At 69.0% G+C, this 53,888-nt stretch carries 53 protein-coding genes and 1 pseudogene (1 of these 54 running past the window's edge); 23 read left to right on the top strand and 31 right to left on the bottom strand.

Annotated features, from left to right (window positions below):
• Positions 1–80: 80 nt before the first annotated feature.
• The 3 genes from QRN67_RS08515 to QRN67_RS08525 form a co-directional block, all read right to left on the bottom strand.
• On the bottom strand, positions 81–2,261 hold the full coding sequence (locus QRN67_RS08515) for a CHAT domain-containing protein (protein ID WP_285411465.1): 2,181 nt from the start codon (positions 2,259–2,261) through the stop codon (positions 81–83).
• Between the two features lie 156 nt (positions 2,262–2,417).
• Positions 2,418–4,613, bottom strand: a complete 2,196-nt coding sequence (gene katE / locus QRN67_RS08520; RefSeq protein WP_234382127.1) for a catalase HPII — start codon at positions 4,611–4,613, stop codon at positions 2,418–2,420.
• A 35-nt stretch (positions 4,614–4,648) separates the two neighbouring features.
• The gene (locus QRN67_RS08525; protein WP_172839840.1) at positions 4,649–4,798 is read right to left on the bottom strand and encodes a hypothetical protein; all 150 of its coding nucleotides are present in this window, start codon (positions 4,796–4,798) and stop codon (positions 4,649–4,651) included.
• A gap of 281 nt (positions 4,799–5,079) precedes the next feature.
• Between QRN67_RS08525 and QRN67_RS08530 the strand changes: the two genes are divergently transcribed.
• Entirely contained in the window at positions 5,080–5,898 is an 819-nt protein-coding gene (locus QRN67_RS08530) for a transglutaminase-like domain-containing protein (protein WP_285411466.1), read from the top strand.
• A gap of 43 nt (positions 5,899–5,941) precedes the next feature.
• Here QRN67_RS08530 and ligD read toward each other — a convergent pair whose 3' ends face one another.
• The 3 genes from ligD to QRN67_RS08545 form a co-directional block, all read right to left on the bottom strand.
• Positions 5,942–8,458, bottom strand: a complete 2,517-nt coding sequence (gene ligD / locus QRN67_RS08535) for a DNA ligase D (protein ID WP_285411467.1) — start codon at positions 8,456–8,458, stop codon at positions 5,942–5,944.
• A gap of 18 nt (positions 8,459–8,476) precedes the next feature.
• A complete protein-coding gene (ku, locus tag QRN67_RS08540; protein WP_285411468.1) occupies positions 8,477–9,460 on the bottom strand; it encodes a non-homologous end joining protein Ku in 984 nt (327 codons plus the stop codon).
• A gap of 75 nt (positions 9,461–9,535) precedes the next feature.
• Complete coding sequence (locus QRN67_RS08545) at positions 9,536–10,546, bottom strand: succinylglutamate desuccinylase/aspartoacylase family protein (protein WP_285411469.1); 1,011 nt, start codon at positions 10,544–10,546, stop codon at positions 9,536–9,538.
• Positions 10,547–10,708: 162 nt separating this feature from the next.
• Here QRN67_RS08545 and QRN67_RS08550 point away from each other — a divergent pair, with 162 nt between their 5' ends.
• On the top strand, positions 10,709–10,969 hold the full coding sequence (locus QRN67_RS08550) for a hypothetical protein (protein WP_081267844.1): 261 nt from the start codon (positions 10,709–10,711) through the stop codon (positions 10,967–10,969).
• Here QRN67_RS08550 and rpe read toward each other — a convergent pair.
• Entirely contained in the window at positions 10,959–11,654 is a 696-nt protein-coding gene (rpe, locus tag QRN67_RS08555) for a ribulose-phosphate 3-epimerase (RefSeq protein ID WP_285411470.1), read from the bottom strand. The genes QRN67_RS08550 and rpe overlap by 11 nt on opposite strands.
• 59 nt (positions 11,655–11,713) lie before the next feature.
• Here rpe and apaG point away from each other — a divergent pair, with 59 nt between their 5' ends.
• From apaG to thiL, 5 genes are all read left to right on the top strand, one after another.
• Positions 11,714–12,109: a Co2+/Mg2+ efflux facilitator ApaG/CorD gene (gene apaG, locus QRN67_RS08560; protein ID WP_081267842.1), complete on the top strand. Its 396-nt coding sequence runs from the start codon at positions 11,714–11,716 to the stop codon at positions 12,107–12,109.
• Between the two features lie 40 nt (positions 12,110–12,149).
• The gene (gene tlpB / locus QRN67_RS08565; protein ID WP_285411471.1) at positions 12,150–14,123 is read left to right on the top strand and encodes a transporter-like protein TlpB; all 1,974 of its coding nucleotides are present in this window, start codon (positions 12,150–12,152) and stop codon (positions 14,121–14,123) included.
• The gene (locus QRN67_RS08570) at positions 14,120–15,391 is read left to right on the top strand and encodes a cation:proton antiporter (RefSeq protein ID WP_081267840.1); all 1,272 of its coding nucleotides are present in this window, start codon (positions 14,120–14,122) and stop codon (positions 15,389–15,391) included. Before tlpB ends, QRN67_RS08570 begins: the two co-directional genes overlap by 4 nt.
• A gap of 95 nt (positions 15,392–15,486) precedes the next feature.
• A complete protein-coding gene (locus QRN67_RS08575) occupies positions 15,487–16,611 on the top strand; it encodes a YbdK family carboxylate-amine ligase (RefSeq protein ID WP_159053750.1) in 1,125 nt (374 codons plus the stop codon).
• 33 nt (positions 16,612–16,644) lie between these two features.
• Entirely contained in the window at positions 16,645–17,601 is a 957-nt protein-coding gene (gene thiL, locus QRN67_RS08580; protein WP_285411472.1) for a thiamine-phosphate kinase, read from the top strand.
• Here the strand turns inward: thiL and QRN67_RS08585 are convergent.
• Positions 17,598–19,043, bottom strand: coding sequence for an MFS transporter (locus QRN67_RS08585; protein ID WP_285411473.1), 1,446 nt, complete (start codon positions 19,041–19,043; stop codon positions 17,598–17,600). The two genes, thiL and QRN67_RS08585, sit on opposite strands and share 4 nt — an antisense overlap.
• A 143-nt stretch (positions 19,044–19,186) precedes the next feature.
• On the opposite strand from QRN67_RS08585, the gene QRN67_RS08590 reads away from it, so the two are divergent.
• Genes QRN67_RS08590 through QRN67_RS08605 form a run of 4 tightly spaced genes read left to right on the top strand, consistent with a single transcriptional unit; the run spans position 19,187 to position 21,194 of the window.
• On the top strand, positions 19,187–19,777 hold the full coding sequence (locus QRN67_RS08590; protein ID WP_493204372.1) for a phosphatidylglycerophosphatase A family protein: 591 nt from the start codon (positions 19,187–19,189) through the stop codon (positions 19,775–19,777).
• A gap of 14 nt (positions 19,778–19,791) precedes the next feature.
• Entirely contained in the window at positions 19,792–20,343 is a 552-nt protein-coding gene (locus tag QRN67_RS08595) for a CinA family protein (protein ID WP_285411474.1), read from the top strand.
• Between the two features lie 39 nt (positions 20,344–20,382).
• Complete coding sequence (locus tag QRN67_RS08600) at positions 20,383–20,877, top strand: nuclear transport factor 2 family protein (protein WP_081267835.1); 495 nt, start codon at positions 20,383–20,385, stop codon at positions 20,875–20,877.
• Complete coding sequence (locus QRN67_RS08605) at positions 20,874–21,194, top strand: GNAT family N-acetyltransferase (protein WP_081267834.1); 321 nt, start codon at positions 20,874–20,876, stop codon at positions 21,192–21,194. Before QRN67_RS08600 ends, QRN67_RS08605 begins: the two co-directional genes overlap by 4 nt.
• Positions 21,195–21,298: 104 nt before the next feature.
• On the opposite strand, the gene QRN67_RS08610 is transcribed toward QRN67_RS08605, so the two are convergent.
• Both QRN67_RS08610 and QRN67_RS08615 read right to left on the bottom strand, forming a co-directional pair.
• Entirely contained in the window at positions 21,299–22,480 is a 1,182-nt protein-coding gene (locus QRN67_RS08610) for an MFS transporter (RefSeq protein WP_285411642.1), read from the bottom strand.
• Between the two features lie 372 nt (positions 22,481–22,852).
• Entirely contained in the window at positions 22,853–23,635 is a 783-nt protein-coding gene (locus tag QRN67_RS08615) for a UPF0149 family protein (RefSeq protein WP_081267833.1), read from the bottom strand.
• Positions 23,636–23,691: 56 nt separating this feature from the next.
• On the opposite strand from QRN67_RS08615, the gene QRN67_RS08620 reads away from it, so the two are divergent.
• A complete protein-coding gene (locus QRN67_RS08620) occupies positions 23,692–25,389 on the top strand; it encodes an FMN-binding glutamate synthase family protein (RefSeq protein ID WP_285411475.1) in 1,698 nt (565 codons plus the stop codon).
• On the top strand, positions 25,386–26,303 hold the full coding sequence (locus QRN67_RS08625; protein ID WP_285411476.1) for a BUD32 family EKC/KEOPS complex subunit: 918 nt from the start codon (positions 25,386–25,388) through the stop codon (positions 26,301–26,303). Before QRN67_RS08620 ends, QRN67_RS08625 begins: the two co-directional genes overlap by 4 nt.
• On the opposite strand, the gene QRN67_RS08630 is transcribed toward QRN67_RS08625, so the two are convergent.
• The 5 genes from QRN67_RS08630 to QRN67_RS08650 form a co-directional block, all read right to left on the bottom strand.
• Positions 26,300–26,569, bottom strand: coding sequence for a hypothetical protein (locus QRN67_RS08630; protein ID WP_285411477.1), 270 nt, complete (start codon positions 26,567–26,569; stop codon positions 26,300–26,302). The two genes, QRN67_RS08625 and QRN67_RS08630, sit on opposite strands and share 4 nt — an antisense overlap.
• Entirely contained in the window at positions 26,566–26,805 is a 240-nt protein-coding gene (locus QRN67_RS08635) for a hypothetical protein (protein ID WP_285411478.1), read from the bottom strand. The genes QRN67_RS08630 and QRN67_RS08635 overlap by 4 nt, the downstream gene beginning before the upstream one ends.
• A gap of 62 nt (positions 26,806–26,867) precedes the next feature.
• On the bottom strand, positions 26,868–27,113 hold the full coding sequence (locus QRN67_RS08640) for a hypothetical protein (RefSeq protein ID WP_285411479.1): 246 nt from the start codon (positions 27,111–27,113) through the stop codon (positions 26,868–26,870).
• Entirely contained in the window at positions 27,110–27,331 is a 222-nt protein-coding gene (locus tag QRN67_RS08645; RefSeq protein WP_285411480.1) for a hypothetical protein, read from the bottom strand. The genes QRN67_RS08640 and QRN67_RS08645 overlap by 4 nt, the downstream gene beginning before the upstream one ends.
• Before the next feature lie 128 nt (positions 27,332–27,459).
• The gene (locus tag QRN67_RS08650; RefSeq protein WP_285411481.1) at positions 27,460–27,888 is read right to left on the bottom strand and encodes a PIN domain-containing protein; all 429 of its coding nucleotides are present in this window, start codon (positions 27,886–27,888) and stop codon (positions 27,460–27,462) included.
• Between the two features lie 117 nt (positions 27,889–28,005).
• On the opposite strand from QRN67_RS08650, the gene QRN67_RS08655 reads away from it, so the two are divergent.
• Positions 28,006–28,470 carry a surface-adhesin E family protein gene (locus QRN67_RS08655; protein WP_285411482.1) on the top strand — a complete coding sequence of 155 codons (465 nt, stop codon included), beginning with the start codon at positions 28,006–28,008 and terminating at the stop codon, positions 28,468–28,470.
• Here the strand turns inward: QRN67_RS08655 and QRN67_RS08660 are convergent.
• Positions 28,456–29,685, bottom strand: a complete 1,230-nt coding sequence (locus QRN67_RS08660; RefSeq protein ID WP_285411483.1) for a THUMP domain-containing class I SAM-dependent RNA methyltransferase — start codon at positions 29,683–29,685, stop codon at positions 28,456–28,458. The genes QRN67_RS08655 and QRN67_RS08660 overlap by 15 nt on opposite strands.
• 82 nt (positions 29,686–29,767) lie before the next feature.
• Between QRN67_RS08660 and QRN67_RS08665 the strand changes: the two genes are divergently transcribed.
• From QRN67_RS08665 to QRN67_RS08680, 4 genes are all read left to right on the top strand, one after another.
• The gene (locus tag QRN67_RS08665) at positions 29,768–31,567 is read left to right on the top strand and encodes an ATP-binding response regulator (RefSeq protein ID WP_285411484.1); all 1,800 of its coding nucleotides are present in this window, start codon (positions 29,768–29,770) and stop codon (positions 31,565–31,567) included.
• Positions 31,568–31,680: 113 nt separating this feature from the next.
• Positions 31,681–32,274 carry a cytochrome b gene (locus QRN67_RS08670; RefSeq protein ID WP_285411485.1) on the top strand — a complete coding sequence of 198 codons (594 nt, stop codon included), beginning with the start codon at positions 31,681–31,683 and terminating at the stop codon, positions 32,272–32,274.
• Positions 32,271–32,852 (top strand): YceI family protein, encoded by a 582-nt coding sequence (locus QRN67_RS08675; RefSeq protein WP_285411486.1) that lies wholly within the window; start codon positions 32,271–32,273, stop codon positions 32,850–32,852. Before QRN67_RS08670 ends, QRN67_RS08675 begins: the two co-directional genes overlap by 4 nt.
• Before the next feature lie 43 nt (positions 32,853–32,895).
• Positions 32,896–33,552, top strand: coding sequence for a YceI family protein (locus QRN67_RS08680; RefSeq protein WP_199851862.1), 657 nt, complete (start codon positions 32,896–32,898; stop codon positions 33,550–33,552).
• 39 nt (positions 33,553–33,591) lie between these two features.
• Here QRN67_RS08680 and QRN67_RS08685 read toward each other — a convergent pair whose 3' ends face one another.
• Positions 33,592–33,849, bottom strand: coding sequence for a hypothetical protein (locus QRN67_RS08685; protein WP_081267820.1), 258 nt, complete (start codon positions 33,847–33,849; stop codon positions 33,592–33,594).
• A gap of 145 nt (positions 33,850–33,994) precedes the next feature.
• On the opposite strand from QRN67_RS08685, the gene QRN67_RS08690 reads away from it, so the two are divergent.
• Positions 33,995–34,639: a LysE family translocator gene (locus tag QRN67_RS08690; RefSeq protein WP_285411487.1), complete on the top strand. Its 645-nt coding sequence runs from the start codon at positions 33,995–33,997 to the stop codon at positions 34,637–34,639.
• Positions 34,640–34,667: 28 nt separating this feature from the next.
• On the opposite strand, the gene QRN67_RS08695 is transcribed toward QRN67_RS08690, so the two are convergent.
• The 7 genes from QRN67_RS08695 to argS form a co-directional block, all read right to left on the bottom strand.
• Positions 34,668–36,269: a phospholipase D family protein gene (locus QRN67_RS08695; RefSeq protein ID WP_285411488.1), complete on the bottom strand. Its 1,602-nt coding sequence runs from the start codon at positions 36,267–36,269 to the stop codon at positions 34,668–34,670.
• 10 nt (positions 36,270–36,279) lie between these two features.
• Positions 36,280–37,887: an RNA polymerase factor sigma-54 gene (locus tag QRN67_RS08700; RefSeq protein WP_106935947.1), complete on the bottom strand. Its 1,608-nt coding sequence runs from the start codon at positions 37,885–37,887 to the stop codon at positions 36,280–36,282.
• A gap of 20 nt (positions 37,888–37,907) precedes the next feature.
• The gene (lptB, locus tag QRN67_RS08705) at positions 37,908–38,702 is read right to left on the bottom strand and encodes an LPS export ABC transporter ATP-binding protein (RefSeq protein WP_285411489.1); all 795 of its coding nucleotides are present in this window, start codon (positions 38,700–38,702) and stop codon (positions 37,908–37,910) included.
• Positions 38,699–39,400 (bottom strand): lipopolysaccharide transport periplasmic protein LptA, encoded by a 702-nt coding sequence (gene lptA, locus QRN67_RS08710; protein ID WP_285411490.1) that lies wholly within the window; start codon positions 39,398–39,400, stop codon positions 38,699–38,701. Before lptA ends, lptB begins: the two co-directional genes overlap by 4 nt.
• A gap of 124 nt (positions 39,401–39,524) precedes the next feature.
• A complete protein-coding gene (locus QRN67_RS08715; protein WP_285411491.1) occupies positions 39,525–40,172 on the bottom strand; it encodes a thiol:disulfide interchange protein DsbA/DsbL in 648 nt (215 codons plus the stop codon).
• A 149-nt stretch (positions 40,173–40,321) separates the two neighbouring features.
• Positions 40,322–41,086: an SPOR domain-containing protein gene (locus QRN67_RS08720; RefSeq protein WP_285411492.1), complete on the bottom strand. Its 765-nt coding sequence runs from the start codon at positions 41,084–41,086 to the stop codon at positions 40,322–40,324.
• A gap of 11 nt (positions 41,087–41,097) precedes the next feature.
• Positions 41,098–42,783 carry an arginine--tRNA ligase gene (gene argS, locus QRN67_RS08725; RefSeq protein WP_285411493.1) on the bottom strand — a complete coding sequence of 562 codons (1,686 nt, stop codon included), beginning with the start codon at positions 42,781–42,783 and terminating at the stop codon, positions 41,098–41,100.
• 130 nt (positions 42,784–42,913) lie between these two features.
• On the opposite strand from argS, the gene QRN67_RS08730 reads away from it, so the two are divergent.
• Positions 42,914–43,246: a hypothetical protein gene (locus tag QRN67_RS08730; RefSeq protein WP_106935952.1), complete on the top strand. Its 333-nt coding sequence runs from the start codon at positions 42,914–42,916 to the stop codon at positions 43,244–43,246.
• Between the two features lie 57 nt (positions 43,247–43,303).
• On the opposite strand, the gene QRN67_RS08735 is transcribed toward QRN67_RS08730, so the two are convergent.
• The 5 genes from QRN67_RS08735 to QRN67_RS08755 form a co-directional block, all read right to left on the bottom strand.
• Complete coding sequence (locus QRN67_RS08735) at positions 43,304–43,756, bottom strand: DUF2214 family protein (protein ID WP_106935953.1); 453 nt, start codon at positions 43,754–43,756, stop codon at positions 43,304–43,306.
• A gap of 201 nt (positions 43,757–43,957) precedes the next feature.
• Positions 43,958–44,884: a LysR family transcriptional regulator gene (locus QRN67_RS08740; RefSeq protein WP_081270063.1), complete on the bottom strand. Its 927-nt coding sequence runs from the start codon at positions 44,882–44,884 to the stop codon at positions 43,958–43,960.
• 43 nt (positions 44,885–44,927) lie between these two features.
• Positions 44,928–45,908 (bottom strand): Bug family tripartite tricarboxylate transporter substrate binding protein, encoded by a 981-nt coding sequence (locus QRN67_RS08745; protein WP_285411494.1) that lies wholly within the window; start codon positions 45,906–45,908, stop codon positions 44,928–44,930.
• A gap of 4 nt (positions 45,909–45,912) precedes the next feature.
• Positions 45,913–47,103, bottom strand: coding sequence for a CaiB/BaiF CoA transferase family protein (locus tag QRN67_RS08750; protein WP_106935955.1), 1,191 nt, complete (start codon positions 47,101–47,103; stop codon positions 45,913–45,915).
• The gene (locus tag QRN67_RS08755) at positions 47,096–48,034 is read right to left on the bottom strand and encodes a hydroxymethylglutaryl-CoA lyase (protein WP_285411495.1); all 939 of its coding nucleotides are present in this window, start codon (positions 48,032–48,034) and stop codon (positions 47,096–47,098) included. Before QRN67_RS08755 ends, QRN67_RS08750 begins: the two co-directional genes overlap by 8 nt.
• A gap of 116 nt (positions 48,035–48,150) precedes the next feature.
• Here QRN67_RS08755 and QRN67_RS08760 point away from each other — a divergent pair, with 116 nt between their 5' ends.
• Entirely contained in the window at positions 48,151–48,891 is a 741-nt protein-coding gene (locus QRN67_RS08760) for an IclR family transcriptional regulator (RefSeq protein ID WP_285411496.1), read from the top strand.
• Between the two features lie 24 nt (positions 48,892–48,915).
• On the opposite strand, the pseudogene hisC reads toward QRN67_RS08760, so the two are convergent.
• A pseudogene (gene hisC / locus QRN67_RS08765) lies at positions 48,916–49,893 on the bottom strand (histidinol-phosphate transaminase); the annotation flags it as partial.
• A gap of 204 nt (positions 49,894–50,097) precedes the next feature.
• On the opposite strand from hisC, the gene QRN67_RS08770 reads away from it, so the two are divergent.
• Both QRN67_RS08770 and QRN67_RS08775 read left to right on the top strand, forming a co-directional pair.
• Entirely contained in the window at positions 50,098–52,272 is a 2,175-nt protein-coding gene (locus tag QRN67_RS08770; RefSeq protein ID WP_285411498.1) for a malate synthase G, read from the top strand.
• 127 nt (positions 52,273–52,399) lie between these two features.
• Complete coding sequence (locus QRN67_RS08775; protein WP_503010885.1) at positions 52,400–53,710, top strand: MFS transporter; 1,311 nt, start codon at positions 52,400–52,402, stop codon at positions 53,708–53,710.
• Here the strand turns inward: QRN67_RS08775 and QRN67_RS08780 are convergent.
• Positions 53,689–53,888 carry the 3' portion of a hypothetical protein gene (locus QRN67_RS08780; RefSeq protein WP_106935961.1) on the bottom strand. The gene runs 16 nt beyond the window's last position, so the window shows 200 of its 216 coding nt (coding positions 17–216); its start codon lies beyond the right edge, outside the window — the gene reads right to left on this strand; the stop codon is at positions 53,689–53,691. The two genes, QRN67_RS08775 and QRN67_RS08780, sit on opposite strands and share 22 nt — an antisense overlap.

The raw sequence follows: 53,888 nt of genomic DNA on the forward strand, positions 1-53,888 counted from the left end.
CCGGGGGACATTCGCGGAGCAAGGCACCCCGTCGGCGTGAGCGCGCCCCGAACAAAGAACATCGAACAAGAACCAAGGCTTCATGTCGCCCCCCCCACCGTAAGACGCCAGTTGCCGATCAGGTTGAACGGTGCCCAGAAGAAGGGATGGGACATCTTGGGGTCCTTCAGCACGGCGAGCTGCCCCGCCTGCATCGCCTTCTGGATGTCGCGGCCCCTGGCCAGCTCGCCATAGAGCGTGCTCATGAGCACCGCCGTGGCGTCGTCGGACACCGGCCACAGGGACGCGATCAGGCTCGAGCTGCCGGCCGAGAGAAACGACCGCGTGAAGCCCAGCACCTCGTCGCCCTGCGCGATGCGCCCCAACCCCGACTCGCAGGCCGACAGCGTGACCAGCGCGGTGCCGTCCATCGGCAGGCCGAGGATCTCGTGCGCCTCCAGGAAATTCTGCTTGCCGCCCTCGTTGGCCAGCAGGATGCGCGAATACAGCGGATCGACCGCGTCGGCCTCCGCATGCGCGGCCACATGCATCAGCGGCGAGCGCGAGGCCACGTCGCGGAACTGCGTCTTGGTGGCGGCGGCGCCCATGTACACCGTGTTGCGCGGGAAAAGCTGCGCGAGCTGCTTCACCTCCGTTTCGGCGCCGGGCAGGTCGTACTTGTCCTCGATGCGCGGATTGCCGAAGGCGGTGAGCGACGCGTTCACGCGCGGGGTGCGCTGCGCGAGCTGCACCGCGATGCTGATCGAAGGCGCCACGGCCACGGGGTGCGTCTCGATGATGTAGCGCCCGTCCAGCCGCAGCGCCTGGAACGGCAGGTAGTGCAGCGGCCCGTGCGGCACCACGATCAGCCTCTGCCCCGGCGCCAGGCCCAGCGGCCCGAGCAGCGCGGCGCCCAGCTTGTCGGCGTTGGTGATGGCAGTGCGGCGGCCGCGCACGATGGAGTTGCGGAAGGTCTCGACCAGCTCGTTGAGTTCGTCGCGCTTCACCGCCACGGTCTTCTCGGTGATGCTGTTCGCGCTCACCACCCACACCACCAGCCGGTCGGGCAGCGAGTGGAACTGCACCACGCGCTCGTCGGGCGCCAGCGTGGCCTGCAGCGCCGGCAGGTCGATGGTGTTGGCGGCCTGCTCGTTGATCTTCGCGCGGCCGCGCACCGCGTCGAGCAGCGCGCGCGAACGGCTGTGCTCGCTCACCTCGAAGGCCTGGCGCGCATCGCCCGCGTCGCTGTACACGGCCACGCCGCGCTCGAACACCGTCTGCAGGTCCGAGAACAGGCCCATCTTGAATTCTTCGCTGCGGAACTTCGCGCGCACCTTGTCGACGTCGCCGAGCGCACGGCCCACGGCCTCGGCCGCCGCCTGCTTCTGGCCCAGCGCGAGTTCGCTGCGCGCCACGCCGTCCCAGGCCCAGAGGCGGTAGTACTCCGTGTCGGCGCCCACCTGGCGCGCGGTGAGCGCACGGTAGGCATCGCGCGCCTCGGCCGGCTTGTTCTCGGCCAGCAGCAGGCGCGCGCGGGTGCGGTCGAGCTGCGCGGTGAGCGGCGCGTCCTTGGGCGGGGCCATGGTGCCGATCAGCTCGCGCGCCCGCGCGGTGTCGCCCGCTTCGATCAGCGCATTGACCAGCGAGGCCTGCACCAGCGGCGCATAGCGCGGCGAGCTGTTGGCCAGCGCCTCGTCATAGCTGAGCACCGCGCCGGAGAAGTCGCCGCGGCGCGTGCGCACGTCGCCGATCACCTTCTGCACCGGGCCCACCACCAGCTTGGGGTCGCGCGCCTGATGGCGCAGCGCCTCGCGCGCGAATTCCTCGGCCTTCTCCAGCTGGCCGGAGTAGCTGTAGACGATGGCCAGGTCGCGGTTGGCCATGGCCATCAGGTTGGGGTCGTTGGTGGCGTTGGCCAGGTGCAGCGCCTTGCTGGCGGCACGCACGCTCTGGCGGAACTCTCCCGCCTCAGCCAGTGCCACGGCCTGGCTGCAGTACTGGTAGCCGGAGAGCTTGACGCTGTCCTGCCCGTAGAGCACCGCGCCTTCGCTGGTCAGGGCCAGCAGGGTGTCGGTGTCGGCGAGCCGGGCCTGCTCCATGCGGTCGGCGGCGGCCTCGGCACCGGTCGGCGCCTGCGCGCGTTGCTGCTGTTGCTGCTGCTGAGCCGCCGCCGGGGAACCGATGCCGGAGGCGAGAAGAACGCCCGCAAGACCCAGCGCCACCGCCAGGCCCGCGCGGCCACATGCGGGACGCTCCCATCCCCAACTGGAAAACCAAGCCATTGGACCCCCGCGTCGGGCCCATGCACCCGCTGCAAGCGGGCGGCCGGCGCCTCGGAAGTGGGCGCCGTTCAGGCCTCGGGGCGGAGTCTAGGAGCGGCTACCCGCCGCGCCTATTCGCAATACGGTCTAGCGCAAACGAACTAGGACTGCCGCGCTTCAGGCGGGCACGGCGTCGATGTTCGCCCGGTCCCAGTGCCGGTGCTTCGCGATGGCGGCGATGAAGTCGCTCGCCACTTGCGTCGCGGCAGTCGTGTCGCCCATGTTGGTGACGGGCGTCGCCGCCACCACCACGCCGGCCGGTGCGTCGGCCGGCGGCACGTCCGCGCCGATGCCCAGCGAGGACAGCAGCCGCACGCCCTCGCCCACGGTGCAGATCGCCTTGCAGTGCTTGTAGGCCTCGAGCACGAAGTGCACCGCATCGCCGATGCCGCTCATGGCCGCGGCGCTCTCGCTGCCCGCTGGCACCAGCACGGCGTCGAACATCACCGACGGCGTGTTGGCGAAGGTCATGTCGACATCGATCTGCCGCTTCGACGCGCTGGCGACGGTGCCCAGCTTCGGGCCCACCGTCTTGCATTGCGCGCCGGCCTGCTCGAGCGCGTCGCGGATCGGCTTGAGCGAAGCCGAGTCGACACCGTCCGCCACCAGGATCGCGATCTTGCGCGTGCGGATGGAGCCGTCGCCGGTGTCGGCCATGCTGAGCGCGCGCGACTCCTCGATGGGCAGCGTCATGCGGTGTTCGCGAAAGCCCGCGCGGCCAGCCGCCGCCTTGGCGTCGGGCTCGCCGATGCCCAGCGGCTCGGCCACGCGGCGCGCGAGCTTCTCGTCCACGTGCGCGAGGTTGTCGACCACCCGCTGGCGGATGGCCGGCACCTCCAGCTTCGACAGCTCGAAGCGGAAGGCCGCGATGATGTGTTCCTTCTCGGCCGCGCTCTGGCTGTTGAAGAACAGGCGCGCCTGCGTGAAGTGATCGTCGAAGGAGGCGCTGCGGCGGCGCACCTTCGGCGGATCGATTTCTTCGGGGAACGACTGGAAGCCGTGGCTGCCGCCGTCCACGCGGAACTCGGCGCCGCTGCCCAGCGTGTTGGGCTCGTAGGCCACCTGGCCGCGCGAAATGGTCTGGCGGTGCATGCCGTCGCGCTGCATGTTGTGGAACGGGCACACGGCCTTGTTGATGGGCAGTTCGTGGAAGTTGGCGCCGCCCAGGCGCGAGATCTGCGTGTCGGTGTACGAGAACAGGCGCCCCTGCAGCAGCGGATCGTTGCTGAAGTCGATGCCCGGCACCACGTGGCCCGGGTGGAAGGCCACCTGCTCGGTCTCGGCGAAGAAGTTGTCGGGGTTGCGGTTGAGCACCAGCCGGCCGATCTTCTGCACCGGCACCATCTCTTCGGGAATGAGCTTGGTAGGGTCGAGCAGGTCGAAGCCCAGCGAGTGTTCCTTGTCCTGCGGAATCATCTGCACGCCGAGTTCCCATTCTGGGAAGTCGCCGTTCTCGATGGCTTCCCACAGGTCGCGGCGGTGGAAGTCGGCGTCCTTGCCGGCGATCTTCTGTGCCTCGTCCCACACCAGGCCATGGATGCCGAGCTTGGGCTTCCAGTGGAACTTCACGAAGTGGCTCTCGCCGCGGCTGTTGATGAAGCGGAAGGTGTGGACACCGAAGCCTTCCATCATGCGCAGGCTGCGCGGAATGGCGCGGTCGCTCATGGCCCACATCAGCATGTGGGTGCTCTCGGGCATGAGGGAGGCGAAGTCCCAGAAGGTGTCGTGCGCGCTCGCGGCCTGCGGCATCTCGTGGTGCGGCTCGGGCTTGACGGCGTGGATGAGGTCGGGGAACTTCATCGCGTCCTGGATGAAGAACACCGGGATGTTGTTGCCCACCAGGTCGTAGTTGCCTTCGCGGGTGTAGAACTTGACGGCGAAGCCGCGCACGTCGCGCACCGTGTCGGCGGATCCGCGCGAGCCGGCCACGGTCGAGAAGCGCACGAAAACGGGCGTCTTCTGGTCGGGGTCCTGCAGGAAGTCGGCGCAGGTGAACTGCGACATCGACTTGTACACCTGGAAGTAGCCGTGCGCGGCGGAACCGCGCGCATGCACCACGCGCTCGGGAATGCGCTCGTGGTCGAAGTGCGTGATCTTCTCGCGCAGGATGAAATCTTCGAGCAGCGTGGGCCCGCGCACACCCGCCTTGAGCGAGTTGTGGTTGTCGGGAATCTGCAGGCCCTGGTTGGTGGTCAGGGTCGGCGGATGCTCGACCGTGAAGCCTTCGAGCTGCTGCTGCTTGGCGCTGCTGCCGTCGCTCGCCTTGGCGGCGCTCGCGCGGCGGCCCGCAGCGGCCTTGTTCTGTGGCGTCATCGGGGATTTGCTGGAATCTTTCATGGGTAGGGCGCTCAGCCCATTTCGTTGTTGTCCAGGAACATGTCGAGCACGTTCACCAGCGCGATCAGGCAAATGCAACCGGCCACCGCGGCGACGGCCCACACAAGAATCTCGTCTCCCCACGCACCGGTGAGCGAGTCGAACAGCGTTGAAAACTCCATGATTCCCTCCGAGGAACTAGTACAGCCATACAGACAATGCAGGTTGCTCGCAAGGTTATGTTTGGTGAGCGAAGTAACCCGTAGTGGCCCCCCGCCCCCCTCTGTGGGAGAACAAGCGCGCAGGCGGTAGGAGCGCGCCGACAGCGCATGGCGGCGGCCTACGCCGGGTCGCGCGTCCTGGATGCGTGGCTGTGCCGCCCCCGTCGCATAGCATGTGGAACACGTGGCACTCATCGTGCTTGTCATCAGTGCCCGGGCCATTCCAGGGAAGAAAGAACTTCATGCAGATCAGGATCGGTTTCGACATCGAGCTCGGCGTCACCGCCCCCACGGCATTGATCTACATGCTGCAGGTGCATCCGTCGCGCGCCGGCGACTTGCAGGACGGCGAGCACATCACCATCAGCCCGCCACTGGTGACGGACCACTACACGGACAGCTTCGGCAACCAGTGCGCGCGAGTGCACGTGCCCCCGGGCGTGAGCAGCGTGCGGCTGCGCAACCACGCGACGGTGTATGACACCGGCTGGCCCGATGCCGTCGACTTCGGCGCGGTGGAGCACGCGACGGCCGACCTCCCCGTGGATACGCTGCCCTTCGTGCTGCCCAGCCGCTACTGCGAGGTCGACAGCGAGCTGCTGGCTTTCGCATGGGCCAACTTCTCGAGCGTGACGCCCGGCTGGGCGCGCGTGCAGGCGATCTGCGACTTCGTGCACCGGCACCTGCGCTTCGACTACCAGAACGCGCGCGCCACCCGCACCGCGCTGGAGGGCTACCGCGAACGCACCGGCGTGTGCCGCGACTTCGCGCACCTGGCGATCACGCTGTGCCGCTGCATGAACATTCCCGCGCGCTACGTGACGGGCTACCTGGGCGACATCGGCATTCCGCCGGTGCGCTACCCGATGGACTTCAGCGCCTGGTTCGAGGTGTACCTGGGCAACCGCTGGCACACCTTCGACGCGCGGCACAACACGCCGCGCATCGGGCGCGTCGTGATCGCGCGCGGGCGCGACGCGGCGGACGTTCCGATCACGATGGTGTTCGGAGCGAACACGCTGCAGCGCTTCGAGGTGACGACGGAAGAAGTGCTGCAGTAGGTGTTCGTCTTGCGCCTCCCCCGGAAGGGGAGGGAGAAACACCTTAACTGCCGCTGTAGCCGAGCAGCTTCATCGCGGCGGCCAGGCCCTTGCGGCTGCGCTCCATCGCAGCCCACGGCTTGTTGCCGGTAGCGAAGCGTTCGGCCGCGTTGCCGACGTTCCACTGGTCGGCAGCCGTGAGCGTGGGCAGCTCGTCCCACGCCACCGGCACTGACACGCCCAGCCCCGGCCGCGAGCGCGCCGACCACGCGCTCACAGTGGTGGCGCCGAAGCCGTTGCGCAGGTAGTCGACGAACACCTTGCCCACCCGGTTGCGCGGCCCGCTCTTGGCCACGAAGCGCGACGGAATGGTCTCGGCCAGGTGCGCCACCACTGCCTGCGAGAAGCCCTTGACCATGTCCCAGTCGTACTGCCGGCGCAGCGGCACCACCACGTGCAGGCCCTTGCCGCCGCTGGTCTTGAGGAATGAAGGCAGGCCCAGTTCGTCCAGCAGGGTGCGCACCAGAATGGCCGCCTCCTGGATCTGCGGCCATGCGACGCCTTCGCCGGGGTCGAGGTCGAAGGTCATGCGGTCGGGCTTGCCGATGGCGCGCGAGGTGGCGTTCCAGGTGTGCAGCTCGATCACGTTCATCTGCGCCGCGCCCAGCAGCCCGGTCTTGGTGTCGATCTGCAGCAGCGGCTCGTGGCCGGGGTCGAGCGCGGGATCGAGCAGGCGCACGCCGGGGATCTCGCTGTTCTGCAGATGCTTCTGGAAGAACAGCTCGCCGCCCACGCCCTCGGGCGCGCGCACCAGCGACACGGGCCGTCCGCGCAGGTGCGGCAGCATCAGCGTGGCCACGCTGTCGTAGTAGGCCGCGAGCTGGCCCTTGGTGATGCCGCTGTGCTTGTCGATCACGCGGTCGGCGTGGGTGATCTTCTGGGCCATGGGGGTGATGTTTCCTTCCTCCGGTTGCTCGCGGCGGATATCGCGCGCGGGCTTGTCGGCGCGCAGGCCCTGGAACACGGCGTGCCGCACGCGGTCTTCGCGCGTCCACTCGCCGAACGAGACCTCGGCCACGAGCGTGGGCTTGACCCACTGTGCCTTGACGCCGCGCGGCTGCGGCGAGAACGGGCAGTCCTCGGTCGCCAGCTTGTCGAGCCGGGCCTTGACGTCGGCCAGGCGCTTCGCGTCGAAGCCGGTGCCGACGTTGCCGCAGTAGCGCAGCCGGCCGGTGGCCTCGTCGTGCACGCCCAGCAGCAAGGCGCCGAAGCCGGCACGCGAGCCCTTGGGCGCGGTGTAGCCGCCGATCACGAACTCCTGGCGCTGCTGGTTCTTGAGCTTGATCCAGTCGGGCGAACGGCGCGACACGTAAGGCGAGCCCTTGCGCTTGCCGACGATGCCCTCGAAGCCGATGCGCGCGGACGACGCGAGCAGGTCGCCCGGCGCCGCGTCGAAGGCCTCGCTCAGGCGCAACGGCGCGGGCGGTTTCTTGCCGACGAGCTTTGCAAGCCGCGCGCGGCGTTCCTCGACCGGCATGTCGCGCAGGTCCTCGCCGTCGAGAAACGGCGCGTCGAACAGCCAGTAGACGATGGCCGACGTCGCGCCGCTGTCGAAGGCGTTCTGCAGCGCCTGGAAGTCGGGCGCGCCGTTCTTGCCTTCCACCGTGATCTCGCCGTCGAGCCATGCCGCGCCGGTGGGCAGCTTCGCGAGCGCCGCGGCGAGCGCGGGCAGCTTGGCGGTCCAGTCGTGGCCGTTGCGGGTGAAGCAGCGGACCTTGCCCTTGTCGATGCGCGCGAGCAGGCGGTAACCGTCGAACTTGAGCTCGTAGAGCCAGTCGTCCCGCGATGCAGGCGGCGACGACGCAAGGGTGGCGAGCTGGGGCTGGAGGCTGGCGGGAAGCGCTGTCTTCTTCACTGCCTTCTTCACCGCCTTTTTCACCGCCTTCGCGCTTGCCTTCGCAGGCGCCCTGGCCGGTGCCTTCTTCGCCGGCTGCCCCACCTCGTCCACGCCGCGTCCGCTCAGCACGCTCGCCGGCTGCGCTTCGAGCACGTCGTAGTCGGCGAGCGGGCGGGCCTCGGCGTCGCGTTCCTTGATGAGCAGCCAGGGCTCGTGCGACTCATCGCCCTTGCCGTGCATGCGCACCAGCGTCCAGTGGCCGTGCAGCTTCTCGCCGCGCAGCTCGAACTTGAGCTTGCCGGCCGCGAGCGACTTGCGCGCGTCGCCCTCGGGCAGCCAGTCGCCGCGGTCCCAGACGATGACGCTGCCCGCGCCGTACTGCTTCGGCGGAATGGTGCCTTCGAATCCGGCGTAGGAGATCGGATGGTCCTCGACGTGCACCGCCATGCGCTTCACGCTCGGGTCGAGGCATGGCCCCTTCGGCACGGCCCAGCTCTTGAGCGTGCCGTCGAGTTCCAGCCTGAAGTCGTAGTGCAGGTGGCTCGCGTGGTGCTTCTGGATCACGAAGGACAGCACGCCCTTGCCCGCCTGGCCGCCGGCCTCGGGCTCGGGCGTGCGCGAGAAGTCGCGCTTGCCGTGGTAGCGCGCCAGTGCCTTGCGCGCCGCCGATGCCGTGGTGCCCATGGCCGCGTGCCTCGTCGATCAGGCCGCGCGGCGGTGGCGCGCCGGCGCCTTGCGCGCGGCCTTGGCGGCGGGCTTGCGCTTCTTCGCGGCGGCCTTGGGCGGCGGCGCGTCTTCTTCCTCGTCGCCTTCCTCATCGCCTTGTTCGCCGGCTGCCGCCTTGGCCGTCTTTGCGCCCTTGCCGCGCAGGCTGCGCTGCAGCAGTTCGGTCAGGTCGATGATCTTCGCGCCGCGTCCCTCGCTGGACTGCGATTCCTCGGGCTCCGGCTGCGTCACCGTCTTGGTCTGGCCGGCCTTCACCTTCTTGTCGACCAGCCGCAGGATCTCGTCCTTGAACTCGTCCTTGAATTCGCCGGGGTCCCAGTCGGTGCTCATGTCCTCGACCAGCTCCTTGGCCATCTTCAGTTCACGCTCGCTCAGGCCGGCTTTCTTCACGTCTTCGGAAGGCAGCGGCAGGTCGGCCCAGGGACGGATGTCGGCGCCCCAGCGCAGCAGGTTCAGCACGAGCCCGGGGCCCGAGGGCACCAGCACGGCCAGGTGCTGCTTGGTCTGGATGACGACGCGCGCCACGCCCACGCGGCCGCTGCGCTGCAGGGTCTCGCGCAGCAGCGCATAGACCTTGGCGCCGCGGTTGATCGGTGCCACGTAATAGGGCCGCTCGAGGTAGACGAAGGGAATGCCGTCGGCCGGCACGAAGGTCTCTATCTCGATGGTCTGCGTGGTCTTGGGGTAGGCGTCGGAAATTTCCTTGTCGCTGAGCACCACGTACTCGCCGTCCTCGTACTCGATGCCCTTGACGATCTGCTCGCGCGCGATTTCCTTGCCGGTCTTCTTGTTGATGCGCTTGTAGCCGACCGGGTCCATGGTGCGCTTGTCGAGCCAGTCGAAGTCGATGCCGTGGTCGGTGGTGGCCGAATACAGCGCGACCGGAATGTGGACGAGGCCGAAGCTGATCGCGCCCTTCCACAGGACGCGCGGCGCGGGGGCTTTTTTCGAGACGGGCATGGGCACACTCCTTCAGCATTGGAATGTGCGCCGCCCGCGTGCGCAGGCGATGTAGGAGCGCGGCCCCAGCCGCCGTCAGGCCGCGCCGGCCGCTCCGACCACAGGCCCCAGCTGTCGCTCGCTGGGGCGCGCGAAGTAGAACCACTCGGCGCCGGGCTGCGCGAGCGCGTTGGGGAACACGATGAAGCCGTCCTCGGGTGCGCTGAGCAGCGTACCGTCGTGGCGCATGCCGATGGGTTCGCCGCGGGCCACTTCGTCGAAGGTGGCCCAGTCGCGCACGAAGCTGTCGTCCTCGTGCAGGCGGTCGGTCACGCCGGCCAGCCGCAGCAGCCTGGGCGGCTGCGCCGGCCCGGCCGACAGCCCCTGCGGCAGCGCGGCCATGCCCAGCAGCGCGAGCGTGCGGCGGATGGCGCGCCAGGCCACCTCGGGCGCCTGCGGGTCCAGGTGCTGGCCGCATTCGAGCGTGACGCCGTAGCCGCCGCGGCTGCGGATGTATTCGTTGGTGCCGCGGCCGAAATCGAGCGCGGCTTCGTCGGCCGGCGTGCCGCCCGCGCGCTGCGCGAGACCGGCGGCGTAGATGTCGAGCCAGCCTTCCACCACGATCGGCGTGCCGATGTGCAGCGCGAGCTGGCCTTCCTCGAACGAGCGGGCAAAGGGCTCCAGCGTGCCGGTGTTGTCGCGCGGGCCGATCATGGCGAACGCCTCGCCCTCGCTCTGGAAGGAATGCAGGTCGAGCAACACCTCGTGGCGCGCGATGAGCGGGGCCAGCACGTTGGTCACGCGGGCTTCGTAGTCGGCCGGGGCCTCGGTGGGGCGGAACAGGCGGTTGAGGTTGCGCTCGCCTTCGCGCTGCAGGCGCCGGCGCGCGAGCGGATTGGCCACCGGCACCAGGGTGAGTTCGCCGCGCAGCAGCCGCAGCGTGCCGGCCTCGAATTCGGCCAGGATGCGCTCGATGCCCAGCGTGCCGGAGACTTCGTCGCCATGCACGCCGCCCAGCACGAGCAGGCGGGGCCCGGGATTCAGCGAGGCGAAGGAATGGATGCGCAGGCTGTCGGTGGCTGCGCCGTCGAATGGATCGGAGGACATCCGGCAATTATTGCGGAGCGCTTTCCCTGTGCGCAAAGGCGCTATTCATTCCATAGCACCCCGCCCCCGTGCTCGCCTACAGGGGGTGCCTTGCGTGTCCTACCGGGCCGGCGGCGGCATCGGCCCACGCTCGTACTTCATCGAAGCGAAGGAGCCCCCCACATGACCAAGAACAGCAAGGCCCAGCCGGCCGCGCCCCAAAAGAACGCGGACGGCGGCAAGACCAAGGTGGCGCAGGAGGGCGAATCGTCGCCGCGCCTGCCGCACGAGCGCGACCAGTCGTCCGACAGCCAGCAGACGCCGGACGGCCGCCCGACCGAAGTGGGCCGCCAGGCCCATGAAGACGTGGAACGCGGCCTGGTCGACACCGACCGCGGCCTGGAGGCCAACCGCGTCTACAAGGACGGGAAGCTCAAGCGCTGACCACGCCGGCCAGCTGCTTGCGCATGTCGCCGATGACGGCGCCGTAGTCCTTGGCGTTGAAGATGGCGCTGCCGGCCACGAAGGTGTCGGCGCCGGCGGAGGCCACGCGCGCGATGTTGTCGACCTTGATGCCACCGTCCACCTCGAGGCGGATGTCGCGGCCGCTCTGCTCGATGCGCTTGCGCGCCATCTCGATCTTGCGCAGCGCCGAGTCGATGAAGCTCTGGCCGCCGAAGCCGGGGTTCACGCTCATGATGAGGATCAGGTCGATGTCGTCGATGGCCCAATCGAGCGCTTCCAGGCCCAGCCCCGGGTTGAACACCAGCCCGGCCTTGCAGCCGGCCGCCTTGATGGCCTGGATGCTGCGGTGCACGTGCGGCGACGCATCGGGGTGGAAGCTGATGTAGTCGGCGCCAGCCTGCGCGAAGGAGGCGGCCAGCGCGTCGACCGGATGGATCATCAGGTGCACGTCGATCGGCACCGGGGTGCCGTCGGCGGTCTTGGCGTATGGCTTGAGCGCCTGGCAGATCATCGGGCCGAAGGTCAGGTTCGGCACGTAGTGGTTGTCCATCACGTCGAAATGGATCCAGTCGGCGCCGGCCGCGATCACGTCGGTCAGTTCTTTGCCGAGTTGCGCGAAGTCGGCGGACAGGATGGAGGGCGCGATGCGGAACGGGGTGCTCATACCCCTGATTCTCGCAGCCGGCGCAAGTCCGACCAAAGGCCTCCGTTACCATGCGCCCCATGTCACTCAGCCCCTTCAGCGTACAGGTCGAACCGCGCTTCCTGGCCGACCAGTCGTCCGCCAAGGACAACATCTACACCTTTTCCTATACGGTGACGGTCACGAACACCGGTTCGGTGGCCGCCCAGCTGATCGCGCGCCACTGGCTGATCAACGATGCCTCGGGCCATGCGCAGGAGGTCAAGGGCCTCGGCGTGATCGGCCAGCAGCCGCTTCTGGCGCCCGGCGAATCTTTCCGTTACACCAGCGGCTGCCGCCTGCAGGCGCCCAGCGGCACGATGCACGGCAGCTTTTTCGTGGTGACCGAGGAAGGCGAGCGCTTCGACGTTCCCATTCCCATGTTCGTGCTGGAAGCCGACATCGGCGGCGCACCCGTCTCCCGCGTATTGCACTAGGCACGGCGCGCCTCCTCTTTCCCCTCCCCGCCCCCCCGACATGGCTGCCGCATCGCGCGACTTGCAGGGGCTGCTTGCCGGCCTCGACCCTACGGCCGATGTGGCGCAGCGCCACATCTGGCTCATCAACATCTTCGACTGGCTGCGCGGCGACCGCGCCTCGCCCCAGGCGGCCATGGGCCGCGTCCAGCTGCTGCTCGACGCCATCGAGGCGCGGCCGGAGCTGCGCGAGCGGCTGCGCGCCTGGTGGCGTGCGTTCACGCAGTCGGTCGACCTGACCACGCTGCTGGCCGACTACGGCTTCGCGCCGCGCACCGCCTTCGCCAGCGAGCTGGGCGAACGGCTGCGCCGCAAGATCCTGCCCGGCACGCCGGAGACCACCGACGCGTCGGACCTGTTCCGCATGGTGCTGCCGGGCGTGTTCGACGCCGGCTGGATCGCGCTGCTCGACGAGACGCAGCTCGCGCGCATCGGCGCGCTGCTGGCCAACGTGGCCATCGACGACGACGGCGCCCCGCACTGGCGCCACACGGTGATGGACGCCGTGACCTACTGCGCCAGCCAGGTGGTGGCCACCGGCTTCTCCCCCGAGTTGCGGCTGCGCATGAGCCCCGAGCTCGTCGCGGCCCGCCCGTTCCACGCGCTGATGGCCGACCTCGACGGCCTGCGCGAGCAGATGTTCGCGCAGCCGCGCGACGAGGCCGCGCTGCAGGCGGCCTTCGTGGTCTTCCGCGACCGGCTCGACGCCTGCCGCACCGTGACCTCGTCGGTCTACACGCACCTGGAGGACAACGGCATCTCGGTGGGCCTGGTGTTCCGGCTGCGCCAGCTGCGCGAGCGCGTGCTGCGCATCCGCGAGCTGCTCGACTGCCTGATGTCGCCCAGCCCCGCGCCCAGCGTGGCGCGGCTGATCGGACGGCTGGTGCTGGCGGGCGGCGAGCGCAACAGCATCCGCGCGCTGATCGCGTCCAACTCGTCGATGCTGGCCGCCAAGGTGACCGAGCGCAGCGCCGAGACCGGCGAGCACTACATCACCCGCGACCGCGCCAGCTACGCGCAGATGGTGAAGAAGGCCGCGGGCGGCGGCGCGCTCACTTCCATCACGGTGCTGCTGAAGTTCGGCATCTATGCGCTGGGCCTTTCGGCCTTCTGGAGCGGGCTGGCAGCGGGCCTCATGTACGCGGCGAGCTTCGTCGCCATCCAGCTGCTGCACCTGACGCTGGCCACCAAGCAGCCCGCGATGACCGCGCCGGCGCTCGCGGCGCGGCTGCGCGACATCAAGTCGGACGACGCGGTGGCCCGGTTCGTGGACGAGGTGGCCAACCTGGTGCGCTCCCAGGTGGCGGCGGTGCTGGGCAACGTGCTGGTGGTGGTGCCCGCGATGGCGGCGGTGGCGCTGCTGATCCAGCTGGCAACCGGCCGGCCGCTGCTCGACGCGGCGCATGCGGCGGCCACGCTGAATTCGCTGTCGCTGGCCGGCCCGACCGCGCTTTATGCGGCATTCACCGGCATCCTGCTGTTTTCGGCCAGCATCATCGCCGGATGGACAGAAAACGCCTTTGTCCTGCACAGACTCGACTCCGCCATGCGTTACAACCCCCGCATCGGCGCATTTCTGGGTGCCGCACGGGCTCGCCGCTGGGCCGACTTCATGCGCACGCACATCTCAGGCTTCGCCTCCAACATCTCGCTGGGACTCATGCTCGGACTGCTGCCCGCGTTCGCGGGTTTCTTCGGGCTCGGCCTGGATGTGCGCCACGTGACACTGTCGGCCGGGCAGATCGCCGCGGCCGCGGCGTCCACCGGCCCCGCGGTGCTGCAGCAGCCCGCGCTGTGGTGGGCGGTGGCGGCCATTCCCGTGATCGGCGCGCTCAATGTGAGCGTGAGTTTCTATTTCGCTTTCCGGCTGGCGCTGCGCGCGCACAGCGTGAGCCTGAATGACCGCGCGCGCATCCGCCGCGCGATCTGGGCGCGCTGGCGCAGCCGGCCGGTGAGCTTCTTCCTACCTGCATGAACCTGACGAGCTTCCTCAACGACCTGCTGGGCTTCTGGTCCGAATGGGTGCGCCCCTCGGCCGGCCTTCCCACCGTGCTGTGGTCGCTGCTGCTGGCCGCGGCCGCGGCTTCCGGCCACCTGGTCCAGCGCTACCTGGGCCTGCCCAAGGTGATCGGCTATTCGCTGGTGGGCGCGGTGGTCGGCTTCGCCGGCTTCGAAGGCGCGATCTGGCCGCTGCGCGGCATCAGCCTCTTCCTGCTGGAGCTGGGCGCGGCCGTGGTGCTGTTCGAGGCCGGTGGCCGGCTGCCGCTGCGCTGGTTCCGGCACAACCCGATGGTGCTGGTGCAGAGCCTGCTCGAAGCCACGCTCACCTATTTCGGCGTGTACTGGATCCTGACGCTGCTGGGCCTGCCAGAGCCGGTGGCCAACCCGATCGCGCTGATGGCCATCGTGGCCTCGCCGGCGGTGCTCAGCCGCGTGATCATCGACACCCGCGCCGCCGGCCCGGTGACCGAACGCGCCATGACGCTGTCCACGCTCAACACCTTCTACGCGCTGGCGCTGGGCTATGCGCAGGCCGGGCTGATCGAGCGCGCGCCGCAAACGGTGCTGCAGCAGCTCTATCCGGTGGCCGTGGTGCTGGGCCTGTCGTTCGTGGTGGGCGGCATCATGGCGCTGGCGCTGCGCTCGGCGCTGCGGGTGATGAGCCCGACCAGCGAGAACACGTCGATCCTGCTGCTGGCGATCATCGCGGCGGGCGCTGCCCTCACCGCGCACATCGGCGGCTCGGCGCCGCTGGCGGCGCTGATCGGCGGCGTGCTGCTCAAGACGCTCAACCCCAAGCCCTGGGCCTGGCAGCGCCAGCTTGGCACGGCCGCCTCGCTGCTGACCATGCTGATGTTCGTGCTGGTGTCCATCGTCGCCGCGCAGGCCGACTGGACCCTGCCCGTGGCCAGCGTGGTGCTGGCAGTGATCGGCGTGCGCCTGCTGACCAAGATCGCAGGCGTGGCCATCGCCAACCCCGGAAGCGGCGCAAGCTGGAAGCAGGCCTTCTGGGTCGGCTGCGCGATGTCGCCGCTGTCGTCGATCGCGCTGCTCATCGCCTCCAATTTCGCCACCGCCTCGCCCCTGCTGGGCACCATGATCACGCAGGTGGCCCTGCCCTCGATCCTGCTGATGGAAGTGGTGGGCGCGGTGCTCGCCACAGTGGCCATCCATGCGGTCGGGGAGAGTTCGGTGCCCTGGGCGCCCCAGGCCTTCAGCACCACCGAGGACACGCAGCGATGAGCAGCATCAGCAACAACAGCAGCGCGGCCACCCCCGTGGATCCGGACAGCGACGACGTGCGCTCCGCCCCGCTGCCTGCGGACCCGGCGAGCCGCATGGTCAAGCTGGAGCCCTTCAACAAGTCGCAGGCGCTGTCGCTGGGCGTGGAGCTGGAACTTCAGCTCGTGAACACGCACGACTACGACCTCGCGCCGTACGCCGAGGACATGCTGCGGCTGATGGCGCAGACGCCGCTGCCCGGCAGCGTGGTGCCCGAGATGACCTCGAGCATGATCGAGATCTCGACCGACATCTGCCATTCGGCGCAGGACGTGATCACGCAGCTTTCGCCGATCCGCGAGGCGCTGATCCGCAATGCCGACAAGCTCAACATCGCTGTGGTGGGCGGCGGCACGCATGCCTTCCAGCAGTGGCACGAGCGGCGCATCTACGACAAGCCGCGCTTTCGCGAGCTGTCGGAGCTGTACGGCTACCTGAGCAAGCAGTTCACCATCTTCGGCCAACACGTGCACATCGGCTGCCCCGACGCCGACGCGGCGCTCCTGATGCTGCACCGCATGTCGCGCTACATCCCGCACTTCATCGCGCTGTCGGCGTCTTCGCCCTTCGTGCAGGGGCAGGACACGCAGTTCGACTCGGCGCGGCTGAACTCGGTGTTCGCGTTCCCGCTGTCGGGCCGCGCGCCCTTCACGCTGAGCTGGAAGGAGTTCGAGGCGTATTTCGAGCGCATGACCCGCACCGGCGTCGTGCGCAGCATGAAAGACTTCTACTGGGACATCCGCCCCAAGCCCGAGTTCGGCACCATCGAGATCCGCGTCTTCGACACGCCGCTCACCGTGGAGCGCGCCGCCGCGCTCGCGGGCTACGTGCAGTCATTGGCCGCTTGGTTCCTGCAGGAGCAGCCCTTCGAGCCGACCGAGGACGACTATCTCGTCTACACCTACAACCGCTTCCAGGCCTGCCGCTTCGGCCTGGACGCGGTCTACGTCGACCCCGCCAGCGGCCAGCACATGCCGCTGCGCGACCACATCCTGATGACGATGACGCAGCTCGAGTGGCACAGCGAGGCGCTCAACGCCACGCAGGCGCTGGGCGAACTGCGCACCAGCGTGGAGGCCAACCGCAACGACGCGCGGTGGCTGCGCGAGAAGCAGGGAAAAGAACGGCTGCTGGCGGAGGTGGTGCGGCAGGCGGCGCTGCGGTTCCGGGGCGAAGCCTGAGGCCGCCCGCGGCGCACCGCTTATGCTCGCCGCATGGGTGAATTCGACCTGATCACACGCTACTTCAAGCGCCCCGCCACGCGCTCACCACTGGGCGTGGGCGACGACTGCGCCTTGCTCGCGCCCGCGGCGGGCATGCAGCTCGCGGTGTCTTCCGACATGCTGGTCGAGGGCCGGCACTTTCTCTCGACCGTCGATCCGGCGCGGCTCGGCCACAAGGCGCTGGCGGTGAACCTCAGCGACCTTGCCGCCTGCGGCGCGAAGCCGCTGGCCTTCACGCTGGCGCTGGCGCTGCCCGGCGTCGACGAGCCCTGGCTCGAAGGCTTCTCGCGCGGCCTGTTCGCGCTGGCCGATGCGCACGGCTGCGAACTGGTGGGCGGCGACACCACGCGCGGCCCGCTCAACATCTGCATCACGGTGTTCGGCGAAGTGCCGGCCGGCGCGGCGCTGCTGCGCTCCGGCGCGCGCGCGGGCGACGACATCTGGGTCAGCGGCACGCTGGGCGATGCGCGCCTGGCGCTCGAGGTGTTCCGCGGCACGGTGTCGCTGCCGGCAGAGGCGTTCGAGTCGGCGCGTGCGCGCATGGAGCAGCCCACGCCGCGCGTGGCGCTGGGGCAGGCGCTGCGCGGCATCGCGTCCTCGGCGGTGGACGTGAGCGACGGGCTGATCGGCGACCTGGGCCACATCCTGGCTTCGAGCAAGGTGGGCGCGACGCTGGACGCCGATGCGGCCACCGGCCTGATCGCCGCCCAGGCGCCGGGCCTGGGCACCGCCGTCCTGCGCAGCTGCGCACTCTCGGGCGGCGACGACTACGAACTGGTCTTCACCGCGCCGCCCTCAGCACGCGCGGCGGTCGAGCAGGCCGGCCTCGACAGCGCGACGCCCGTGTCGCGCATCGGCCGCGTCGAGCCTGACGCGGGGCTGCGCATCGTCGATGCGGCCGGCGCGCCGGTGCCGCAGCGCTTCGGCTCCTTCGATCATTTCATCTAGCGCCTGGCGGCAACCGCGCGCCAGGCCAGCCATACGGCCAGCGCCGGGGCGAACGCGAAGCTCGCGAACAGCCAGGCCGCCGCCGAGCGCGCGCCTTCCACGCCGCCCGGGGTGGTGAGCCCCGCCGCATTCGCCACCAGGCCCGCCACCGCGGCGCCCACGGCCATGCCGTAGAGCTGCACCGTGGTGATCGAGGCCGAGGCCAGGCCTTCCTCGCCCTTGGGCGCGAGCGACATCACGCGCGTCAGCAGGTGCGGCCAGCCGATGCCCACGCCAAGCCCCACGGCCGCCAAAGCAAGCGCGACGACCAGCGTCTCCACGCCCGCGCCGAACACGCCCGGCGACGGCAGCAGCCACGCCAGCGCCGCCAGCCCCAGGGTGCAGATCACCGGCCCGGCGCGCAGCATGCGGTCGGCGCCGGCGCCGCTGCGGCCCGAGGACAGCAGCGAGCCCACGCTCCAGCCGCCGGCCATCGCCGCCGTGAGGTAGCCCGCCGCAAGCGGCGTGTGGCCGTGCAGCAGCTGCAGGAAGTACGGCACGAAGATCTCGGTGGTGGTGCCGATCAGCAGCAGCGCCACGCTCGCATAGATGGCGCCGAGCGGCGCGCGCATCGAGTAGGCGCCGCTCGGCAGCACCCGCACCGCGGCGCCGCGGTCGATGCGCGTGGCAACAAAGCCGACGGCCAGGCCCACCAGCACGCCGAAGGCCTGCCAGAGCAGGTCGGACACCAGGCCGCTGGCCGCGATCACCAGCACCGAGGTGGCGAGCAGCCCGATCTGCGGGCCCGGCACGCGCGGCATGGCGGCGGGCCGCGTGTGCGTCACGCCGGCCGAGGGCCGCAGCTGCACCAACACCAGCACCGCCTGCGCGGCCGCCACCGGCAGCAGGAACCAGAAGGCCCAGCGCCAGTGCCCGGCCTGCGCGAACAACCCGCCCACGGCCGGCCCGCACAACGTGGCGACGCCCCACATGCCCGACACCAGCGCCACCGCGCGCGGCCACAGCCGCTGCTCGAACACCAGTTGGATCAACCCGTAGCTCAGCGCCGCGAGCAGCCCGCCGCCGAGCCCCTGCACCGTGCGGCCCGCGAGCATCCACGGCATGGCCGGCGCCAGCGCGCAGCCGATGGAGCCGGCACTGAACACCGCCAGCGCCGCCAGGCATGCACCGCGCGGGCCGAGCACCGCCAGCAGCCGCACCGACAGCGTGGCGCCCAGGATCGAGCCGACCACGAAGAGCGTGGTGCTCCAGGCGTACCAGTCGAGCCCGCCGATCTCGCGCACCACCGAGGGCAGCACGGTGGTCACGATGTGGACGTTGATGGCATGCAGCGCGACACCACCGGTCAGCGCGAGCGCGCGCCAGCCGTTGCGTCCGCTGAAGAGTTCGCCCCAACCGGCAGTGGGGGGCGCGGGCCGCAGGGCCGCGGAAGAAGAAGACATGACAAGGATGCGGAGGACTGGAAGAAGCCTGGATGGTAGGCCGCACGCACCAATTAAACAAGCTATTACTTTGATAAATAAAACGGCTGCCGCACAAGCCGCCGGACAGGCCGTGCCGCAGATGCGCGACACTCCTGCCCCTGATGCAAGCTGCTTCTTCTTCCTCCTCCACCACTTCGCCCATCGACGCCTCCCCGTCCGGCGCCATGCCCCTGCCCTCCATGCGACGCGCCACGCTGCGCTTCATGCTCTCCCACCCCGCGCACTTCATCGCGCTGGGCTTCGGCTCGGGCCTGCCGCGCTTCGCGCCCGGCACCGTGGGAACGCTGTGGGCGTGGGCGGCCTTCGCGGTGATGCAGTTGTGGTTCACGCCCGCGACCATCGGCTGGATCATCCTGGCGTCGCTGCCGGTGGGCTGGTGGGCGTGCACCGTCACCGCGCGCGACATGAACGTGGCCGACCCCGGCGCCGTGGTGTGGGACGAGGTCGTCGCCTTCTGGATCGTGCTCTGGCTGGTGACGCCGGCCGGGCTGCTGGCGCAGGCCGTGGCCTTCGCGCTGTTCCGCTATTTCGACGCCGCCAAGCCCGGCCCGGTGGCCTGGGCCGATGCGCTGTTCAAGCAGCGCGACGCGGCACAGGTGCGCTGGTGGCACGCGGGCTTCGGCATCATCCTCGACGACTTGGTGGCGGCCTTCTGCACGCTGCTGGTCATTGCGCTGTGGCGCGCCTGGTGAACATGGTGAAAGCGATGGATTCTTCTTCGACCACGACGACGACGACAACAACCGCCGAGGCGACGACAACGCTCGCGGACCTCGACACGCCCGCGCTTGTCGCGGCCGTGGCCGGCCTGCTGCAGAAGAAGGGCTGGATGCTGGCCACCGCCGAGAGCTGCACGGGCGGGCTCATAGGCGCGGCCTGCACCGAGCTCGCGGGCTCCAGCGCATGGTTCGAGCGCGGCTTCATCACGTATTCGAACGAAGCCAAGACCGAGATCCTGGGCGTGGACGCGGCGCTGATCGCGGCCAACGGCGCGGTCAGCGAGCCCGTGGCGCGCGCCATGGCCGTGGGCGCCATCGCCCGCTCGGCACCTTCGCGCGTGGCGCTGGCGGTGACCGGCGTGGCGGGCCCGACCGGCGGCACGCCCGACAAGCCGGTGGGCACCGTGTGGTTCGGCTGGTCGGTCGACGGCCAGGTGCGCACCGAGCGCCGCCGCTTCGACGGCGACCGCGCCACGGTGCGCGCGGCCACGGTGCACTACGCGCTGCAGACGCTGGTCGAGCTGCTCTCGGCCCGATAGGACAAGACGCGACCGGACACACCAGGAGAGACAGAGCCCATGACCGCAGTGACCAACGCCCAGACCATCGAGCGCTTCTACAGCGCATTCGCCAAGCTCGACGCGCCGACCATGGAGGCCTGCTACGCGCCCGATGCCGAATTCGACGACGAGGCCTTCTCGCTGCGCGGGCGGCGCCAGGTCGGCGGCATGTGGCGCATGCTGGCGAGCGCCACGCAGGCCAAGGGCGCCGACGTGTGGCGCCTGACCTGGCGCGACGTGCAGGCCGACGAGCGCACCGGCGGCGCCCACTGGGACGCGCACTACCGCTTCAGCGCCACCGGGCGCATCGTCGACAACAGCGTCGACGCGCGCTTCACCTTCACGCCCGAAGGCCTGATCGCCACGCACCACGACAGCTTTGCGTTCTGGACCTGGTCGCGCCAGGCGCTCGGCGCGCCGGGCCTGCTGCTGGGCTGGACGCCGATGCTGCGCAAGAAGGTGCGCGCCACCGCCGCCGCCAATCTCGCAACCTACCTCGCACGCCAACCATGACCGACAACGCCACCGCCCTCGTCTTCACCAACAACGAAGCGCAGCACCGCTACGAGGCCGCGCTCGACGGCAAGCTCGCGGCCTATGCCGAATACAACCTGCTGACCGACGCCATCATGTTCACCCACACCGAAGTGCTGCCCGAGCATGAAGGCAAGGGCGTGGGCTCCGGCATCGCCAGGCACGTGCTCGACGAGGCCCGCGCCAAGGGGCTGCACGTGATTCCGGTGTGCCAGTTCATTGCGGGCTACATCCGCAAGCACCGCGAGTACGCCGACCTGGTGCGGCCGGACATCCAGCGCGCATTCAAGATCTGAACCGGGCTCGCCCCCAGGCGGCGCGCACTTCGTGTCGCTTCTCCAACCCCCTGCCGGGGGCGACACCTGCGCCCCGGCGAAGCCGGTTCCGCGGTGTTCACTGATCAGGCCGAGGATGTCTTGGGCGCCGGCAGCCACGCGAAGGCCGCGATGCCCAGCACCAGCAGCGTGGCGATGGTCGCCAGCACGGCCGTCAGCGGGTCGGCGCCGTGCGCGGACGCCACCGAGGCGGCGACGCCGGTGCCCCACTGCATGAGCGCCACGCCGAGGAACATCGCCATCGTGAACACGGCCATCGCGCGGCCGGTGAGCGCGGCGGGGTAGGCACCGCGCACGTCGGCGTACTGCCAGACGATGAAGCCCGAGAGCACGCCGATCAGCAACATGCCCGCGATGTCCAGCCAGGCCGAGTGCAGCACCGCGATGAGCGCGAAGAGCCCCGCATAGCCGAGCGCGCAGATCACGATCCAGCGCCGCCGTGCTGCGCCGTCGCGGTCGAGCCGCCCGAACAGTGGTGCGCCGACCAGCGAGATCACCGACACCGCCAGCGCGACGTTGCCGCTCTCCACCAGCGAATAGCCGTGCCGCCCCATCATGAGCGGGCCGAGCCACAACCCGCGCAGCGAGATGAAGGCCGCGTACGTGACCGCGCCCAGCACCACGATGCCGAGCGTGTGCGGCATCGCGAACAGCGCGCCGAACTGGCGGATGGCCTCTGGCACCGATTCCTTCACCTGCGGCACGGCCGAAGCGGGCTCGTGCACCCAGTGCCAGATGGCGAGCCAGGCCAGCGCGGCCGCCACGGCCAGCACCAGGAAGCCCGCGCGCCATGAATAGGCCTGCACCAGCCAGGCCAGCGGCGTGCCGGTCACCAGCATGCCCAGCCCGCCGATGGCCAGCACCATGCCCGACACGGTGGCGAAGCGCGCCGCCGGAAAGTGCCGCGCGATGAACACGGTGCACACCAGGAAGGCCGGCGCGCAGCCCACGCCGATCAGCGCCTGCCCGGCCACCAGCACCAGGTAGCTAGAAGCCGCCGCCGACAGCAGCGCGCCCGCGATGGCGATGGGAAAAGCCACCAGCACCGTGCGCCGCACGCCGTGCAGGTCGATGCCGATGCCCATGAACAGCTGCATCGCGCCGAACGCAAAATGAAAAGCCCCCGAGAAAATCCCGAGGGCCTGGGCCGACAGCCTGAAGTCGGTTTGCAGCGGACTCGCCATGATGGCGCCGACCGTGCGGAACGCCTGGCTCAGCGCGACCCCGGCACACAGCGCCAGGACCATGACCCATGCCGCGCGGGGGGTCAGGGGTTCTGCGGCGGAGCGCTGCGCGGGGACCGAGCTCATGTCCGGGAATTTTCAGGGAGTTCTTGTCCGGGGCGCATGCACAGGGCGCCGGGTACTCCCCTCCGCGAATGTCCCCCGCCTTCGGCTCCTCCTTTATTTCGCTGCGGGGAGCACCCGGCGCCCTGTGCACAACGAGCGCTGCCGTTGTGCCGTTCGATCAACGCGTGCTCTGTCCAACGATCACGCTGGCGGGGTACCTTACGCAGCGAAATAAAGGAGGAGGCCGAAGGCCGGGAGACATTCGCGGAGCAAGGTACCCCGTCGGCGTGATCGCGCCGCGAAGAACAACGCCCCTCGAAAACGCCCCGGTCACTCACCGTGGCACTTCTTGTATTTTTTTCCGCTGCCGCAGGGGCACGGGTCGTTGCGGCCCGGCGTGGCTTCCTTGCGGATCGTCTCGGCCTTCGGGCCCAGGCTCTTCCAGAGCTGGCGCAGGTCGTAGACGGCCCAGATGGCGGCGCCGAAATCGTCCAGGCGCTGCTGGCTCACGCTGGGCGGGCCGTCTTCGCTGTACATGGAAACCGTGGGCTTGGCGTTGTCGTCCTCGGTCAGCGCGACGATGTTGTCGAGCGCGTCGTTCAGCATTTGCGCGGCTTCCTTGTCGCGCGGCGCGGCCCAGTCTTCGGGCCAGTTCTCCACCGCGTACATGAAGCCGAGCGCCCACACCTGGGCGAACGACGGAATGGCTTCGCCGGCGACTTCGGCGCGCTCTTCCTCGGGCAGCGAGGCGATGGCGCCGCGGGTGTCGAGCACCTCGGGCTGCCAGCTGCGTTCGTCGTCGAGCGTCTCGACGGGGGCGTCGAGGCCTTCCTCGATCTCGATCCAGCGGCGCTTCCAGTTCCAGACGAACTCCATGTGCTTGGCCGACGAGAAGCTGTCGCCCAGCAGCACGGGCCAGTACTCGGAAGGCATGATGGGGCGGCGGGTGCAGATCAGCGCGGCCATGAAGCCCTCGCAGAACTCCCACTGGGGAATTTCCTCGTCGTGTTCGCGCATGGCGTCGAGCGCCTGGTCGAGCGCGTCGAAATCGTCGGGGCCGAGGGGTGCGGGAGTGGCCGAAGCGGCCGGTGTGGGGTCGGGAATGGTCGTCATGGCAAGGTGGAAACAGCCCTCTATGATGCAGCAGGCTCCGGCCGACACTAATTTCTATGCCCACGATCATTCCGTTTCCGGCGCGCTACAGCGCCTTCGCCCTGTGTGTGGCCGGTCTCGTGGCGTGCCTCGCCTTCGTGCTGGTTTCGCCGCATCTGTGGCTTGCCTGGGTCGGGGTGGCCATCTTTGCGGTACTTTCCGGTACCGGCGTACACGACCTGCGGCAGACGCGCCACGCCATCCTGCGCAACTACCCGGTCATCGGCCACCTGCGCTTCCTGCTGGAGTTCATCCGCCCCGAGATGCGGCAGTACTTCATCGAGAGCGACTCGGAGGCCGCGCCCTTCTCGCGCGCCCAGCGCTCGCTGGTCTACCAGCGCGCCAAGGGCGACCCCGACAACCGCCCCTTCGGCACCCAGCTCGACGTGACCGCCGCGGGCTACGAGTGGATCAACCACTCGATGCAGCCCACCAAGCTCGCGAACCACGATTTCCGCATCGTGATCGGCGGCACGCCGCAGCCGGCCGACGCCGATCCGGCGCAGGTCTGCACGCAGCCCTACAGCGCCAGCGTGTTCAACATATCGGCCATGAGCTTCGGCGCGCTGTCGGCCAACGCCATCCTCGCGCTCAACCAGGGCGCCAAGATGGGCGGCTTCGCGCACGACACCGGCGAAGGCTCCATCTCGCAGCACCACCGCGTGCACGGCGGCGACCTGATCTGGGAAATCGGCTCGGGCTACTTCGGCTGCCGCAACGACGACGGCACCTTCAGCGAAGAGCGCTTCACCGCCAACGCGCGCGACCCGCAGGTGAAGATGATCGAGATCAAGCTGAGCCAGGGCGCCAAGCCCGGGCACGGCGGGGTGCTGCCGGCGCCCAAGGTCACGCCCGAGATCGCGGCGGCGCGCGGCGTGCCGGTGGGCGTGGACTGCATTTCGCCCGCCTCGCACAGCGCGTTCTCCACGCCGACCGAAATGATGCATTTCGTCGCCCGGCTGCGCGAACTGTCGGGCGGCAAGCCGACCGGCTTCAAGTTCTGCCTGGGCCATCCGTGGGAGTGGTTCGGCATCGTCAAGGCGATGCAGGCCACCGGCATCACGCCCGACTTCATCGTGGTCGACGGCGCCGAGGGCGGCACCGGCGCGGCGCCGGTCGAGTTCAGCGACCACGTGGGCGCGCCGCTGCAGGAAGGCCTGCTGCTGGTGCACAACACGCTGGTGGGCGTCAACCTGCGCCACCGCATCAAGATCGGCTGCGCCGCCAAGGTGATCACCGCCTTCGACGTGGCCCGCATGATGGCGCTGGGCGCCGACTGGTGCAACGCGGCGCGCGGCTTCATGATGGCGCTGGGCTGCATCCAGGCGCAGAGCTGCCACACCGGCCACTGCCCCACCGGCGTGACCACGCAGGACCCGCTGCGCCAGCAGGCGCTGGTGGTGCCCACCAAGGCCGACCGCGTGCGCAACTTCCACCGCAGCACGCTGCATGCGCTGCAGGAACTGGTGCAGGCCGCGGGCCTCGACCATCCGCAGCAGATCACCGCGCACCACATCGTGCGCCGCATTTCCGACACCGAAGTGCGCCTGTTGAGCAACCTGGTGATGCAGGTGCAGCCGGGCGCCCTGCTCGGCCCGCTCGACGCGCAGCACAATGTTTTCCGCACCTACTGGCCGCTGGCCAGTGCAGAGAGTTTCCAGCCCGTGACGCAGGGCCCGCAAGGGCTGGTGTCGGGCTTCGCAATGGCCGCATGAATCCACTGAAACGAGGCGCGAACGCGCGCCTGCAATCGCGCAAGGGCGCAGCTTCGGCGCCCGCGCCCCTCGACGCGCTTGCGCGCACGCCGGCTCCTGGCGACTACGCGGAGTTCCTGCGCGTCACCCTGCCCCGGCAGGAAAAGAACGTGGCCAGCCACCGCTTCGGCAGCGAACGCGTGTGGCTCAAGAAGGCCGGCCCCCGTCACGGCAAGTGGGGCTACCGCGTGATGGCCGCCGTGGCCCGCATGGCGCGGCTGGACATCATCAAGCCGGTGCCCAACCCGGGTGGCGAAGCGGCCATCGCAACCGAGGCCCGGCGCCTGAAGACGCTGGCGGCCGCGGGCCTGCGCGTGCCGACCGTGCTGGCGCAGCAGGCGGACGGCCTGCTGATCTCCGACCTCGGCGAAAGCGGCCGCGCGACCGTGGTGCTGCAGGAGCGGCTCGACCAGGCCGCCGCCGCCGGCCCCGCCGCGCTGCTGGCGGTATGGCGCGAGGGCCTGGCCGCCATCGCCGCCGTGCACGTGCGCGGCCAGCACCTGAGCCAGGCCTTCGACCGCAACCTCGTGCAGTGCCCCGATGGCGTGATCGGCTACATCGACTTCGAGGACGACCCGGCCGAAGTCATGACGCTGGCGGAATGCCAGGCCCGCGACTGGCTGAGCTACCTGCACTCGACGGCCATGATGCTGGAGGCCGCCGCACCGCAGGCCGCGGGCCAGCACTGGCATGCGGCGCTGGCCGGCGTGAGCGAGGAAGTGCGCGAGCGCATCGCGAACGCGGCACGGCGCATGAAGTGGGCGCAGAAGCTGCCGGCCAGCCGGCGCTGGGGGCGGGATACGCAACGGGTGCGGGCTGTGGCGCGGCTGCTGGGGCGGTGGCATCTGCAGCCTGCCGACGGGGTGCAGCACTAGCGGCGATCGAGCCGCTTCCGCCGCTGTCGCCATCTGCAGAACAGTCGGTCGCCGAGCCAGCCGCCAATGACGACAAGAATTGCCTGAGCGATAAGCGCGAGAACATAAGCCTTGGACAAGTCGTTGAAGTCCTGGGCCTTGTTCAATTCGTACCACTGCCCGATGGGAGCCAGTACGGCCTTGGTCACAAGAAAGCTGAACACCAGCGCGCTCGCGAGGATGCAGAGCAACCGAACGAGCAGTTGCATCCTGGCAGGCAGAGTCATGCTTCGCACCACCTCCTGCGCCATCTGCGAAACACCAGTTCGCCGAGCCAGCCTCCCGCAAACAGTGCTACTACCTGAACGGTGAGCGCGACCATGTACGCGCGACCCAGATCGTCGTCGCTCTTCGCCAAGTTGGACTCATACCAGTGGCTCACAGGGCCGATGAGTTTGTAGAAAGCGAAACCTAGCCCGATCGCTCCGGCAATGACGAAGAAAACGCGAATGATAAAGCTCATGTCACGAGGAATCAGGAGAAATTGTTGGCAGGCGACAGAAACGGTAACGAATGCGGGAAAACCTACTGACGGTCGATCCGCTTTCGAAGCCATTTGCGAAGCAGCCAGTCGCCAAGCCAGCCCCCAGCGATGGCGCAAAGGGCTTGTATTGCAAGGGCGACTACGAAGGCTTGCGTCAGATCGCTCTCGCTTTGAGCCTTGTTCATCTCGTACCACTGCCCAATGGGCACCAGGAGTCCCTTGGTCACAACGAAGCTGAGCGCGAGTCCGCCCAACACAATGCACATGAGGCGAAATAGGATCTTCATTGGACCTGCCAGAACCATATGGCTTGCGCCAGACGCATGTCAGAGACACCGGGGAAGCTTTCGAGGCTCAGGCTGGAGCGGATGAATGCCGCTCCCACGTTGATGGCACATTGATCCTTGTAGACGTCCTTGTCCAGCAAGGCGTCGTTGCCCTTGATCGCCGGATGGTTCGCCCAGAGGGTCGCAAAGGAAGGCTGCATGATTTTCCAGTTGCTCAAGGCGAGCAGAAGCCTGCGATGCCATCACCGCAACCCCTCGCCTTGCTGAAAATGTAGAGCCGCTTTCAAAGAATTCGGTGATGGAAAGGTTGTCAATTGATTCCTGACGCCAGGAACCAACGTCGCCGCTAGCCTCCGAACGCCGCCCGCACCGCCACGCCGCGCAGCGCCAGCCGCTTCTTCATGGACAGCACCGCCTTGTCCTTGCTCAGCAGCAGGGCGCCGTGCGCCACGGCCAGGTCGATGAACACCTGGTCGTCGGGGTCGCTGCACACGCAGGGCGCGCGCGGCGGAACACCCTCCACCATGCGCACGCGCGCGTCGAAATCGGCCAGCACCGCCGGCACCTGCAGTTCCCGCTGCGCCATGCGCCTGGCGATGAGCGGGTAGCCCAGCACGCGTTCGAGCTCCACGCGCATGGCGGCCGTGGCCAGCCAGCGCAGCTCGCCCGCGGCCAGCCGCTCGGTCAGGGGGACCCAGGCGGGGTCTTCGAAGACGAGCAGGTCGAGCGCGATGTTGGTGTCGATGACGACGGGGCCGGGTTCTGTCAACGTCATGGAATGTTCGGCAAATGCGGGCGATGTTGCACCATGCGGGGTCGGTGTCAGGTCCGCGTCGGGTCGGTACGCGAGAATACCGTCTTGCCAAACGCTTCCTCGGACAACGCCTCCTTCATGAAACGAATACCGCTGCTCTGCCTTGTCCTGCTCGCCTCGGCGGGTGTCAGGGCCGAGTGGCTGACCCTCACAGGCACGCCCGGGGACGCCGACAGCAGCTACGTGCAGGTCGATCCCGCCAGCATCGAGGTCGACGGCGCGCACCGCACCGTGGCGCTGCGCATGAACCTGCAGGCAGGGCGCCTGAACCGCGACGGCGTGAGGTTCCGCTCTTTCCAGGGCGTCGCCACGGTCGATTGCGACGCCCGCAGCGCCCGCTATGTGAGCGCAAGCTACTTCTCGCAGCCCAATTTCGTGGGCGAACCGGCCCAGGTGAAGCATTTCGAGGCGGGCGACGTTCGCCCGGTGACCTTGCCCGGCGCGCCGCCCGAGCTGGCCGCGCGCACGGTCAATGCAGCCTGCGCCGTTCGGCCGAAGCAGGCGCCCAGGCCAGAGGGCACCGGCGAATCACTTCCGCGCTGAGCCCGCGACCATGTCGAAGCGGAACAGCCGGCATTCGATGGGGCCGTTCCACATCGGCACGCGGCGCGACTCCTTCAGGCGCATCTGCCTGGGCAGCTTCAGGTCGGGCGTGAGCACCCAGGCGGTCCAGCCGGCGTAGTTTTTCTTCCAGTGGGCCGCGAGCTGGGGAAAGAACTCACCGCCGTCGCCCTGCTCGGTCTGCGCCGATTCGCGGGCGCCGAAGCGGCCGGTGCCGGCCACGCCGCCCACCTCGATCCGCTCGCCGTACGGCGGGTTGAGCATGATGACGCCGGCCTCGACCGGCGGCATGCGCTGCAGCGCGTCGCCGCCGCGGAATTCGACGGCCTGCGCCACTCCCGCGCGTTCCGCGTTGCGCTCGGCAAAGTCGACCATGCGGTGCGACACGTCCGAGCCGAAGATGGCGACACCGTTGTCCCGCGCGCCGGCCTCGGCCTCTTTCTTGATGGCGGTCCAGACATGCGCCTGGAACGGCAGCAGCTTCTCGAAGCCGAATCGCCGCAGCGACCCGGCCGCGATGCCGCGCGCAATCTGCGCCGCCTCGATGGCGATGGTGCCGCTGCCGCAGCAGGGGTCGTAGAGCGGCTGGGCCGACACCTCGCCGGTCTCGGGGTTCCACCAGCCGCTGGCGGCCAGCATGGCGGCGGCCAGGGTTTCCTTCAGCGGGGCGTCGCCCTTGTCCTGGCGCCAGCCGCGCTTGAACAGCGGCTCGCCCGAGGTGTCGATGTACAGCGTGCAGGTGTCGGTGGTCAGGTGGGCGAACACGCGGCAGTCGGGCCACTGGGTCTCGATGCTCGGGCGCACGCCGTTGGCCTTGGCGCGGAAGCGGTCGGCAATGGCGTCCTTGATGCGCAGGGTGGCGAAATTCAGGCTCTGCAGCGGGCTGTGCTGGGCCGTGGTCTCGATCTTGAAAGTCTGCCTGGGGGTGAACCAGATCTCCCAGGCCACGCCGTTGGCGATGGCGTAGAGATCGTTTTCATTGCGGTAGGGCGCATGGGCCAGTTCGACCAGCACGCGCTGCGCGAGCCGGCTGTGCAGGTTGAGCTTGAGGGCGTCGCGCCAGTCGGCGCGTACCCGCACGCCGCCGCGCAGCGTGAGCAGGTCTTGCCCGGCACGGCCGGTCAGGGCGTGCACCTCCTGGGCGAGGAATTCCTCGACGCCGGCGGCGCAAGGCAGGAAAAAGGAGAGATCGTTCACTGAAAGTTGGCCATCGGGAAGCCCGACTAGGGGACTCCATTGTCGCCTTGTCACAGCCCTTCTCTATATAGTCGATTCGCCGATGAACCCCATCCTCGTTCCACCGGCGGCATCCGCCGCCCCGATCGCCGCCGGAAGCGACCGCTTCGCCATCGAATGCGAGGTGCTGCGGCTCTCGGTGCGGCCCATCGGCCCGGTGCTGCTGGTGCAGTACCTGCTCAACTGCGGCGTGGCGGCGCTCTTCGCCTGGCAGTACTCGCTGTCGCGCGCGCTGGTGTGGATCGGCCTGATCACCATGGTGACGGTACTGCGCGGTTTCTTCCCGCAGCGGCTGCCGGAGCCGTTCACCCCGGCCACGCTGCGCGCGGCGCAGCGCCTGCACACGCTGCGCACCGGCATCTGGGAGCTGGCGCACGGCATGGCCGGCGTCCTGCTGTTCAACCCCGGGCGCGCCGACCAGCAGCTGCTGCTGGGCCTCATCCTCATGGGCATGACGCTGTCGTCGGCCTTCTCGGTGTCGTTCTATACGCCGGCCACGCAGCTGGCGATCACGCTGCTGCTGGCGCCGGTGATCGTCACGGGACTGTGGATGGGCTCGCCGGAAATGATGGCCGTGGCCGTCATCGGCATCGGCCTGATCGCGATGATGTGGAAGCTGGTGGCCGAGCGCTCCCGCCAGCTCGAGGAAAACATCGGACTGCGGCTCAACGAACGCACCCTGCGCGAACAGGCACTGGCGGGGCTGCGCGCGTCCGAACAGGCGCAGGCCGAGCGGCTGCGCTTCTTCTCTGCCGCCAACCACGACCTGCGCCAGCCGGTGATGGCCATCGGCCTGCAGGCCGAGGTGCTGCGCCAGCAGCTGGAAAGCGGCGCTGACACGCCGGCGGTGCAGCACACCGTGGCCTCGCTGGCGCGCGCGCAGCAGGCGCTGGAAGGGCTGACCAACCAGCTGCTCGAAATCGGCCGCATCGAGGCCGCGGTCGATCCGCTGCGGCCCGAGGCGGTGGCGCTGGCCCCGCTGCTGCAGGAACTGGCGAGGCAGGCGGGCAACGGGCGCGTGGGCGTGCGCTGCCCGGCCGGCGCGGCTGCCTGGACCGACACCGTGTCGCTGCGCCGCGTGCTGGCCAACCTGGTGGACAACGCGGTCAAGTTCACGCCGCGCGGGCGCGTGCTGCTGGCGGTGCGGGCGCGCCGCCGCGAGTCCGGCCCCGCCTGGCGCATCGAGGTGCGCGACAGCGGCATCGGCATTCCGGCGGAAGCGCAGGAGCGGGTGTTCAACGACTTCGAGCAGATCGGCAACGTGGAGCGCAACCTGCAGCGCGGCCACGGGCTGGGCCTGGCGATCGTGCGGCGGCTGGCGGCGCAGCTCGGCATCGAGGTGGCGCTGCGCTCGGCGCCGGGCCGGGGCTCGGTGTTCAGCTTCGAGCTGCCGGCGGCGCCGGACGGCGCGGCGGTGACGCGCGCCCTGCCCTCGCCGCAGGCCGGCAACGGCGCGGCGGCACACAACGCGCTGCCACCCGGGCTGGCCGTGCTCGTGGTGGAGGACAACGCGGTCGTGGCCGACAGCCTGCTGGCGCTGCTGCGGCAATGGGGCGTGGCGCCGCGCGTCTACGCCAGCGCGGCCGAGGCGCTGGCGCTGGCCGACCTGCGCGCGCTGGACGCGGCGCTGTGCGACATCCGCCTGCCGGGCACGCTCGACGGCATCGCGCTGGCCGAACGGCTGCAGCGGCAGAAGCCGTCGCTCACCATCGCGCTGATCTCGGCCGACATCAACGAGGCCACCCAGCGCCTGGCGCTGGAGCGCGGCTGGCATGCGCTGCGCAAGCCGGTGCAGCCGGACGAGCTGCACGGGGTGCTGCTGAAGGCGCTGCCGCCGGGCTGAAGGCGTCCGGCTCGGCCTGCGGTGCCGCTGCCGTTGCAGCGCTGGCACGGGCCGTGCAACAGCGTCACGGCTTCCGATATATGCTCCGCGCACAGGCCGCCGGACCTGCCCCGATGTCCACCGCCACTCCTCTTTCTTCCCTCCCCGCCGATCCGCGCAACCTGCGCTACGGTGGCGTCGCCATCGCCTTGCACTGGCTGCTCGCGGCACTGATCGCGGGCTCGCTCGGCGTCGGCCTCTACATGACGGGGCTGCCGTTCTCCCCCCTGCGCCTGAAGCTCTACAGCTGGCACAAGTGGGCCGGCGTCACCATCCTGCTGCTGTCGGCGCTGCGGCTGGCGTGGCGGCTCGGGCACCGGCCGCCGGCGTTGCCGGCCACCATGTCGCCGTGGCAGCTCTCGGCCTACCGCACGGGCCATGCGCTGATGTACCTGCTGTTCTTCGCGGTGCCGCTCTCGGGCTGGGCCTACAGCTCGGCAATGGGCGTGCCGGTGGTGTGGTTCGGCGCGCTGCCGCTGCCCGATTTCATGCCGGTCGACCAGCCCTTTGCCGAGGCGGTGCTGCAGCCGCTGCACAAGGGCTGCGCCTTCACGCTCGCGGGCGTCACGCTGCTGCACGTGGCGGCGGCGCTCAAGCACCACTGGATCGACCGGGACGGTCTGTTGAAACGCATGTGGCCCGCGCCACGCAAGGAATCCGCCGGATGAAGCGCCCTTACTTTTTCGTTCCCCTGGCCTTGCTGGCGCTTGCGCCGGGCATGGCCGCCTTCGCCGAGCCGCCGGCCGCGAAGCTGGTCGCCGACAAGAGCCAGATCGTGTTCGTCAGCAAGCAGATGGGCGTGCCGGTGGAAGGCACGTTCAAGAAATTCGACGCCCAGGTCGCGTTCGACCCGAAGAAGCCCGAGGGCGGCAGCGTGGCGCTGCGCATCGACACGGCCAGCGCCGGCTTCGGCATTCCGATGAGCGACGCCGAACTGCCCAAGGCGCCGTGGTTCGACGCGGCGCACTTTCCGCAGGCCACCTTCCAGTCGAGCGCGATCAAGGCGCTGGGCGACGGCAAGTTCGAGATGACGGGCAAGCTCACCATCAAGGGCACCGCGAAAACGGTGACGGTGCCGGTCGGCATCGCCCCCGCCGGCGGCAACCAGGCGGTGGCGACCGGAAGCTTTACGATCCAGCGCCTCGACTACAAGGTCGGCGACGGCGAATGGACCGACACCTCGATGGTCGCCAACGAGGTGCAGGTGCGCTTCAAGCTCACCATCGCGGGCCTGGGCCCGCTGTGAAGACCCGCCAGGCCGCGCCGCTGCTCACTCACTCCACTCTTTCATGACACACCCAGCCACCGCCGTGAAGAAAAAGCTCATCCTTGCCGCGCTGCTGTCGGCCGCGGCCTTCTGCGGCAGCGCCGCGGCGCAGGACTACACGGCGCCGCCCGTGGCCGTGAAGCCCGCGGGCGGACCGAAGAAGAACGCGAACTACGTGGTCGACCCGACGCACACCTTCGTCATGTACGAGATGGGCCACTACGGCACCACCACCAACCGCGGGCGCTTCAGCACCAAGGATGGGTCGGTGCAGATCGACGGCACCGGAACCAGCGGCAAGGTCGACATCACGATGGACATCAGCTCCATCAACACCGGCGTCGACCTGCTCAACCGCCACGTGCAGAGCAAGGATTTCTTCAACGTGGCGGAATTCCCGACCGGCCGCTTCGTGGCCGACCGGATCGACATCAGCGGCGACAAGGTGGTCGACGTGCCGGGCACGCTCACGCTGATGGGGCAAACGAGGCCGGTGACGCTGAAGGCGGTGCGCTTCAACTGCTACCTGAGTCCGCTGATCAACCGCCAGGTGTGCGGCGGCGACTTCGAGACCACGGTGGAACGCAGCGACTGGGGAATCACCTGGGGACTGAACTTCGGGTTCGAGAACAAGGTGAAGCTGCTGGTGCAGGTGGAAGCGGTCAACGTCCAGCCGTAGGCGCTTCCGGCGCCGTGGCTGGCGGCCCTGCCGGCCTGCCTACCTGACGATGGTCTTGCCGGGGCGGCTCGCGGCCAGCGGTTCGTCGCCGTCGTCCTTCGGGGATTTCAGCCAGTCGCGGGCGGCCATCAGGGCACGCGGAAGATTCAGCAAGACCAGCATCCAGGCACCCATCGCCACCGCCATCACCGCACCGAACAGCAGTTGCTCGGCCAGCGGCGCATCGCTCCAGTAGAAGAAGCTCAGCAAACAGGACAGGATCAATGCCCAGATGGCCAGAAGGTAGAGATTTTTCATTTTTGTGCACCGCGGAAGTCGGTACACAAAATGTAAACGAAAACATAATTTTAGTACTACTTAAAGTTTACTTTTCAGTCGTTGATCAGCGTGACTTTCTCCACGCTATTCACCCATTTCAAATTTCCACCAAGAGGCAGCCCCGATGGACAACACCCTTTCCTTGCTAGGCATCGCCGGCGCGATGGCGGTGGGCGCGATGAGCCCGGGCCCGAGTTTCGTGATGGTGGCGCGCACGGCCGTAGCCTCGCGCGGCGACGGGCTGGCTGCGGCGCTGGGCATGGGGGCTGGCGGACTGGTCTTCGCCATCGCGGCGCTTGCGGGACTGCAGGCGGCGTTCCTGGCGGTGCCGGGGCTCTACCTGGCGATAAAAGGCTTCGGCGGCGCCTACCTCGTCTACCTGGGTTTTCGCATCTGCCGCGGCGCGCGCCAGCCACTGGCCGTGACACCCGATGTGGGTAACTCCCCCGGCCGGCAGGGGCGTGGCGGCCGCACCTTCCTGCTGGGCCTGGCGACCCAGGTCAGCAACCCGAAGACGGCCGTGGTCTACGCCAGCATCTTCGCCGCCTTCCTGCCGCGCGAGGTGCCGCTGGTGCTGGCGCTGGCGGTGCCGGCCGTGATCTTCTGCATCGAGACCGGCTGGTACGCCATCGTGGCGCTGGCGCTTTCCTCGGCGGCGCCGCGCTCGGCCTACCTGCGCTACAAGGCCTGGATCGACCGCGCGGCCGGCGGCGTGATGGGGCTGCTGGGGGTGCGGCTGGTCTGGTCGGCCTTGCGCGGCGGCCACTGACCGGGCACCGGCCGCGCCTGAAGCAGGCCTAGAGCAGGCTCTCGGGCGTCAGCGGCGCCAGCAGTTCGAGCATGGTGCGGTCCCAGAAGCCCGAATCGGGCTCCTCGTGCAGCACCGTGATCTGGCCGGCATCGTCGCTGACCCATTCGATGCGCCCGTCGTTGTTGCCTTCGGCAAAGCGCAGCCGGTAGGCGCCCTGCTGCTTGAGCACGTCGAGCAGCTTGAGCATCTGCTGCGCCATTTCGGGGCTGTGGATGATCAGGCCGATCTCGGTGTTCTGCGATTCCGAGCGCGGATCGAAATTCATCGAACCCACGAACAGCGTGCGCCGGTCGATCACCGCCGACTTCGCATGCAGCCGCCCGACCGTGGTGCCGAAAAGCCCCAGCCGCACGCTGCGCCGGGTGCGCGTGGAGCTCAGCTCGTACAGGTCGGCGCCGAGCTTGAGCATGTCGGGCCGGTAGCGGCGGTAGGCGGTGTGCACCAGCGGCTCGTCGGTGGCTGCCAGCGAATTGGTGACCACGCTGATCTTCACGCCGCGCCCGCGGATCTCGCGCATCACCTCGAGCCCCGTGGCGCCCGGTATCAGGTAGGGCGAGACGATGGTGACCTCGGCGCGCGCGCGGCGCATCTGCTCGACCACGTTGTAGCGCACGCTGTCGACGTCTAGCAGCGGCACGCCGCCGTACGACGCGGTCTTGCCGATCACGCGGTCGGGCGAGTCGGCATAGGCCTCGGCCAGGGTCCAGATCAGGCCCAGCCTGCCGGCGTTCAGGTCGTCGGCGATCGGGCTGTAGCCCAGCAGGTCGTTGGGCGCGGGCGGCGGCGGCGGCGGGGTGGTGTCGGCGCCGGTGGCGGCGTCGAAGCGGCGCTGCAGTTCCTCGCGCGAAAGGTTGCTCGCCACCACCGACTGCACGGGGCGCACATAAGTGCTGTTCCAGTATTGGTCGAACAGGCTGCCGAGCCGGGGAATGAGCGCGCCGGTCACGAAGGTGTCGAGGTCTAGAAAGTTCTCGCCCGCCGTGCGCGTGAAGTACTGGTTGCCGATGTTGCGCCCGCCCGCCACCGCCATCGCGCCGTCGGCGATGAACAGCTTGTTGTGCATGCGGCGGTTCACGCGGCTGAAGTCGAACAGCGAAGCCGCGAAGCGCCTGACCAGGCTGCTGCGCCCGGCCGGGAACGGGTTGAACAGCCGCAGCTCCACATTCGGCGTAGCGGCAAAGCCGAGCAGCAGTTCGTCTTCGCCGGAGGTGTAGAGGTCGTCCATGAGCACCCGCACGCGCACGCCGCGCAGGGCGGCGTCGCGCAGGGTGCGCAGCAGGTAGCGGCCGGTCTCGTCGTTCTCGATCTGGTAGTACTGCACGTCCAGCGTGCGCTGGGCGCGGCGCGCGAGCTCTATGCGGGTGGCGAAGGCGAAGTCGCCGCCGGGCATCAGGCGAAAGCCGCTCAGGTCGGGGTCGGGCTGGGCCGCCATCGCGAGCTTGCCGAGCGCGGTGTCGGCCGACACGGCCATGGCCTTGGTGGGCGGGCGCGGCGCCTCGTCGGGCAGGGTGGCGCAGCCGCTGAACAGCAGCACGGCCAGCAAAGCGATCACCCAATGGCCCCAGCGCGACATCGGGAGACGGCTCATCGAAGGCTTTCTACAGGGCCTTGCGCAGATTGGCGGGCGCAATGCGCAAGGCCTCGCGGTACTTGGCCACGGTGCGGCGCGCGCACTCGATGCCCTGCTCCTTCAGCATCTCGGAGATCTGGCTGTCCGACAGCGGCTTCTTGATGCTCTCGGAGCTCACGAACTGCTTGATCAGCGCGCGCACCGCCGTGCTCGACGCGTTGCCGCCGGTCTCGGTGCCCAGCGCCGAGCCGAAGAAATACTTCAGCTCGACCGTGCCGAACGGCGTGGCCATGTACTTGGCGGTGGTCACGCGCGAGATGGTGGATTCGTGCAGGCCCAGTTCGTCCGCAATTTCGCGCAGCACCAGCGGGCGCATGGCCAGCTCGCCGTGCACGAAGTAGCTCTTCTGGCGCTCGACGATGGCGTTGCTCACGCGCAGGATGGTGTCGAAGCGCTGCTGGATGTTCTTGATGAACCAGCGCGCCTCCTGCAGCCGCTGCGAAAGCGCCTGGCTGCCCTCGCCCTTGTGCGACTTGAGCGCACCGGCATAGATGTCGTGCACGCGCAGGCGCGGCATGACCTCGGGATTCAGCATGACGCGGAACTTGACGTTGGTGCCGCGTCCGGTCTTGGTGACGATCACGTCGGGAATGACGATGTTGCGCTCGACGTCGACGAAACGGCGCCCCGGCTTGGGCTCCAGCCGCGCAATGACCTGCAGCGCCGAGCGCACCAGCTCTTCGCTGCTGCGGGTGAGCGTGGCCAGGCGCTTGAAGTCGCGCCGCGCGAGCAGCTCCATCGGCTGCTTGCAGATGGCGATCGCGGTCTTGTAGACCTGTGCCTGCTCTTCGTCCTCGTCGTCGTCCTCGGCAGCCAGCGCGCGCAGCTGGATGCTCAGGCATTCGCCGAGGTCGCGCGCGCCAACGCCCACCGGCTCCAGGCTCTGCAGCAGGCCGAGCGCCACCTGGAAGTGGTGCACCAGGTCGTCGAACTGGTCGTTGTCGTCGCCGGCCAGGCCCGAGGCCAGCGCGGGCAGGGAGTCTTCGAGGTAGCCGTCGTCGTTGAGCGACTCGATCAGGAAACGCAGCGCGGCGCTGTCGTTCTCGCTCAGGCGCAGGCTCAGCGCCTGGCGGTGCAGGAACGACTGCAGCGATTCCTGGCTGCGCGCGAGTTCGGTGGCGTCGGCGCGTTCGTCGTCGCCCAGGTTGTTCTGGCGCGCGGGAGCGTCGCTGCCCCACTCGCTGTCGTCGGGCGCCATGTCGACGGTGCCGTCGCCTTCCCAGTCGGGCTCGCGCTCGGCGATCTCGGCGGCGGGGCCGTCGGAGTCGGCCGTGGTGGTGGTGGCGGTCTCGGTCGAGGCGGTGGAGGTGCTGGCAGGCGGCGGGGTGAAGTCGCTCTCGCCGTCGCCGCCGTCACTGCCGTCATCGCGCGCCGCGGGCGCGTCGGCGGTGTCGAGCCCGAACTCCTCGCGCGCCGCTTCTTCCGCGGTGCGCTCGAGGAAGGGGTTCTCGTCGAGCATCTGCTCCACTTCCTGGCTCAGTTCGAGCGTGGAGAGTTGGAGCAGCCTGATCGACTGCTGCAGTTGGGGCGTCAACGCCAAGTGCTGCGAGACGCGAAGGGACAGCCCTTGCTTCATGTGGAGAACCCGACCCTTCCTTACATGCGGAAGTGTTCGCCCAGGTACACCCTGCGTACCTCGGCGTTGTCGACGATCTCCGAGGGCGTACCTTGTGCCAGCACATGCCCGTCGCTGATGATGAACGCGTGATCGCAGATGCCCAGCGTTTCGCGCACGTTGTGGTCGGTGATGAGCACGCCGATGCCGCGCTCCTTCAGGAAGCTGATGATCCGCTGGATTTCGATGACGGCGATCGGGTCGATGCCGGCGAAGGGCTCGTCCAGCAGGATGAAGCGCGGCTGGGTGGCCAGGGCGCGTGCGATCTCGACGCGGCGTCGCTCGCCGCCCGACAGCGCCAGCGCCGGCGAATCGCGCAGGTGGTCGACGCGCAGGTCGGCCAGCAGTTCGGACAGGCGCTCTTCAATGTGCTGCTTGGACAGCGGCGCGAGCTTGCCGCTCGCGTCGGGCTCGTGCTGCAGTTCGAGCACGGCGCGCACGTTTTCCTCCACCGTGAGCTTGCGGAAGATCGAGGCTTCCTGCGGCAGGTAGCTCAGGCCCATGCGCGCGCGGCGGTGGATGGGCATGTGGGCGATGGGCTCGCCGTCGATGGTGATGTCGCCCGCGTCGGCGCGCACCAGCCCGACGATCATGTAGAACGAGGTGGTCTTGCCGGCGCCGTTGGGGCCGAGCAGCCCGACGACTTCACCCTTCTGCACGTCGAGCGAGACGTCCTTCACGACCGTGCGGCTGCCGTAGCTCTTCTTCAGGCCGCGCGCCACCAGGCGGCTGCCCGGTGCGCCGTTGGCTTCCTGGGTTCCAGCGGTTTCGATCACTTGCGGGTTTCTCCATCGCCACCGAGCGTGGTGGTCGAGCGCAGGCCCGTGCCGGGCGCGGGCGTGGACGCTGCCGGCTTGGCTCCGGCCGGTGCGCCGGGCGCGGGCGCCGTGGCGGCCTTGGGTGTCAGGATGGTCTTGACGCGGCCGCTCGGGGACGACGCGTTGACCGCGGTGTTCGGCGGCACGGTGGAACCGTTGACCGTGTAGGTGTCGTTGCTCTGGTCGTAGACGATCAGGGCGCCGGTGCTCACGTCGTTCGGCGTGGAACCGAGCAGGCGGCGCATTTCCGCGTTGCGGATGAACTTGACGTTGTCGGCACGGCTGTCGTACTCGATGACTTCGGACTCGCCCTCGATCCACTCGTCGGGGGCGTTGCGCTTCTGCTTGTAATAGGCCCGCTTGCCGGGTGCCGCCGTGACCACGCCGTACTGGTAGCCCTCGGCGTCCTGGCGGACATCGAGCCGCGCGCCGCGGATGATGATCGTGCCTTTTGTTACCAGCACGTTGCCCGTGAACACGCTGGTCTGCTTGAGGTCGTCGTAGCGCATGGCATCCGACTCGATGTTCATCGGCTTGCTGCGGTCGGCGGTCTCGGCCAGGGCGCCCGAGGCAAGGCCGGCCAGCAGCAACGCGGCGGCGGCCAGGCGGCCGCCGCGACGCAGGAAGGGAGTGGTGGAGTAAGAATGCAATGTCATAGAGGCACGAAACTTGCTCGGCATTGTATGCGGCTGATTGCGACAACCCGCACGCACAGATGAAAAAGCCCGCCGAAGCGGGCCGGGGATGAGGCGCGGCGCCACGAGGTGCGCAAAGCCCGTGTCAGCCCTTCTTGGCTTCGCCCACGAGGTAGTTCACGACCTGCAGCACCTTGGTCATGCTGCCGGCGGTTTCGCCGTCCACGTACCAGCGGCCGGCCACGGCCATCGCCGGCACCCCGGCCACCTTGTAGGCGTCGGTCATCTGCGAAGCCCGCTTGGCCTTGCTGGCCACGCCGAACGAGGTGAACAGTTCCTTGAACTTCGCGGCGTCGAGGCCGTTGGCGGCGGCCCAGGCAATGATGTTGGCGTCGCCGTTCACGTTCTGGCGCTGTGCGTGGATCGCGTTGAACACCTTCGGCTGGTATTCGTCGACCTTGCCCATGGCCTCGAGCGTGTAGTACAGGCGCTGCTTGGCTTCGACGTCGTTGCCCACGAAAGGCACCGGGATGCGGCGGAAGGCCACTTCCTTGGGGGCCGACTTGACCCAGGCTTCGAGCGACGGCTCGAAGTCGTTGCAATGGGGGCAGTTGTACGAGAAGAACTCGACCACTTCGACCTTGCCGGCCGGCGCGTCGACGGGCACGCGCTTGTCGAGCACCAGGTACTCGGTGCCGGCCTTGGGCGCACGCGCCTGGGCATGGGCCGGGTTGGCGGCCAGGGACAGCAGCCCGAGCGAGGTGGCGGCCAGCGAAAAGTCACGACGTTTCATTGAAAGGGTTCTCCAGTTGGTACGGCAGACTGAGCCGGCACGCGGCGGGGAGTTCCCCCGCCCGCGGCGCGCCCAAGGCGATGAATGGTGGCGGCAGATACCGCGCGGCGAAGCTTAAGGGCTATTGGTGGCAATCGATCGCCACGGCTTCAGCGCTGCACCCGCACGAGCGCTGAATCGAGACCGCCGCCGTCCAGGCGCTCCTTGAGCCGGTCGGCGTCTTCCTTCTTGTTGAAGGGGCCGGCCCGCACGCGGTAGACGGTGCGGCCCGCCTGCTCGCGCTCGGTGACCTTGGCCTCGACGCCCATCAGCGACAGCTTGGCGCGCTGGGCCTCGGCGTCGTCGGTGGTGCGGAAGGCGCCGGCCTGCACGAAGTACATGAACGGGTCGGCGCCCGAGCTGCTGCTGGCGGCGCTGCTGTTGCTGCTGGGCGCGGCCGACGCGGTGGTCGTGCTGCCGGAGCCGCCGCCCGAGCGGGCGCGCGCCAGGTCGCCCAGCGGGTCGTTCGACGGCGGCAGCGCGTTGGCCTCGGCGGGCGCGGGGGCGGTGCGCGGCTTGGCGGCGGTGGGGGGCACCACCACGGGCACGGGCGGCGCGGTGGTCGCCGGCGCGGTGGCAGGCGCGACGGCGGTGGTGGCCGGCTCGCCGGTGACGGGATTGACCGGACCGCCCGCGGCCGGCGCCGGCTTGGGCGCGCCAGCCTTGCCTGCCAGCGGCGCGTTCGGGTCCCAGTCGCGGTTCTTGCGGGCCTCGGCCTCGTCCTGCTCGGCGCCGCCGCGCTGCGTCTTGGTCACGAAAGGAATCGGCACCTTGGTCACGTAGACCGCGATGCCCAGCGCGACGCCCAGGCCGAGCACCAGCCCGATGATCAGGCCGATGACGATGTTGCCGCGTTGTCTGGTTGTCTTCTTCATGGTGGGGTGGTTCACATCTTGCTCGGCGCACTGACGCCGAGAATCGCGAGGCCATTGTGCAGCACCTGCGCGGTCGCGGCGACCAGCGCCAGGCGGGCCAGCTTGACCTTCTCGTCGTCCACCAGGATGCGCTCGGCGTCGTAGTAGCTGTGGTAGCTGGCGGCCAGCTCGCGCAGGTAGAAAGTGACGTCGTGCGGGGCGAAATCGCGCGCAGCGGCGGTGAGCATGGCCGGGTACTTGGCCAGCAGCAGCATCAGCGCCTGGGCCGCCGGGCTTTCCAGCGGCGACAGGTCGACGCCCGCCAGCGTGGCGCGGTCGCCGCCCCAGCCCGCCAGCACCGAGCAGATGCGCGCATGCGCGTACTGCACGTAGTACACCGGGTTGTCGTTGTTCTTGGTGACCGCGAGGTCGACGTCGAAGGTGTACTCGGTGTCCGGCTTGCGGCTCAGCAGGAAGAAGCGCACGGCGTCGGTGCTGGTCCATTCGATCAGGTCGCGCAGCGTGACGTAGCTGCCGGCGCGCTTGCTGATCTTGACCTCCTCGCCGCCCTTGACCACGCGCACCATGGTGTGCAGCACGTAGTCGGGGTAGCCCTCGGGGATGCCCTCGCCCACGGCCTGCAGGCCGGCGCGCACCCGGGCGATGGTGCCGTGGTGGTCGGTGCCCTGGATGTTGACGACCTTGTGGAAGCCGCGCTCCCACTTGGCGATGTGGTACGCCACGTCGGGCACGAAGTAGGTGTACGTGCCGTCCTGCTTCTTCATGACGCGGTCTTTGTCGTCGCCGTAGTCGGTCGACTTCAGCCACAGCGCGCCGTCCTGCTCGTAGGTCTTGCCGGCGGCCACCAGCTTCTGCACGGCGGCCTCGACGCGGCCGCTGGTGTAGAGGCTCGACTCCAGGTAGTACTGGTCGAAGTGCACGCGGAAGGCCTGCAGGTCCAGGTCCTGTTCGCGGCGCAGGTAGGCCACGGCGAACTCGCGGATGGCGTCGATGTCCTCGATGTCGCCGGTGGCGGTGACTTCGCGGTCTTCCGACTTGACGGTCTTCTTGGCCTTGAAGTCTTCGGCGATGTCGGCGATGTAGTCGCCGTTGTAGGCCGGCGCCTTTTCGCCGCTGGGCCATTCGGCGTCGCCGGGCTTGAAGCCGCGCGCGCGCAGCTGGGTGCTGTTGGCCAGCGTCTGGATCTGCACGCCGGCGTCGTTGTAGTAGTACTCGCGCCACACGCTCTCGCCCTGCGAGGCGCGCAGGTTGCAGATGGCATCGCCCAGCGCGGCCTGGCGGCCGTGGCCGACGTGCAGCGGGCCGGTCGGGTTGGCGGAGACGAACTCGACCAGCACCTTCTCGCCGGTTGCGGGCTGCTGGCCGAAGCTTTCGCCGGCCGACAGCACCTCGCGCACGATCTGCTGCTTGGCCGCCGTCTTCAGGCGAATGTTGAGGAAGCCGGGGCCGGCGATCTCGATGGCCTCGACCCATTGGCCGAAAGCGGGGGTTGCGAGCAAGGCGGCGCTGAGCTGTTCGGCCAGCTCGCGCGGCTTGCGCGCTAGCGGTTTGGCGAGCTGCATGGCTGCCGTGCTGGCGAAATCGCCATGGGCGGCCACCTTGGGCGACTCGAACGCGGCTTTGGAGCCAGCGCCGGGCGAGAGGGATTCGAGCGTGTTCGCGAGCGCCGCGAGCAGCTCCTGTTTGACCAATAGCATCTGCGAATTTTACCGGGGGCAAACCCGGGAGCTGTTGACGATGGTCATCCAATCGTGAACCTGGCCCGTTACGATGGTCGGCCCCGGGGCGGGGCAACTGTCACAACCAACCTTGCAAGGACATATCACCATGAAGAAGTTCCTTTCCCTGGTAGCCCTGGGCGCCTGTCTCTCCTTCGGCGCCTACGCGCAAGACAAGGCCGCCGCACCGGCGGCCGCTCCCGCCGCCATGGCCGCGCCGGCCGCCGGCGCCAGCTGCGACGCCAAGGCTGTCGACAAGAACGGCAAGGCCCTGGCCGGCGCCGCCAAGGCCAGCTTCGTCAAGAAGTGCGAAAAGGACGCCAAGGCCGCCGCCGCTCCCGCCTGCGCCACCAAGGCTGTGGACAAGAACGGCAAGGCCCTGGCCGGCGCCGCCAAGAACAGCTTCATGAAGAAGTGCGAAGCGGACGCAGCCAAGGGCTGATTCACCGCCAGCGCTGAAAAAGCCCGCCTCGCGCGGGCTTTTTTTCGTCCCGGCTTCCTATTTGCCGAAGCCGCGCGCCAGGAACACCGCCACCAGCGGAATCAGCGCGATCAGGTGCGCCTGCACCATCACCAGCTTGCGCGTCTTCCTGATGTCGGCCTCGTCCGGCAGCTTGCCGGTGGCGCGCAGCGTCTTGCGCCAGCGGAAATAGGTGAGCGTCGGGAAGATCGAAAGCACGCCGACGATGATGAACAGCCCCAGCTTCACGTGCAGCAGCGGGTTGGTCCAGTACCAGGCCGTGCCCTTCATGCCCCACCAGGTGCGCGCGATGCCGGTGGCGAGCACGGCGATGGCCGCGATGCCGTAGACCATGTCGACCTTGGCCAGCCGCTCCACCACCGCTGCGTTGAGCCACTGCACCCGGCACAGCGCCGCTTCGCTGGAGATGAACACGACCATCGTCAGGATGGCCAATATGTGCAGGTAGGCGAGGATGGCTTCGAGCGTCATCGGTGACTTTCAAGGATGTGGCTCGCCCCCAGGCTGCGCGCACTTCGTGTCGCTTCGCCAACCCACTGCCGGGGGCAACACCTGAGGCCCGGCAAAGCCGGTTCCTCGGTGTTTCGCGAAGGAGCCTCGATCGCTGTCAACGTGGGGAGCGCGTCAACAGAATTTCAAATGTGAAGAGATTGTGCCGCCGCACCCCTGCCCTCAGGCCCTGCCGCCCCAGAATTCCGGGTTCCCGTATTGCTCCTTGAGGAAATCAAGCCACAGCCGCACCCGCAGCGGCAGGTGCTTGGCGCCCGCGAACACCGCGTAGATGCCGTTGGGCGGCGCGGCGAATTCGTCGAGCAGCGGCACGAGCAGGCCGGCGTCGATCTCGGCCTCTACCTCCCAGGTGCTGCGCCAGGCGATGCCGTGGCCGGCCAGGCACCAGTCGTGCAGCACCTGGCCGTCGGAGCAATCGAGCGGGCCGCTGGGCCGCAGGTGGATCAGCTCCTGCGCGCCGGCCTCGGTGGTCACGCGAAAGGCCCAGCCGCGCGTCTGCGAAGCGTCGCTCGACAGCGTGAGGCAGGCAAAGCGCGAAAGCTCGCCCGGATGCTTCGGCTTGCCGTGCCGGCGCACGAAGTCGGGCGTGGCGACGCAGCGGCGGCGGTTGTCGGCCAGCCGCACGCTCACCAGCGACGAATCGGGCAGGTCGCCCACGCGCACCGCGCAGTCGAAGCTCTCGCCGGTGACGTCGACCACCCGGTCGCTGAGGTTCAGCGAAATCGTCACCTCCGGATGCAGCGCATGAAAGCGCGGCACCAGCGGCGCGACGTGGCGTCGGCCGAAGCCGGCCGGCGCCGTCACCCGCAGGTGGCCGCTCGCCTTGACGCCGCCGGCACTCACGCTGGCCTCGGCGTTGGCGAATTCGGTCAGCAGGCGCTGGCAGTCTTCGAGGAAGGCGCTGCCCTCGTGCGTGAGCGTGATGCGGCGCGTGGTGCGCACCAGCAGCTTGACGCCCAGCCGCTCTTCGAGCGCGTCGAGCCGGCGGCCCATGATGGCCGGGGCCACGCCCTCGGCCTTGGCCGCGGCGGTGAGGCCGCCCCGGGTCGCGACGGAAACGAAGGATTCGAGCTGCTTGAGGCGGTCCATGGCGGGCGGAACTATATCCCCCCGCCCCGCGAAGGAAGCGGCCTTATTCGGGCCGCACGCCCGCCTCGCGCACCGCCGCGCCCCAGCGCGCATGCTCGGCCTTGATGTACTGCGCCGCCTGCTCCGGGCTGCCGCCGCCGGGCGTGCTGCCTTCGGCCAGCAGTTGCGAGATGGTCGCCGGCCTGGCCAGCGCCTTGCCGATGGCGGCGTTGAGCTTCTTCACGATGTCGGCGGGCGTTCGGGCGGGCACGACGATGGCCTTCCAGTCCACCGCCTCGAAGCCCTGGTAGCTCTCGCCCACCGTCGGCACGTCGGGCATCACCGGCAGGCGCTTGGCCGAGGTGACGGCCAGCGCGCGCAGCTTGCCGCCCTTCACCATCGAGAGCGCGCCCTGCGGCGTGGCGAACATGTAGTCGGTCTGCCCGCCGAGCAGGTCGGTGATGGCGGGCGCGGCGCCCTTGTAGGGCACGTTGAGCACCTTGAAGCCGGCGCGCTTGGCGAGCACCTCGCCGGCCATGTGGCCCAGCGTGCCGGTGCCCGCGAGCGCCTGCTTGATCTCGCCCGGCCTGGCCTTGGCGGCCGCGACCAGTTCGGCCAGCGACTTGTACGGCGCCTCCGTGCGCACCACCAGCACCACCGGCTGCGAGGCCACCACGGCCACCGGCACCAGGTCCTTCAGCGCGTCGTAGGGCATCTTGGGGAACAGCGTCGGGTTGATCGCGAGGTTGGCGGTCTGGCCCAGGCCGATGGTGTAGCCGTCGGGCTTGGCCTTGGCCACCACGTCCATGCCGATGTTGCCGTTGCCGCCCGCGCGGTTGTCGACGATGAAGGTCCACTTGGTGTCGTCCATGACCTTCTGCGCGATCAGCCGCGCCACGATGTCGGTGGCGCCGCCGGGCGTGTAGGGCACGACGAGGCGCACCGGCTTGTCGGGCCAGGCCGTTTCGGCGAGGACGGGTGCGGCGCTCAGGCATGCCGCGGCCGCGGCGCAGGCGAGCAGTGCGCGCCGTGTGATCGATTGCATGGGGTCAGTCTCCGAGGGTGATGTTGTGTTTTGCGAGCGCGGCGATCTGTTCGTCGCTGTAGCCCACTTCTTTGAGGAGTTCGCGGCTGTGTTCGCCGATGTGCGGCGGCTGCAGCCGGATGCCGGGGCGTTCGCCGTCCAGCGTGAACGGCATCAGCGGCACCTTGGCCGTGCTGCCGTCGTTCATGCGCACCGGCGCGAGGCCGCCGGTGGCGTTGAGGTGCGGGTCGTCGAACAGCGCCTGCGGCTTGGTGATGGGCGCGAAGGGCAGCTCGTTGCGCTCGAACACGGCGGCCAGCTCGGCGGCGCTGCGGTCCGCCAGGTGCGAGCGCAGGATGGGCATCATCCAGTCGCGCGCCAGCACGCGGTCGTTGTTGGTCTTCAGGCGCGGATCGGCCAGCATGTCCTCCAGGCCGAAGGCCTTGCAGAAGATGGCCCACTGCTTGTCGCTGACGGCCGCCAGGAAGATCTGCTCGCCGTCTTTCACGGTGAACACGTCGTACACCGCCCAGGCCGAGATGCGGCTGGGCATCGGGTCGGCCGCCTTGCCGGTGGCGGCAAACTGCATCATGTGCTGCGCCACCAGGAACACGTTGTTCTCGAACAGCGCCGACTGCACCTCGCAGCCCTTGCCGGTGAGCTCGCGCTGGCGCAGCGCGGCCATCGCTCCGATGGCGCCGAACATGCCGCCCATGATGTCGTTCACGCTGGTGCCGGCGCGCAGCGGGTCGCCGGCGCGGCCGGTCATGTAGGCCAGGCCGCCCATCATCTGCACCACCTCGTCGAGCGCGGTGCGGTGGTCGTAGGGGCCGGGCAAGAAGCCCTTGTGGCTCACGTAGATGAGGCGCGGGTTGAGCCTGGCCAGCGTGTCGTAGTCCAGCCCCAGCTTCTTCATGGTTCCGGGCTTGAAGTTCTCACTGACGATGTCGGCGGTGGCGATGAGGCGCAACGCGGCCTCCACGCCCTCGGGCTTCTTCAGGTCGAGCGCGATGCTCTTCTTGTTGCGGTTGAAAGTCGGGAAGAAGCCCGCGCCGGAGCCCAGCAGGCGGCGCGTGTTGTCGCCCTCGATGGGCTCGACCTTGATGACCTCGGCGCCGAGGTCGGCCAGCAGCAGCCCGCAGGTCGGGCCCATGACCATGTGGGTGAACTCGACGACGCGAACGCCGGCGTACGGCAGGGGATTGGCTTCAGACATGTTGTGCGATGTGTTCCTGGACGAAGCCCTTGGGCAATCCGGCTTCCGGCGTCATGCCGTAGACCGGCTCGCCCGGCAGGCCGGCCATGAGCGGCGCGCGCGCCGCGATGAGTTTCCGGATGTCGATGCCGGTGCGCACGCCCATGGCCTCGAACATGAAGACGAGGTCTTCGGTGACGGCATTGCCCGAGGCGCCCGGCGCATAGGGGCAGCCGCCCAGGCCGCCGAGCGAAGCGTCGAAGGTGCGCACGCCCTCGTCCCACGCCGCCAGGCAGTTGGCGATGCCCAGGCCGCGCGTGTTGTGCATGTGGGCGGCGCCCGCGTGCACGCCGATCTCCGCGCGCAGCCGCCTGAACAGCCGGCGCACCTGCGCGGGGTTGGCATAGCCGACGGTGTCCGACAGGCCCGATTCGTCCGCGCCGGCCTCGATGCATTGCGCGGCCAGGCGGATCACGTCGTCTTCCGGCACCAGGCCCTGCAGGGTGCAGCCGAAGGCGGTGGAGATGCCCGCCTCCAGCTTCACGCGCGGCGCGATGGCGTTGCGCAGCTCGGAGATGGCGCGCACTTCTTCCACCATTTCCGTCGGCGTCTTGCGCACGTTGGCCAGCGAATGCGCCACGCTTGCAGACACCGGCATGGTGAGCTTGTGCACGCCGGCCTCCAGCGCGGCCTGCGCGCCCTTGCGGTTGGGCACCAGCGCCATCACCACCAGCCCGGGCAGCGTGATTGCATGGCGCACCACCTCGGCGGCGTCGGCCATCTGCGGCAGCAGCTTCGCGGGCACGAAGGAAGCGACCTCGATCTCGCGCACGCCGGCGGCGTAGAGCGCGTCGATCCAGCGCAGCTTGCTGGCGGTGGGCATGGTGGCCTTGACCGACTGCAGGCCGTCGCGCGGGCCGACCTCGCTGATGAGGACGTCTGGGGGTGTCATCGGATCTGTCTCCTGTGCTGGAATCTCTTGACAGTTCTGTCTTATAGAACTACATTCCGTTAAACAGAATTAGACCGCCGATCCGCCCTGGCTGTCAAGCCGAGCCATTCCCGCCCATGCCACGCAAAGCCCAGACTCAATCCGCCTCCGACCTGAATGCCGCCCCCGGCGGCGCCGCCGCGGTCGACCGCGCGCTGAGCCTGCTCTCGGCGTTCCGCCCGGGCGACGAGGCGCTGTCGCTCGCGCAGTTCGCCGAACGCACGCAGCTCTACAAGAGCACCGTGCTGCGGCTGCTGGCTTCGCTCGAACACGCGCGGCTGATCCGCCGCCAGGACGACGGCCGCTATGCGCTGGGCATGGAGATCGCGCGGCTACATGGGCTGTATGCGGCGTCGCTTTCGGTCGACCGCATCGTGCTGCCGGTGCTGCGCGCGCTCGCGGCGACCACCGGCGAAAGCGCGGCGTATCACGTGCGGCAGGCGCAGGGCGGCAGCTGGGTGCGGCTGTGCCAGTTCCGGATCGATTCATCGCACGTGGTGCGCGACCATGTGCGCGCCGGCGACCTGCTGCCCAACGACCGGGGCGCGGGTGCGCGCGTGCTCATCGCCTTCGGCCCGGAGTGCGACCTGCCGCTCGGCGCCGAAGAACGCAAGCTCTACGAGGACATTCGCGCGAGGGGCTACTGCGCGCTGGTGGGCGACCGCACCGCCGAACTGGCGGGAATCTCGGCGCCGGTGTTCCATGCGGACGGCAGCCTCGCGGCGGCCGTGACGCTGACGATGCCCACGCACCGGTACGACGAGCGCTATATCGAGCCGGTGCGCGCCGCGGCGAAGGAGCTGAGCGGGCAGGTCTGACGCCGCCCGGCTTCAGTCCGTCAGTCAGCGCAGCGCGGCGAGCACCGCGCGGTTCTGCTCGGGCAGCCCCACGCTGATGCGCAGCCATTGCGGCAGGCCGTAGGGGCCGAGCAGCGACACCTCGATGCCGGCGGCCAGCAGGCGCGCATGCACCGCCTGCGCATCGCCGACCTGCACCATCAGGAAGTTGCCGGAAGAAGGAACGCAGGGCAGGCCAAGCTCCTTGAAGCCGGCCGCGAGCTGGTCGCGCCCCGCGGTGTTGAGCGCGTAGGTGCGCGCCAGGAAGTCCGCGTCGCCGAGCGCGGCCACCGCGGCGGCCTGTGCGGGCGTCGTCACGTTGAAGCGCGGGCGGTGTGCGTTCATGCGCGCCGTGAGCGCCGGCTGCGACACGCCGTAGCCGATGCGCAGCCCGGCCAGGCCGAAGGCCTTGGAGAAAGTGCGCGCCACGATCAGGTTCGGCAGGCGGCGCACCCACTCGATGCTGTCGTAGCGCTGCGCGGGCGAGAGGTATTCGGTGTAGGCCTCGTCCAGCAGCACTGTCACATGCGCGGGCACCGACTGCAAGAAGGCCAGCAGCGGCGCGGCGTCGATGAAGGTGCCGGTGGGATTGTTGGGGTTGGCCACGAACACCAGTCTGGTGTCGTCGCCGATGGCGGCGCGCATGGCGTCGAGGTCGTGGCCGAACTCGCGCGCCGGCACGACGGTTGCGTGCGCATGGGCATGCGCCGTGGCCGCGGCATAGACGATGAAGCCGTACTGCGAATAGACGACGCCCTCGCCCGGCTTCAGGCTCACCTGGGCCGCCAGCTCGAGGATCTCGCTCGACCCGCTGCCCAGCGTGAGCCAGTCGGCCGGCACGTCGAGCCGGGCGGCCAGCGCGTTCTTCAGGGCCGTGCCGTTGCTGTCGGGGTAGTTGCCCGCGCCCTCGAGCGCGGCGGCGGCGGCGCGACGGGCCGATTCAGGCATGCCGAGGGGGTTTTCGTTGGAGGCCAGCAGAATCATGGAACAGGTCGGGATTTATTTAAGAAGTTAAATATATCCGTCGGTCACGGCATTCTTGTCAGTGCCTACCCTTTGCGCGCCGCAGCTCGCTCGTTCGATTACCTCTATTTTTGTCACGGATAAATCCCGCTTGCGGCTCTTACTGGCCAGCAAAGTATCGAATAAAGTTCATCCCAAGACTGCATCTTTCTCAAGGAGAACCCCATGACCGCCCGCACCACCGCCCACGGACTCCAGGTCGCGACCGAGCTCCACCGCTTCATCGAGGACAAGGTCCTGCCCGCCAGCGGCGTGGCCAGCGACGTCTTCTGGAAAGGCTTCGACGCCATCGTCAGCGACCTCGCGCCGAAGAACATCGCCCTGCTCGCCGAACGCGACCGCCTGCAGAGCGAGCTCGACGCCTGGCACAAGAAGAACCCCGGCCCCATCGCCGACATGCCGGCCTACCGCGCCTTCCTCGAGAAGATCGGCTACCTGCTGCCGCAGCCCAAGGGCGCGAAGGCCACCACGGCCAACGTCGACTCCGAACTCGCGCTGCAGGCAGGCCCGCAGTTGGTGGTGCCCATCCTCAATGCGCGTTACGCACTGAACGCCGCCAACGCACGCTGGGGCTCGCTGTACGACGCGCTCTACGGCACCGACGCCATTCCCGAAACCGGCGGCGCCGAAAAGGGCTCCGGCTACAACCCGGTGCGCGGCGCCAAGGTCATCGAGTTCGCGCGCAACGTGCTCGACCAGGCCGCGCCCCTGTCCAACGGCTCGCACAAGCAGGCCACCGGCTACAGCGTGAAGGACGGCAAGCTGGTCGTCGCGCTGCAGAGCAGCAGCACCGGCCTGGCCGACGCATCGCAGTTCATCGGCTACCAAGGCGACGCCGCTTCGCCGTCGTCGGTGCTGCTCAAGCACAACGGCATCCACCTCGACATCCGCATCGACCGCTCCACGCCCATCGGCAAGAGCGACGCGGCCGGCGTGAGCGACCTGGTGCTCGAAGCCGCGCTCTCGACCATCCTCGACCTCGAAGACTCGGTGGCCGTGGTCGACGCGGCCGACAAGGTGGTCGCGTATTCGAACTGGCTGGGCATCGTCGAAGGCACGCTGACCGAAGAAGTCGCCAAGGGCGGCAAGACCTTCACACGCGGCCTGAACCCCGACCGCGAATACACCGGCGCCGACGGCAAGCCCGTGAAGCTGCACGGCCGCTCGCTCATGTTCCTGCGCAACGTCGGCCACCTGATGACCAACCCGGCCGTGCTGTATGCGGACGGCAAGGAGATTCCGGAAGGCATCCTGGACGCCGTGGTCACCACCACCATCGCCACCATCGACCTGAAGCGCAAGGGCAACTCGCGCACCGGCAGCATCTACATCGTGAAGCCGAAGATGCACGGCCCGGCCGAAGTGGCCTTTGCCAGCGAGCTGTTCGGCCGCGTCGAACAACTCCTCGGCCTGCCCGCCAACACCGTGAAGCTCGGCATCATGGACGAAGAGCGCCGCACCAGCGTCAACCTGAAGGCCTGCATCGCCGAGGCCGCCGCGCGCGTGGCCTTCATCAACACCGGCTTCCTCGACCGCACCGGCGACGAGATGCACACCGCCATGCAGGGCGGCCCGATGATCCGCAAGGGCGACATGAAGTCCAGCGCGTGGATCGGCGCCTACGAAAAGAACAACGTGCTGGTCGGCCTGTCGTGCGGCCTGCGCGGCAAGGCGCAGATCGGCAAGGGCATGTGGGCCATGCCCGACCTGATGGCCGCGATGCTCGAGCAGAAGATCGCGCACCCCAAGGCCGGCGCCAACACCGCCTGGGTGCCCTCGCCCACCGCCGCCACGCTGCATGCGCTGCACTACCACCAGGTCAGCGTGACCGCGGTGCAGCAGGAGCTGGAAAAGATCGACGCCGACGCAGAGCGCGACAACATCCTCGACGCACTGCTGCAGGTGCCGATCGCGACCGAAGCCAAGTGGACCGCCGAAGAACGCCAGCAGGAAATCGACAACAACGTGCAGGGCATCCTCGGCTACGTGGTGCGCTGGATCGACCAGGGCGTGGGCTGCTCGAAGGTGCCCGACATCCACAACGTCGGCCTGATGGAAGACCGCGCCACGCTGCGCATTTCCAGCCAGCACATCGCCAACTGGCTGCTGCACGGCGTGGTCACCAAGGCGCAGGTCGACGAGACCTTCCAGCGCATGGCCAAGGTGGTCGACGAGCAGAACGCGGGCGACCCGCTCTACCAGCCGATGGCCGGCAACTTCGCGACCTCGGCCGCGTACAAGGCCGCGCAGGACCTGGTGTTCAAGGGCATCGAGCAGCCCAGCGGCTACACCGAGCCGCTGCTGCATGCCTGGCGACTGAAGGTCAAGGGCGAGGCCTGAGTCTTCGCACCGGCGACTGAACGACGTTGAAAGCCGGGCTACCGCAGCCCGGCTTTTTCTTTTGTCGCGAGACTGGGCAATCCATTAGCATTCAGGCCGCCTCATCCTTCCCGGCCCTTCTCTCCTCATGAATCCGAACGCGGCACCCAAGCCCGCGGAGCGCTCACGCCTCTCCCGCATCGCACGCTTCTCACACTGGTCCGCCTCCACGACAGCGATGCTGGTCGCGCTTGCCACGGCCTTCGCCCTGAGCCAGGCCTTCCGCACCGTGGGCGCGATGATGGCCACGCCGCTCTCCCAGAACTTCGGGCTGACGCCGCAGCAGCTCGGCATGTGGGCCGGCACCTTCCATTTCACGTTCGGCGTGATGCAGCTCGGCATGGGCGTGTCGATCGACATGTTCGGCGTGCGCCGCACGGTGCTGAGCGCCTTTCCGCTGGCCATTGCGGGCGCGGTGCTGTGCGCGATGGCGCCGAGCTTCCATGCGCTGCTGCTGGGGCAGGCGCTGATCGGCGTGGGCTGCGCGCCCGCGTTCCTGGCGTGCACGGTGTTCATCGCGCGGCACTTCGATGCGGCGCGCTTCACCGCCATGTCGGGGCTGGTGATGAGCATGGCCGGCTTGGGCATCCTGTTCACCGGCACGCCGCTGGCATTGCTGATCGAAGCCGCATCCTGGCGTGCCGGCTACGCGGCGCTGGCCGGGTTCGCGGTGCTCTCGTGGCTGGTCATCTTCTGGCGCGTGCGCGAGCCCGCGCGCGCGGCGGTAGTACATGGCGGCGGGCAGCAAGTACCGGCGGAACGCCAGTCGTTGCGCAAGGCGGTGCGCGAGCTGCTGCCGCTGTTCGCCATGCCGCACACGCTGGGGCTGCTGTGCTTTGCCTGCGTGTCTTACGCGGCGTTCATCACGCTGCGCGGCTTGTGGCTCGGGCCGGTGCTGCATGAACGGCACGGCCTGTCGCTGGTGGCCAGCGGCAACGTGGCGCTGGTGATGACGGTGGCCGGCATGATCAGCCCCGCGCTGTTCGGCCGCATGGACCCGGGCGGCGCGCGGCGCGGCCGCTGGATGATGGGCTGCGCCGTCGCCGGCGCGCTGATGTTCGGTGCGATGGCGCTGACGCATTCGGCGGTCGTCGACATCGGCCTGCCGGTCATCTACGGCCTGCTCTCGGGCTACAGCGTGCTGCAGTACGCGTACACCAAGAACGCCTACCCGGCGGAGATGACCGGCCGCGCGATGGCGCTGCTGAACATGGCGATGTTCCTCGGCGTGTCGCTGATGCAGTGGACCACCGGCGTGGCCGCGTCGTGGGCGGTGGCGCACGGCGCGGAGCCGTTCCGCGCCGTGTTCCTCACGGTGGCCGGCATGCTGGCTCTGGGAACGCTCGCGTTCCTCGTGCTGCCGCGCTCGCATGGCGGTCAGTCCTCCGTGAAGCGATAGTCGGCCTTCCGCAGGGCCACCTTCTGCGCGCGCCGTTCCGCGCGATGCGTGCGCAGGTGGCGCCCGGCCTTCTGGTTGGATTCGCCGCGCGCCATCGCGGCCACCACGGGATTGCGAGGTGCCGTCGCCGGCACCGAAAAGTAGAACCGGCCCAGACGCTTGTCGTCGTCACGGGCCT

The sequence above is a fragment of the Variovorax sp. efr-133-TYG-130 genome (assembly GCF_030208835.1).
Taxonomy (GTDB): Bacteria; Pseudomonadota; Gammaproteobacteria; order Burkholderiales; family Burkholderiaceae_C; genus Variovorax.

Bases quoted from the DNA above. Each gene is read 5' to 3' on its own strand.
- QRN67_RS08750 (WP_106935955.1), bottom strand. From the start codon at position 47,103: ATGTCTGAAGCCAATCCCCTGCCGTACGCCGGCGTTCGCGTCGTCGAG.
- QRN67_RS08670 (WP_285411485.1), top strand. From the start codon at position 31,681: ATGTCCACCGCCACTCCTCTTTCTTCCCTCCCCGCCGATCCGCGCAAC.
- lptA (WP_285411490.1), bottom strand. From the start codon at position 39,400: ATGACATTGCATTCTTACTCCACCACTCCCTTCCTGCGTCGCGGCGGC.
- QRN67_RS08585 (WP_285411473.1), bottom strand. From the start codon at position 19,043: ATGTCTTCTTCTTCCGCGGCCCTGCGGCCCGCGCCCCCCACTGCCGGT.
- QRN67_RS08650 (WP_285411481.1), bottom strand. From the start codon at position 27,888: ATGACGTTGACAGAACCCGGCCCCGTCGTCATCGACACCAACATCGCG.
- QRN67_RS08655 (WP_285411482.1), top strand. From the start codon at position 28,006: ATGAAACGAATACCGCTGCTCTGCCTTGTCCTGCTCGCCTCGGCGGGT.
- apaG (WP_081267842.1), top strand. From the start codon at position 11,714: ATGTCACTCAGCCCCTTCAGCGTACAGGTCGAACCGCGCTTCCTGGCC.
- ku (WP_285411468.1), bottom strand. From the start codon at position 9,460: ATGCCCGTCTCGAAAAAAGCCCCCGCGCCGCGCGTCCTGTGGAAGGGC.
- QRN67_RS08775 (WP_503010885.1), top strand. From the start codon at position 52,400: ATGAATCCGAACGCGGCACCCAAGCCCGCGGAGCGCTCACGCCTCTCC.
- QRN67_RS08590 (WP_493204372.1), top strand. From the start codon at position 19,187: ATGCAAGCTGCTTCTTCTTCCTCCTCCACCACTTCGCCCATCGACGCC.
- QRN67_RS08740 (WP_081270063.1), bottom strand. From the start codon at position 44,884: ATGGACCGCCTCAAGCAGCTCGAATCCTTCGTTTCCGTCGCGACCCGG.
- QRN67_RS08550 (WP_081267844.1), top strand. From the start codon at position 10,709: ATGACCAAGAACAGCAAGGCCCAGCCGGCCGCGCCCCAAAAGAACGCG.
- QRN67_RS08545 (WP_285411469.1), bottom strand. From the start codon at position 10,546: ATGTCCTCCGATCCATTCGACGGCGCAGCCACCGACAGCCTGCGCATC.
- QRN67_RS08630 (WP_285411477.1), bottom strand. From the start codon at position 26,569: ATGACTCTGCCTGCCAGGATGCAACTGCTCGTTCGGTTGCTCTGCATC.
- QRN67_RS08735 (WP_106935953.1), bottom strand. From the start codon at position 43,756: ATGACGCTCGAAGCCATCCTCGCCTACCTGCACATATTGGCCATCCTG.
- QRN67_RS08530 (WP_285411466.1), top strand. From the start codon at position 5,080: ATGCAGATCAGGATCGGTTTCGACATCGAGCTCGGCGTCACCGCCCCC.
- QRN67_RS08760 (WP_285411496.1), top strand. From the start codon at position 48,151: ATGCCACGCAAAGCCCAGACTCAATCCGCCTCCGACCTGAATGCCGCC.
- QRN67_RS08730 (WP_106935952.1), top strand. From the start codon at position 42,914: ATGAAGAAGTTCCTTTCCCTGGTAGCCCTGGGCGCCTGTCTCTCCTTC.
- QRN67_RS08685 (WP_081267820.1), bottom strand. From the start codon at position 33,849: ATGAAAAATCTCTACCTTCTGGCCATCTGGGCATTGATCCTGTCCTGT.
- QRN67_RS08680 (WP_199851862.1), top strand. From the start codon at position 32,896: ATGACACACCCAGCCACCGCCGTGAAGAAAAAGCTCATCCTTGCCGCG.
- tlpB (WP_285411471.1), top strand. From the start codon at position 12,150: ATGGCTGCCGCATCGCGCGACTTGCAGGGGCTGCTTGCCGGCCTCGAC.
- QRN67_RS08755 (WP_285411495.1), bottom strand. From the start codon at position 48,034: ATGACACCCCCAGACGTCCTCATCAGCGAGGTCGGCCCGCGCGACGGC.
- rpe (WP_285411470.1), bottom strand. From the start codon at position 11,654: ATGAGCACCCCGTTCCGCATCGCGCCCTCCATCCTGTCCGCCGACTTC.
- QRN67_RS08640 (WP_285411479.1), bottom strand. From the start codon at position 27,113: ATGAAGATCCTATTTCGCCTCATGTGCATTGTGTTGGGCGGACTCGCG.
- QRN67_RS08715 (WP_285411491.1), bottom strand. From the start codon at position 40,172: ATGAAACGTCGTGACTTTTCGCTGGCCGCCACCTCGCTCGGGCTGCTG.
- ligD (WP_285411467.1), bottom strand. From the start codon at position 8,458: ATGGGCACCACGGCATCGGCGGCGCGCAAGGCACTGGCGCGCTACCAC.
- QRN67_RS08665 (WP_285411484.1), top strand. From the start codon at position 29,768: ATGAACCCCATCCTCGTTCCACCGGCGGCATCCGCCGCCCCGATCGCC.
- QRN67_RS08600 (WP_081267835.1), top strand. From the start codon at position 20,383: ATGACCGCAGTGACCAACGCCCAGACCATCGAGCGCTTCTACAGCGCA.
- QRN67_RS08525 (WP_172839840.1), bottom strand. From the start codon at position 4,798: ATGGAGTTTTCAACGCTGTTCGACTCGCTCACCGGTGCGTGGGGAGAC.
- QRN67_RS08745 (WP_285411494.1), bottom strand. From the start codon at position 45,908: ATGCAATCGATCACACGGCGCGCACTGCTCGCCTGCGCCGCGGCCGCG.
- QRN67_RS08620 (WP_285411475.1), top strand. From the start codon at position 23,692: ATGCCCACGATCATTCCGTTTCCGGCGCGCTACAGCGCCTTCGCCCTG.
- QRN67_RS08570 (WP_081267840.1), top strand. From the start codon at position 14,120: ATGAACCTGACGAGCTTCCTCAACGACCTGCTGGGCTTCTGGTCCGAA.
- QRN67_RS08515 (WP_285411465.1), bottom strand. From the start codon at position 2,261: ATGGCTTGGTTTTCCAGTTGGGGATGGGAGCGTCCCGCATGTGGCCGC.
- QRN67_RS08675 (WP_285411486.1), top strand. From the start codon at position 32,271: ATGAAGCGCCCTTACTTTTTCGTTCCCCTGGCCTTGCTGGCGCTTGCG.
- QRN67_RS08690 (WP_285411487.1), top strand. From the start codon at position 33,995: ATGGACAACACCCTTTCCTTGCTAGGCATCGCCGGCGCGATGGCGGTG.
- QRN67_RS08625 (WP_285411476.1), top strand. From the start codon at position 25,386: ATGAATCCACTGAAACGAGGCGCGAACGCGCGCCTGCAATCGCGCAAG.
- QRN67_RS08610 (WP_285411642.1), bottom strand. From the start codon at position 22,480: ATGGTCCTGGCGCTGTGTGCCGGGGTCGCGCTGAGCCAGGCGTTCCGC.
- QRN67_RS08635 (WP_285411478.1), bottom strand. From the start codon at position 26,805: ATGAGCTTTATCATTCGCGTTTTCTTCGTCATTGCCGGAGCGATCGGG.
- QRN67_RS08695 (WP_285411488.1), bottom strand. From the start codon at position 36,269: ATGAGCCGTCTCCCGATGTCGCGCTGGGGCCATTGGGTGATCGCTTTG.
- katE (WP_234382127.1), bottom strand. From the start codon at position 4,613: ATGACGCCACAGAACAAGGCCGCTGCGGGCCGCCGCGCGAGCGCCGCC.
- QRN67_RS08770 (WP_285411498.1), top strand. From the start codon at position 50,098: ATGACCGCCCGCACCACCGCCCACGGACTCCAGGTCGCGACCGAGCTC.
- QRN67_RS08700 (WP_106935947.1), bottom strand. From the start codon at position 37,887: ATGAAGCAAGGGCTGTCCCTTCGCGTCTCGCAGCACTTGGCGTTGACG.
- QRN67_RS08605 (WP_081267834.1), top strand. From the start codon at position 20,874: ATGACCGACAACGCCACCGCCCTCGTCTTCACCAACAACGAAGCGCAG.
- thiL (WP_285411472.1), top strand. From the start codon at position 16,645: ATGGGTGAATTCGACCTGATCACACGCTACTTCAAGCGCCCCGCCACG.
- QRN67_RS08615 (WP_081267833.1), bottom strand. From the start codon at position 23,635: ATGACGACCATTCCCGACCCCACACCGGCCGCTTCGGCCACTCCCGCA.
- QRN67_RS08575 (WP_159053750.1), top strand. From the start codon at position 15,487: ATGGTCAAGCTGGAGCCCTTCAACAAGTCGCAGGCGCTGTCGCTGGGC.
- argS (WP_285411493.1), bottom strand. From the start codon at position 42,783: ATGCTATTGGTCAAACAGGAGCTGCTCGCGGCGCTCGCGAACACGCTC.
- QRN67_RS08595 (WP_285411474.1), top strand. From the start codon at position 19,792: ATGGATTCTTCTTCGACCACGACGACGACGACAACAACCGCCGAGGCG.
- QRN67_RS08720 (WP_285411492.1), bottom strand. From the start codon at position 41,086: ATGAAGAAGACAACCAGACAACGCGGCAACATCGTCATCGGCCTGATC.